Here is a 57,671-nt window from a genome sequence, read left to right as displayed (position 1 = left end):
CGCTGGCGCGACGACGGCCGCCACCCAGTGATACCACCGCCATGCCCAGCGCGCGGGTATCCATGGCGCTGACGATCCCGGCTTTTTCTGAATACACAGGCTTGCTGAGGGTCGCCTTCGGCAGATAGCTGTCGTAGCGCTCGATGAAGTCAGCCGGGCCTTTTTGCGCGGCGACCATGCGGCCGAAGATCTCTGCCGCCTTGCCGTTGTCGAGCACGGCTTGCAGCTGGCGGCGTGCATCGGCGTCGTCACTGGCTAAACCGCCGGAAATCAGCATTTCGACGCACAGCGCCATAGTGACTTCTAGCAGGCGTGGGTTGCGGTATTCGCCAGTCAGGAAGCGCACGGCTTCGCGCACCTCCACGGCATTACCCGCGCTGGATGCCAGCACCTGGTTCATGTCGGTCAGCAGCGCGGTGGTTTTACAACCCGCGCCGTTGGCTACGTCAACGATCGCCTGCGCCAAGTCTTCGGACAGCTGGTAGGTCGGCATGAAGGCGCCGGAACCGACTTTTACGTCCATCACCAGCGCGTCCAGCCCTTCCGCCAGCTTTTTGGCGAGAATCGAGCCAGTGATCAGCGGGATAGAGTCGACGGTGGCCGTGATATCACGTGTGGCGTAGAAGCGTTTATCCGCCGGAGCCAAAGAGCTGGTCTGGCCAATGATTGCTACGCCCACATCTTTGATAATGCTGCGGAAACGGTTGTCATCCGGGAAAATGTCAAAGCCCGGAATGGCTTCCAGTTTATCCAGCGTGCCGCCGGTATGGCCCAAACCGCGTCCGGAGATCATTGGCACATAGCCGCCACAGGCCGCTACCATCGGACCCAGCATCAGCGAAGTCACATCGCCCACGCCGCCGGTGGAGTGTTTGTCGACAATCGGCCCGTTGAGGTTGAGGCTGTTCCAATTCAGAACGGTGCCGGAGTCGCGCATCGCCATGGTCAACGCCACGCGCTCTTTCATGTTCATGTCGTTGAAATAGATGGTCATCGCCAAGGCAGCAATCTGCCCTTCCGATACCTGACTGTCACGGATCCCATTGATGAAAAAGCGAATCTCTTCTTCGCTTAGCGGCTGTCCGTCACGTTTTTTTCGAATAATTTCTTGTGCGAGAAACACGGAGTGCTCCTGAATGACTAGGAATGTAGAGAGGAAGTTATTGATGTTCCAGGGCTGGGGCCCGGCGAGCCGGACCCCGTAACGCCGAATGCGTTAGCGAATTGCCTTAACGATCAATAGCTGCTGGTAGACTTTTGGTCAGCGTGGCCCAGCGTAGTCAGCAGGCTGGCTAACAGGCTGGATGCGCCGAAACGGAAATGACGCGAGTCAGCCCATTGGCGGCCCAGTAGGCGGTCTGCCAGTGCCAGATACTGCGCGGCGTCTTCAGCCGTTTTCACGCCGCCCGCTGGCTTAAAGCCAACGTCTTTGCCTACGCCCATCTCTGCAATCACTGTCATCATCAACTCTGCGCTGTGCAGGGTCGCGTTGACCGGAACTTTGCCGGTTGAAGTTTTGATGAAGTCAGCACCGGCTTTGATGGCGATTTCTGAGGCTTTACGAATCAGCGAATCTTGCTTCAGTTCACCGGTTTCGATGATCACTTTCAGCAGCACATTGGCGGCAGCACAGGCTTCTTTGCACTGTTTTACCAGCTCAAAACCGATCTGCTCGTTGCCCGCAATCAGCGCGCGGTATGGGAATACAACGTCAACTTCATCTGCGCCATAGGCAATAGCCGCGCGGGTTTCAGCCACGGCGATCTCAATGTCATCGTTGCCGTGCGGGAAGTTAGTGACGGTCGCGATACGGATGTCAGGAGTGCCTTGCTCACGCAGGGCTTTACGCGCAACCGGAATGAAACGTGGATAGATGCAGATTGCAGCGGTGTTGCCCGCCGGGCTTTTGGCCTGATGACACAGGGCGATCACTTTTTCGTCAGTGTCGTCGTCATTCAGGGTAGTTAAATCCATCAGGTTCAGTGCGCGTTGTGCTGCGGCGGTTAAATCGGTCATAAAACTCTCCAACAATTTTCAATTCCAGCGACCAGCCAGAACTGAGCATACAGTCATGAACCCGGCAAAAGATGCCGAACTCTGCACGGTTGGCGAGCGGACTTGGTTCCTTGAAGACAGCGAACAGAGGCGAATTTGCGCCCTGCTGGCAGATGAGATCCTTCTCACCGCACCTGATTGGCATCAGCCAATGCGTTGTGACTATTTGAACACGCCGTATCAGGTTGCTCTGTGCAGTATTTCACAAATTATGAAAACCGCTTGCAACGTTACTCTCACAAATGAGATTCGCATCACACTTACGCTGCAGCAATTCTGAAATTGGCGCAATTATGCTCAATATCCGGCCCTAATAAGAGTGTACACCCGATTCATGACAACTGATGGCGGGTTGCCCACTCTGTGATCACCGACCGGTGATCTTGAAATGAATGTTATAATAATAACATTTAAAGGAGAAGTATCGCCTTTAAAAAGCGCACTAAAAAGCTATACCTAGAGATTTGGTGGATTATAAATGTTATTTAAATAACAAAATGACATTTAAGAAGCCCAAACTGACCGGGAAATTCAAAGCGGAAGGGCGAAAACGCGGCGGCTGTTCTCCAGCAGTGCGCTGGCAATCTGCTCCGGGGACTCTTGCCGCAGTTCGCACAGCACATCAAATATCGCTGCGGCGCGCTCGGGGCGGTTGGGTTGGCCCTGAAAACCTTGCAGCGGCATGTCCGGCGCGTCGGTTTCAAGTAGCAGACTGGAGAGAGGAAGCTGGGCCATCACATTGCGGGTTTTCTGCGCTCGCTCGAAGCTAATGGTACCACCGACGCCGATAGCAAAGCCTAATTTAACAAAGGCATGTGCTTGCGAAAGGCTGCCCGCAAAACCGTGAACCACGCCCGTCGCCGGCAGTTTCGCCTGACGCAGCATGGCGGCCAGCGGATCGTGGCTGCGGCGAGAGTGGAGGATAACCGGCAGGTTTTCGCGTTTCGCCAAGGCAAATTGCGATTTGAGCAGCCGCTGCTGCTTTTCAAACTGCGGCTCTTCCATATAGAGATCTAAACCAATCTCCCCTACCGCCACCAGCTTGTTATCACGCTGAGCCAGAAAACCATCCAACAAATCAATATCGGCATCCCGGTGCTGGGCGATATACAGCGGATGCAGGCCCAGCGCGGCGTAAAGCTGGGGATGCTGTTTGGCTAGCCGCACGATGCCCTGAAAACGATCTGAGGTAACGGCAGGCACGATGATTTGGCGGACACCCGCCTGTTCCGCCATGGAGAGGCTCTCAACCTCGGCGCCGGTAAAAGGCGGGAAATCAAAATGGCAGTGGGTATCAATAAAATGCGCCATTACAGATTCTCACCATCGCTGCGTTTGTCCTCGCCTTTTAGCGAGGCGTCGGGCTTAGGCGTGCTGCTTTTGGCGGCGTATTGGCTTTCATCGTGGAATGCGGCCGGGCGTACCATGCCGCCATCTGCCACGATGTCAGTGAGCACGGCGGGATCGAGAATGATCTGCTCCACCGGACCGGCCTGCGCGGCGATCGGCACCACGTTTTCTGGATTCTCTTCCGGCACCACCACGCGTTTTGGCCGGGTTTTGCGCGGCAAAATGTAGGGCAAGGGTTTATCTTTTTCGCGCGGGATCAGCCAGTGTGACGCAGCAGACAGGAAGTAGCGCGCACAGCGGCGTCCGAGATGGTAATCCTGATTCAGCGCCGGGAAACGGCTGCCCAACGCGTGGCTGGCCAGGGGTTTTGGCGGGAAAATCTCAAAGATGCGCAGATCACCCGGTGGGTTTTCGATGAATTGCTGAATGCGGTGATAACTGCTCTCGTGGTGCTGCATCATGCGCACCAGCTGTTGCAGGCTGCTTTCGCTCAGCCACTGCTCCATCCGTTTCATCCACTGCGGGGTATAGAACATGGCGGACGGCACGGTGCGGATCACCACGATCGTGTCCGCGCCGCGGCGATAAGCCTCTTCCACCGGGATGGCGTCACTGATGCCGCCGTCCTGATAGCTCACGCCGTCTAGCTCCACGCCCATGCGATAGAAGCCAGGAATGGCGCTGGAGGCTTTGATCACCGGCAGCCAGTTCTCACGCGTCGGCGCAAAGTAGTTGGCGGAGTAGTCATCGCTGCGGCAGGCGCACATCAGGAACTCGCGGCCGTCGATCAGCAGCTTTTCGGCGGTATCCATCGCCAGCGGCATATTTTTTGAGGTTTCTTCCACCAGCCAGTCGAGATCGATCAGGTGGCCGCCACGCACAAAGCGCAGTGGATTGAAGAAGTGTGGGCTGGTTGTGTAGCGAGTGATGACGCGTCGGGCATAACCCGGCTGGCCGCAGACGAAAGCGGAAAGATTTTGTGCCCCGGCAGAGGTGCCGATATACAGGTCGAACGGATTAAACCCCGCACGCTGGAACTCATCCAGCACGCCAGCGGTGAAAATTCCGCGTTGTCCGCCGCCTTCGCACACCAGTGCTATCTTGCCTGGTTTATAGGGTTTGTAAGCCAGTGGTTCAATGTTGCCGAGCGTGACAGGTATTCTGTATCCCAACGCCTTTCCCTCAGTATTTCAGCCTCACAGATGGCGGGCCTCAACTAAGAGCATACATTGTCTTTCTAATATGGGTAATCAACAGACAAAATACCGGGGATTAAATCGTTACTTTCTGTTAACCAAGCTATCTAATCTCTAGAAGTTGGTACTCAGCGTAAGATTTAATCCCCGGCAGGATTCTAAGTGCTACTTAATCTTTCCGACCTGGTGTCAGAGTCGTTTACGTCCGGTAAACAAGCTCACCAAGAACAGAATGATACCGACGACGAAGACGATTTTTGCAGCCCAAGCAGCTGTACCAGCCAGACCACCGAAACCAAGTGCCGCCGCGATAAGCGCGATGATTAAAAATATAATGCCCCAACGAAACATAAGCTTCTCCTTACCCTATTTAACTTTTACCCAAATCAATGTGGTACCCAATATTCCGGGCCTCAGTTCAGCTTTAAACATTTCTTTTCGGCTGCTTCAAAAGTGCTTTTTACGTGTTGAAAGAAAAATGCTTACCTTTTAAAGATAGTCGTAAAAATGAAACTGTTAGGAAAACTGACTGTTTTATGGCGCGAAAGGTCCCATGAGTTCTGTTTTATGGTGTTAACGCTTACTGCTGAAGAGCAGATTGCCTGCCTAAACAGGCAATCTTTTATCGAAAATCTTATGGTGCGATTTTCAAATCATTTTTGACGCTTTTTACACCGTCAACGGTTTTAGCCACGCTTTCAGCACGATCGGCCTGAGCCTGATCTTTCACTGAACCGGAAAGTTGAACAACACCGTCGGTGGTTTCAACTTTGACCATGCGTGATGGAACGATGTCATCAGCCAGCAGCTTAGCTTTCACCGACGTGGTGGTGGCGGTGTCGCCAGCATAGCCTTTCGCGGACTGCTCTTTGCTGTCTTTAGTGTGCAGTTTATCGCTGACGGATTTTACGCCTTCAACTTTAGTTGCAACGGCCACGGCTTGCTCGCCTTCAGCCTGTGAACCGACAAAACCACTCAGCGTGACGACGCCGTTGTCGGTTTTAACGGAGATATCATTGCTCTTGATCGCTTTGTCATCGATCAGTGCGCTTTTAACTTTTGCTGTAACGGCGCTGTCGCCCATGTAGCTATCAACTTTCTTCATGGAGCTATCGATTTTTGCACCCGCGCTATCAGTGGTGGTTGCAGCCAATGCGCTCCCGCTCATTACAGCGGTGCTCAAAACAACGGCCAGCATGGAATAGGCAAAGTTAGACTTTTTCATCGATTTCTTCCTTTAGTTTATAAGTCCTAAATGGCGGACTCTTTACGTCACATGGTCGTGACGGTCTTGTGCAATATCGAACCAGACTCAAGGTCTGTAACTTAGTTAAAAACCTTTCTCTTATTGCATGTGCAGTAGAGTCATTTGTTAAAGGGTGAGATTTGTCACCTTTACCCTATAACACTCTGCTTTATTAATCGGAAGCAGTGGTTTAACCCACCGTTCGCTGCACACAGATTTAATATAGCTGAGAAATCGAAGATGGGGAGAAAGAATGCTAAATCGGCGCCAAATGCAGACAAGTCCGATCAAAACACCACAATATTGCCCAATAAATCAACGAAAACCGCAAAAGTAGTTGCGCAGCGGAAAGATTAAAACAGCAGAATTGTGCAAGCGGGAAGAGAAAAGGCGACCGGATCGTCGCCTTTTGGGGGGCAGAGTTAACCAATGAAACAGGTTAACCGAGCAGTGAAAATTAATGCTCGCGGGTTTTGCGGAACGTCACTTCCGGGTAACGCTCTGACGCCAGGTTCAGGTTCACCATGGTTGGCGCGATGTAAGTCAGGTTATCGCCGCCGTCCAGCGCCAGGTTAACTTCGTTCTTACGCTTAAACTCTTCGAACTTCTTCACGTCGCTGCATTCAACCCAGCGTGCGGTGCTGACGTTGACGGATTCGTAAATCGCTTCAACGTTGTACTCGCTCTTCAGACGCGCGACCACCACTTCAAACTGCAGCACGCCGACCGCGCCGACAATCAGGTCGTTGTTGGCGATTGGGCGGAATACCTGTACTGCGCCCTCTTCCGACAGCTGAACCAGCCCTTTCAGCAGCTGTTTCTGCTTCAGCGGGTCACGCAGACGAATACGACGGAACATTTCTGGGGCGAAGTTCGGAATGCCGGTGAACTTCATGTTCTCGCCCTGAGTGAAGGTGTCACCAATCTGAATGGTGCCGTGATTATGCAGGCCGATAATATCGCCCGGATAAGCCTCTTCAACGTGCGAACGGTCGCCCGCCATAAAGGTCAACGCGTCGGAAATCACCACGTCCTTGCCGGTACGCACCTGACGCAGTTTCATGCCTTTTTCATATTTGCCGGACACCACGCGCATGAAAGCCACGCGGTCACGGTGTTTCGGGTCCATGTTGGCCTGGATCTTAAACACGAATCCGGTGAACTTCTCGTCGCTGGCTTTCACTTCGCGCAGGTCGGTGTTGCGTGGCATTGGGGCAGGTGCCCACTCAACCAAGCCGTCCAGCATATGGTCAACGCCGAAGTTACCCAATGCGGTTCCGAAGAACACTGGCGTCAGTTCGCCACTGAGGAAAGCTTCTTGCTCGAACTCGTGGGACGCGCCCTGCACCAGCTCCAGCTCTTCGCGCAGCTGTTTCGCCAGATCTTCGCCCACGGCGGCGTCGAGGTCAGGGTTGTTCAATCCTTTAACAATGCGCACTTCCTGAATGGTGTGACCTTTACCGGTCTGATACAGGTAAGTTTCGTCTTTATAGAGGTGGTAAACCCCTTTGAACAGCTTACCGCAGCCGATAGGCCAGGTAATTGGCGAGCAGGCAATTTTCAGCTCGCGCTCAACTTCGTCCATCACTTCCATTGGGTCGCGGATGTCACGGTCGAGTTTGTTCATAAAGGTAAGAATTGGCGTATCGCGCAGACGGGTAACTTCCATCAGCTTGCGGGTACGGTCTTCTACACCTTTCGCGGCGTCGATCACCATCAGGCAGCAGTCCACCGCCGTCAGAGTACGGTAAGTATCTTCCGAGAAGTCTTCGTGCCCAGGGGTGTCGAGCAGGTTAACCAGACAGTGGCGGTATGGGAACTGCATCACGGAGGTGGTGATGGAGATACCACGCTGCTTTTCCATTTCCATCCAGTCGGATTTGGCGTGGTTATTGGAGCCACGGCCTTTTACCGTACCGGCGGTCTGAATCGCGTGTCCGAATAACAACACCTTTTCAGTGATGGTCGTTTTACCCGCATCGGGGTGAGAAATAATAGCGAAGGTACGGCGTTTAGCCACTTCGAGGGCGAATTCACTTGGAGACATGTTTTTCACGTTTCTTCGGTTGGCCGCCCTGCATCATTGTTCATCACGTCACAGGACGTCAGGCAAAGCGGTAATAAAAGTTAATAGCCGGCTATTTTCACTGATTTAAGCTGGATGGGCAATCAATGGTTTTTTAGGCAGGGTTTAGGCTAACCCAGAATCAGCGCCATCATGATGGCGTCTTCACGGCCTTGCGCGGCGGGGTAATAGTTGCGGCGAACGGAAACTTCATTAAAGCCGAGGCTTTCATACAGCGCGATGGCTTTGCTGTTGGAGGCGCGGACCTCAAGCCACAGGGTGACGACGTCGCGCTGCTCGAGCTTTTCGATGACATCTTCAAGCAGCTTGCGGCCTAAACCTTGGCGCTGGAATGCGGGGTCGATGGCGATGTTGAACAGCGTCGCCTCGTCGAGAACGATCTGCGTGATGGCGAAACCGGCCATCTGCTCGCCCTGCGTGATTTTGAGATTGAGGTAACGCTCGCCCTGATTGCTGGCCAAGGTTTTCTCGGTCCAGGGGAAAGCGTGGCTGGCGTTTTCAATTTGCAGGGCACGGGGTAAATCAGCGGGCGTCAGAATAGAAATGTTGTTCATTTTCACAAATCTGCTGCCAGAGCGCGCGTTTGGCTGCGGCATTTTGATAAAGCTCGGCCAGAGCCGGGCTGGATAACTGTGTGCCTTCGACCGCTAAGGGTGCGTTAATGCCCAGTCGCCATGTATTACAGTGCGTGCCTTCGGGGAGCATACTCACCTGCTCTGGCGTCAGACGGTAAACCTGTTGAGCCGCCAGCGCGAGGCTGCGCACCACATCATTTACCAACGGATCATCTTCAGCAGGAGGCACATCGGCGACGATCAGCAGACGGGTATTTTCCGGCAAGCTAACGGCCACTTCCCCTTGTAAAACAGAGGGTTTGCGCAATGTCCACTGGGTGATCCCCATCTGTTGTAACAGCCAGTCTCGTCTTGATGCCATACCTGTTCCCTGCCTGTTGAACACCCGAAATGCCGCGCTATGCTAGCAAACACATCGAACGCGCGCCAATAAACCTCTATAATCACCGGTCATATTCCTGAGGAGCCACAACCTGATGTCTGCATTAACCCCGGCAAGTGAAGTAATACTGCGCCACAGTGACGAATTTACAGGGCGCCGCGTGCTGTTTGCCGGTGACTTACAAGATGATTTACCCGCCATTTTCGTTGATGAGTGCGAGGCTGAAGAGGTTCGCGTTCATACCAATCAATATCACCATTGGCAGATGCTGAGCGGCGCATTACAAGACAATGTGCAATTTAGCCTGTTAGCCGATGCTGAATTTATCCAGCCTTCTGACCTGCTGGTCTACTACTGGCCGAAGAGCAAGCAGGAAGCAAAATTCCAACTGTTCAACCTGCTGTCCCAGCTGCCAGTAGGCATCGACCTCTTTGTGGTCGGCGAAAACCGCAGCGGCGTTCGCAGCGTGGAAACCGTGCTCGAAGAGCTGTGCGCCGTCAGCAAAATTGACAGCGCGCGCCGCTGTGGCTTATACCATGGCCGTTTGGAAAAGCAGCCTGCGTTCGACGCCGAAGAGTGGTGGGACACCTATATGGTGGAAGAAGTCGCTATTAAAACCCTGCCTGGCGTATTCAGTCGTGAAGGGCTAGATAGCGGCAGCCTGTTGTTAATTAACAGCTTTGAAGAGCCGGTGAAAGGCAAAGTGCTGGATATCGCCTGCGGCTCCGGCGTGCTGGCGGCAGTATTGGCCACTTATTCGCCAAAAATGAAAATCACCCTCAGCGATGTGAGCGCAGCGGCTATCGAAGCCAGCCGGGCGACGCTGGCAGCTAACGACCTGCCGGGTGAAGTTATCGCCAGTAATGTCTACTCCGACATCGCGGGTCGTTTCGATATGATCATTTCCAACCCGCCGTTCCACGAAGGCTTGCAAACCAGCCTCCATGCGGCTGAACAGCTGATTCGCGGCGCAGCCAAGCACCTGAATACCGGCGGGCACCTGCGCATCGTAGCTAACGCCTTCCTGCCATACGCTGCCCTGCTGGATGCCACCTTCGGCAGCCACGAAGTGTTGGCGCAGAATGGCCGCTTTAAGGTGTATCAAGCCACGCTAGGCCGCACGCCACGCGATCCGAAAAAGAAAAAACGCTAACCTTAACTCGCCGGAGCCGTACAGGCTGCGGCACCTTACATCGCCGTGGCCTTGGCTTCACTCAGGGAGACATCAAACGCGGCGATATTTCCCTCGAGTCATTGCATTTGGCCTATTGGTAAATAGCTAAACAGCCCTATTCCCCATGAATATGCTGCTTTTTACACCAAACGTCCGCAATGGGGGAAATAAGTATTGACGGCGGAGCGGAAATCTCTAGAATTCGGCCCCGTAGTTGTATTACTCGCAGAGTAAGTTCTGATGAATTTTCTGCTGAGAATGCGATGGTGGCGGAATTGGTAGACGCGCTAGCTTCAGGTGTTAGTGTCCTTTGGATGTGAGGGTTCGAGTCCCTCCCTTCGCACCAATACAACTACTGAGTGAGTTAACAGCAGTAAACTGAATTTATATTGCACGGCACGATGCGATGGTGGCGGAATTGGTAGACGCGCTAGCTTCAGGTGTTAGTGTCCTTTGGATGTGAGGGTTCGAGTCCCTCCCTTCGCACCACTCCGGTGATATAAATCAGGCAGTTAGATATAAAGAAGAAATCATCTGTGCGATGGTGGCGGAATTGGTAGACGCGCTAGCTTCAGGTGTTAGTGTCCTTAGGATGTGAGGGTTCGAGTCCCTCCCTTCGCACCACATGATTCTCTTCAAATATCGACATCCCCTCTTGCAAGTCTATGTCTTTTCTCGAAAAAATCTCTGCCTTTCAGGCAACAGTCAGCCCCCCAAAACCTTAAACCCTGTTAAACGATTTATTCTTTCGCCCGCCTGATTATAACAGATTGAAATTTAAAGAGAGTGCTGTCAGCCCGCCTGCCAGTGCAACAAACGACGGCAGGAGTAAATAGTGGCGAAGTGTTTTATGCAGCAACATCACCAGCGTAGCGAGCATCGCAATAACGACCAGTACGCGTAGGTTATCCAACGAAAGATTGGCTAAAGCCAATAAGGGCAGCAGCGCACAAGGCAAAAGCACGCCCCAGCCGCTGGTTAGCCTTTTACCTAAAAACCAACTCACTCCCCAGAGTCCACACGCCGCTACCATCGCTGCAATCATGATCTTTGCCACACAGTGATAATGAGAACCAATAGCATATAGCAATTTTTCTCATCGCGCATCATTTTGCCCGCCACGCGCCCGTTAAGGTGACAGTGGTAACCAAAAGTGATAGTTTTAAGTTCGGTATTTAATAACCTATCGAATTTAAATAATCACCTTCCTGGATTATTAGTCGTCAATTTATTTGAACTCAGCTATTTACTGCAGATATTGCAGCATTGATCTATTCATAAGGCCGGACCCTAAATAGAGTGAATTTTAATGATATTTCATGCCTATGATGAATTGCTAAAAAGCAAACATCGTCTTTCGCTATTGTTATTCTTTTTCTTAAATAGTGCATCGGCCCTATTTTCAATGATTAACCCAGCAGTAAAGATGGCTAAAGCCAGCTTGCCCTTAATGATTATTGGGGTGGTGTGCGTGTCAGGATTAATATTCATTTATTTGAATAAAAAAACTGAGCTATTCCGTTTAAGTATCTGCTCCATCTTGGTCGGTAGTTTATGGGCGTGGCATATAATTCTGCAGTGCGATAAAATCGGTGACTATGATAAGAGTTACTTGCTGGTCAGCCTGCTCAGTATATTCTTTATTAGCGTTATCGCTTTATCGGATAATTTCCTGGCATTTTGCCTTCATGTAGCACCTTCCACTGGAACCGTTATTTTTTTAGACGGTTTCACTCACATCTCCAAGATAATTTTCACCGTTGCCCTGCCGCTCATTGGGCTGTATCTGCACCATATGATGCTTAAACGCAGCGACGCCTTCACCCGCCGAATGTTGACCAATCTCTATAGCGAAAGGGAAAAATTTAGCGATCTCAGTATGCTTGATCCCCTTACCGGTTTGTATAATCGCCGCGGCTTACAAAACAAGCTAGAAACCGTATTCAGTCAGGACAAATCCAGCCATTACGTGATGTTGCTCGATATTGACCACTTCAAAGCCTACAACGATAACTATGGTCATACCATGGGAGATCACGCTTTGGTCCGGGTCGCAGCAGCCATACGCGATGCCGTTCGTTCTCGCGACGTGGTGGTGCGCTACGGGGGTGAAGAGTTTCTGGTCGTGATGTCGAATGTATCCCAGGACTACGCGGTACGCATGGCTGAGCGCATTCAAAATAAGGTGCTGAGCTTAAATATTCCGCATAACTTTAATGCTGATGTTTCCACCCATGTGACAGTCAGCGCCGGGCTTTCTACCCTCCATGACGGCGATTTCCCTTCCGCATTAACTGCGGCAGATCAGTTGCTTTATCACGCCAAAAATAGCGGAAGAAATAAAATACTTTATTCATGGGAAGTTATTCTTTCGACAGATAACATGAAAAACTCGCTGTGAATAACGGCGAGTTTAATGTTTCAAACATTAAAAAAATGGATGATTAATACGCCAAGAAAATTGGCATTAACCATTATTCCTGAGAAAATTTATTTCATTATTATGACAACCTCGTTTATCCATTAAGGCTGCTGAATGAAATAGCACCATTCACTGCCTATGTTACATCAGTCTGTTACCTCTCAGATGAGCGCCAAGAGTAGAAATTACCCGGATATATTCCGCGATGGTGATTATGGCCTTCTTAGCCTGACCAAATTAAATACCCCCTCCCCTCTTTTTTAGCTGCCATTTCTAATCTGTGAACTGCCACATCACCATCTTTTAGCGAATGCCAAATGCGCCCCAATGGTGGCACTCAGTGGAAGGTACCTAATAACAACCCTGCCTAAACTTCGCTCAATGCCGCCCTTAACGTTTATCGCGGCAGTAAAGCGTGCCCTCACATAACAACCTCATCTACAACCAGTATGAATAACGAAAAAGGGTTATCAGTATGAGCAGTTCTATTATTCTTGGCATTATCTGGCACTTGGTGGGCGCCGCCAGCGCAGCTTGTTTTTACGCCCCGCTCAAGCAAGTTAAAAAGTGGTCGTGGGAAACCATGTGGTCGATGGCCGGCCTCTTCTCATGGATAGTTCTGCCATGGGCAGTCAGCTATGTTTTATTGCCAGATTTTTGGGCCTATTACAGCTCATTCAGTCTTTCAACACTGCTACCTATCTTCCTGTTTGGGGCAATGTGGGGCATAGGTAATATCAACTATGGCCTGACCATGCGCTATTTAGGTATGTCGCTGGGGATAGGCATCGCCATCGGTATCACCCTCATAATTGGCACGCTCATGACACCCGTTCTGCAAGGGAAAGTTGATGTGCTGATAGGAACGGCGGGCGGCAGAATGACGCTGCTCGGGGTGTTGGTCGCGGTGATTGGCGTTGCCGTGGTCAGCTACGCAGGCTACCTGAAGGAAAAATCGCTGGGCATCAAAGCAGAGGAATTTAACCTCAAGAAGGGGCTTATTTTGGCCGCTTTCTGCGGTATTTTCTCCGCCGGAATGTCATTTGCCATGAGCGCCGCGACGCCTATGCATGAATCAGCCGCGCAGCTAAGTTTGAATCCCCTCTATGTTGCCTTGCCAAGCTATGTTGTCATTATGGGCGGCGGCGCGATCGTCAACCTCGGCTTCTGCTTTATTCGGCTGGCAACCCGTCGCGAACTTTCCGTGAAAGCAGATCTGTCGATTGCTAAACCTCTGCTCATCACGAATGCGCTGTTTGCCATCTTGGGCGGCACCATGTGGTACCTGCAATTCTTCTTCTATGCGTGGGGCCACGCCAGCATTCCGTCAGAGTACGGCTACATGAGCTGGATGTTACACATGAGTTTCTACGTCTTGTGTGGCGGTATTGTTGGCCTGTTGCTCAAAGAGTGGCTAGGCGTGGGCAGGAAGCCGGTGGCAATTTTGTCTCTGGGATGTCTGATCATTATTCTGGCCGCCAACATCGTGGGCATGGGAATGTCGGCCTAATCCCTTAATCACATTGCCTACAGCGACTGCCACAAAGATAAACTCACTTTGGCAGTCGCTCCATGAGCATCAGGATAATGTCGGCACCACCATCGGCTTAACGACATGTTTCATAAAGCGCTGGCGATAATCTCTTGGCGATACCCCGCAGGCTCGGTTAAACACCACTGAAAAATAGTTGCTGTCATCAAAGCCGCATTCCGCCGCAACTTCACCAATGGTCCGATCGCTGTAGCGCAGTAAACTCATAGCCCGACATAGCCGCAGTTGTCTTAAGTAGTGCGACACGCTCATGCCGGTATGCTGTTTGAACAAGGCTCGCACTGCGCGTAGCCCTACGCCGTGCTTCTGACAGAAACTCTCCAGATGGAACGGCTCGCTAATACTCGCTCGCAGTGCCATCAGCAGCAGATCTAGCTGGTGAGCATCGGGTAAAACGCCGCTATTTGGCGGGTGACGATAACGCAGCAGCAAGAGGGCTAGCTGCATCAATAAGGCTTCACTGAGCTGAACCGAGATCGATTCTGATTTCATACATTCAGCAGAAAGCTCGTCGACTTTATCCCGTAAAGCCGTCATGCCAAGGGAACTGAGCCGCCAATAGCGCTGCTCCTGGCTTACGCCCTCCCCTGGCAGCAGTTGGGTCCAATCGGCAGCCAGACGAAAGCGTTCGCGACAATACAGAATATTGTCCAGCGCGAGGTCATTGACTGACTCATAGCTATGTCGGTCATTGGCATTGATATAGAACAGATCGCCGCAGGTAATGGGGTAAGGAATGCCATTCCAAATATGCGTGCCGTTACCCCGCCAAACAATCACTAACTCGTCAAAGTCGTGATCATGGGAAGGGAAATTTGCCTGAGGGTGGCGTTCGGCCACCATGACGGAGTTTTTATTGGTCAGAAAAAAATCATTTTTCATTAATTTAAGCTGCATCGTGGCTATCCCCAAACCCATTCAGTCAAAGGAATATAAGCGCAGGGCAAATTTTATACCCGCATCAAGCAGCCAAAAGGTGCGGCAGCTAACGCAATTGGTTGCGCATCAGTTTTGGCGACATGGAGAACTCCCGGCGAAACTGCGTCGAGAAATGATTACTGTCGCTGAAGCCACAGGCGTAGGCGATATCGGTAATGCTTTGATCGCTATGGTGTAGCCTGCGGCGCGCCTCGAGCAAACGTAGGCGATTAAGATAACGCTGAGGCGTCATACCAGTTTGCTGCTTCATTTGCCGGTGTAAGGTGCGTAGTGCCAACGTAAATCGATCTGCGGCTTCCGGCCAGTTAATCTCCTCACTGTAATGGCCATGCAGCCATTCGAGTAGCTGGTTAATTTTGTTTTCCGAGGTGTCTCTCAATAGTGGCTGGAAACACCCCTGATAGAGCAGGATCAACAGGTGCAGAAACTGGCTTTCCGTCGCCGCGATTTGCTGGGGGTGGGTTCCCCCCGCATGCTGCTCTAAAACAGCGATACATTGTAGAGCCTGCTGCAACAAAGTTGGGCTAAGCTGCCAATGCACCTGTTGCTGATAGTGATGTTCTTGCGGGAGAAATTGGCCGACGTCGTGCAGAAAACGAAATGCCTGTGGTGAACGATAAAGCACATTCGTCAGCCGAAGATTATCGACGCTTTCAAAAAGATGGTGGTCACTGGCGCGCACGAAACAGACAGTGCCGACGGTAAGTGTATAAGGTGCATCGTTAAAGATATGCACGCCGGACCCACTCTCCACCAGCATGATCTCGTGGAAATCATGGTAATGCTCAGGGAAGGCTTCCTGCGGAGTTCGCCGTTCCACGGCTATGGTTAACTCTGGTGAAGCAAAATAATCATCGCCAATTAGTAACGTCATGTCTCGCCTCCTGTCCTCAATAAGTGAAATAACCCTATCCTGACCTCTGGCGGATAACCTTAAAACGACGGCATAGAAAACGCGTTCTGCGGTTATTTTTTAAAGATTTGCCGACTGTTGAAAGGAACTGCGGCGAAGATCACAACCTATAATTGCAAAATTCTTCCCATTACATTCGCGGTGAAATTCCTTCGTTTTTATCGTTTTGTGATCCACTCCTCAATCACCTTTTTGATGCTGCCAATTGCCTCCATTGCTTGGCATTCACGGGAAGGTCATGCCCCAGCTACACGCCTAAACTGCGACCATATCTGAAAAGGAATGGCCGTTATGACACTCCACCATATTGCTGCAATTGATCTGGGCGCTTCGAGTGGGCGCGTGATGCTTGCAACCTTTAATAGTGAACATAAAGCGCAACTGACGCTGAAAGAGATCCATCGTTTTCCTAATACGCTGGTGAAAGTTGATGGCTATGACACTTGGGATCTCGACGCTCTCGAGCAGCATATTCTTACTGGCCTGACCCTGCTGGAGAGTGCCGATATTCGCCTCGACAGCATTGGGATTGATACCTGGGGAGTCGATTTTGTCTTGCTGGACGCGCAGGGAAACCGTGTCGGCCTGCCCGTCGCTTACCGTGATAAACGCACGGACGGCGTGATGGAACAAGCCTGTTTGGAGCTTGGTCGAGACGTGATTTATCGCACCACGGGCATTCAGTTCCTGCCGTTCAATACCCTCTACCAGTTAAAAGCGCTGACTCGCCAGCAGCCAGAATGGCTCCCGCAAATAGACCGCCTTCTGCTGATGCCTGACTATCTGTATTACCGTTTAACCGGCGTGATGAACTGGGAACATACCAATGCCAGTACCACACAGATGGTCAATATCCACAGCGGAGAGTGGGATGAAAAGCTGCTCGAATATGCGGGCATTCCGCAAAGCTGGCTAGAGAAACCTTCCCAACCGGGCAAATCATTAGGCTATTGGCTGTCTCCTAACGGGCACCGCGTGCCGGTAACCAGCGTTGCCACCCATGACACGGCGAGTGCCGTGGTGGCCGCCCCAATGTCCGGAAAAAACTCAGCTTATCTCAGCTCCGGTACCTGGTCGCTGATGGGGATCGAAAGCCCGAAAGCCTTCACCCATCGCGCAGCTCTTGAGGCGAATGTCACCAATGAAGGCGGGATTAACGGCAGTTATCGCGTATTAAAAAACATCATGGGACTGTGGCTGTTGCAGCGCATCTGCAACGAGCTGAACGTGCAGGATTTGCCGTCCTTAATTAACGAGGCGGCCGCGCTGCCGGCCTTTGTCAGCCTTATCAATCCTAACGATTCGCGCTTTATTAACCCCGCATCCATGGTCGATGCCATCTGTGAAGCCTGCCATGAGCAGGGGGAGCCGGTCCCAACAAACCCTGCGGCATTAGCACGCTGCATCTTTGACAGCCTTGCCATGCTTTATCGTCAAACGGCTCAGCAGCTCGCTGAACTACAAGGAGCACCGCTGGAGGCAATCCATATTGTCGGCGGCGGCTGCCAGAATGCTTTTCTCAATCAACTTTGTGCCGATGTCTGCCAAATTCCTGTTACCGCTGGCCCTGTCGAGGCTTCCACCCTCGGCAATATCGGCTGCCAGCTGATGGCCCTTAACTTGGTCAAAGATGTCGACCTTTATCGGCAAATGCTCTCTAGCCAATTCCCACAGCAGCGCTATGTGCCGCAGCCTGTACCCAATCTTGCTACCCACTGGTGTCGCTTTCAGGCACTCAGTAACGCCAATGAGGAACTCGCAGTATGACTTCATCTATAGATCATGCATGGACGCTCGCGAAAGAGCGCTTTTCCCAACTCGGTATTGATGCCGAAGACGCGATGCAGAAACTCGACACCCTACCTGTATCAATGCACTGCTGGCAGGGTGACGACGTTGCCGGTTTTGAAAATCCAGAAGGCGCATTAACAGGAGGGATTCAGGCCACCGGCAGTTATCCGGGTAAAGCTAAAAATGCACAGCAACTGCGTGCCGATTTAGAACAGGCCCTGTCGCTTATTCCCGGCCCTAATCGCCTGAATTTACATGCTTTATATTTGGAATCTGACAAGCCTGTCGCGCGAAATGAAATCGAACCCAAACACTTTAGCCAGTGGGTCGAATGGGCGAAGAAAAACCAGCTAGGGCTGGACTTTAACCCTTCTTGCTTCTCACACCCCCTGAGTGCAGATGGCTTCACGCTGTCGCACGCTAATCCTGAAATCCGCCAGTTTTGGATTGAACACTGTCAGGCCAGTCGCCGGATTTCCGCCTCTTTCGGCAAGGCGCTCAATACCCCATCGGTGATGAATATCTGGATCCCTGATGGCATGAAAGATCTCACCGTCGATCGCCTCGCCCCGCGTGAAAGGCTATTAAGCGCGCTTGATGAAGTCATTGCTGAGAAGCTCGATCCCCACCATCACATTGACGCAGTAGAAAGCAAATTGTTCGGCATCGGCACGGAAAGCTATACCGTCGGCTCGAATGAGTTTTATCTGGGCTATGCGGCGAGCCGCCAAACTGCACTGTGTCTGGATGCAGGTCATTTCCATCCCACGGAAGTCATCTCCGACAAAATCTCCAGCGTGATGCTGTACGTCCCGCGTCTGCTGCTTCACGTCAGCCGTCCGGTGCGCTGGGACAGCGACCACGTGGTATTACTGGATGACGAAACTCAGGCCATCGCCAACGAAATCATCCGCCACAAGCTGTTCGACCGCGTACACATCGGACTCGATTTCTTCGACGCCTCCATCAACCGTATCGCGGCGTGGGTTATTGGCACGCGCAATATGAAAAAAGCGTTGCTGCGCGCCCTGCTCGAACCCACCGACTTGCTGAAAAAGCTCGAGAACGAGGGGGACTACACCGCAAGGCTGGCGCTGCTCGAAGAACAGAAATGCCTGCCGTGGCAAGCCGTGTGGGATATCTATTGTCTGCGCCATGACGTTCCAGTCGGTAGCCAATGGCTGGATAACGTTCGCCATTATGAAAAAACTGAACTCGCAAAACGATAAAAGCTAACTCACCATTTTTTAAGATTTTAAAGGTATTTAACGATGAAAACTTTACTCAACGCTTGGTTCGTCCAGGGTATGATCAAAGCCACCAGCGATATGTGGCTGAAAGGCTGGGATGAGCGCAACGGCGGCAACGTCAGCCTGCGCCTGCTGCCAGAAGATGTCGCGCCCTATAAAGCCGATTTTTACAGCGAGCCACGGTCAATAGCCCTAACTCAAGCGGCACCGGAACTGGCGAATCACTACTTTATCGTCACAGGCTCGGGCAAGTTCTTCCGCAATGTTCAGCTGTCGCCCGCCGAGTCTTTGGCCGTTATACAACTTAACGGTCAGGGGACGGGTTACCGCATTCTGTGGGGCTTAACTGCCGGGGGCTTACCGACCTCCGAGCTGGCTGCGCATCTGCAATCTCATATCGTTCGCATGAAAGTGACTGATGGTCAGGACCGAGTGATCATGCACTGCCATGCCACTAACCTGATTGCTCTGACCTACGTGCTTGAGCTTGATAGCGCAAAATTCACTCGCGAAATTTGGGAATGCAGCACCGAATGTCTGGTGGTATTCCCTGATGGTATCGGCATTGTGCCGTGGATGGTGCCGGGCACGGATGGCATCGGCGCAGCTACCGCCGATCAGATGCAACACCACACTCTGGTGCTCTGGGCCTATCACGGCATTTTCGGCAGCGGCCCTTCCCTCGACGATGCCTTTGGACTTATTGATACCGCTGAGAAATCCGCAGAGATATTGGTCAAAGTGATTGCCATGGGCGGCAAGAAGCAAACCATTTCTACCGAGGAATTGATTGCATTAGGCGAGCGTTTCGACGTCAAACCTTTTGCCGCCGCACTCAAAGCATAATGATGAAAAGGAACGCGTTATGAGCTTTATGTTGGCTTTACCTAAAATTAGCTTACATGGGCAAGGTGCCATCACGGATATGGTGGCACTGCTCCAGAGCAAGATCTCCGGCAAAGCGCTCATCGTCACGGATGCCCAGCTGATCGAACTCGGCCTGCTCGACGGCCTGTTTGACGCTTTAGAAGCAGCCAGCTTGCCCTATGCACTCTTTAGCGGCGTCTCGCCAAACCCCACCAGTGAAATCGTGGATGAAGGCTACCGGCTCTATACGCAGAATAAATGCAGCTATCTGATCGCGTTTGGCGGCGGCAGCCCGATTGATACAGCGAAAGGCATCAAAATCCTCACTGCCAACCCTGCGCCGGTCACGGCCTATTCGGGCGTTGGCAAGGTGAAAAACCCAGGTGCGTTTTTGGTGGCGATCAACACTACGGCAGGCACGGCGGCCGAGTTAACCAGTAACGCGGTGATCACCGACAGCCAGCGTCAGGTCAAAGAAGTGATCATCGACACCAACCTGATCCCTGATATTGCCGTGGATGATCCCGCCATTATGTTGGCCATTCCTGCAAGCGTCACTGCCGCAACCGGCATGGATGCCCTTACCCATGCTATCGAGGCTTACGTCTCTGTTGGGGCACATCCCCTGACGGATCCGACGGCGCTGGCGGCGATCGGTACCATTAGCCAATGGTTGCCAGCAGCAGTAGAAAACGGCAAGGATTTACAGGCACGCGAGAAGATGGCCCACGGTCAATATCTGGCGGGTATGGCATTCAATAGCGCCGGGTTGGGACTGGTTCACGCACTGGCTCACCAGCCGGGTGCCACGCACAACCTGCCGCACGGTGTCTGCAACGCCATATTACTGCCGATCGTTGAGGCCTTTAATCGGCCATCCTGTCCGCAGCGGTTTGCAGATATTGCTCGTGCTATGGGGATAGATATTAGCGGGATGGATGAAGAAAGCGCCAGCCACGCTGCGCTCGACGCTATTCGCGCACTCTCTCAACGCGTGGGTATTCCTTCAGGTTTTGCCGAGCTGGGCATCACGAAAGGCGATATTGAAGGCTGGCTGGATAAAGCACTGGCAGACCCTTGCGCGCCCTGCAACCCAAGAGAAGCTTCTCGGGAACAGGTCCGTGAACTCTATCTCAGCGCGATGTAATGAGGGGAAAAAAATGATTCGTAAAGCTTTTGTGATGCAGGTGAATCCTGACGCGCACGCCGAATATCAGCGGCGGCACACCCCTATCTGGCAGGAGTTAGAAGAAACGCTGAAGGCCCACGGAGCGCATCACTACAGCATTTTCTTGGATGAGCAGCGCAGCTTGCTGTTTGCCACCGTAAAGATTGAATCTGAAGCGCGCTGGAATGCAGTAGCAGACACTGAGATTTGCCAAAAATGGTGGCGACATATGGCGGACATCATGCCCACCAATGTGGACAGCAGCCCAGTCAGTCAGGAGCTAAAAGCCGTTTTTTACCTCGACTAACCCTTCACTCTGGCAGTGGTTTATCCACTGCCTTTTCCCACATACTGTTTTCTTTGCCAGTAGTCGAGCAAGGTTATAAATAAGAATAACTTATATTAACTCTTACTTTTGGCAGAAAAAACTCATCAAACAAGCTTCGTAAACAGTGGCTCTCTCGGCAGAACACGAAGGCTCGCTACCTCTCTCCATTAACCTCGCCAGCCTGTAAAGGCCATTATTACTGACATAAAACTCATCACTCTAAGATTTTCCTTATGCGGAATTGCCGACTAACATGTTAGAAACTGTATCTGTAAGCTTCAATTCGTAATTAAATAATTCTTATCTTTTGACGTTAATGGCCCTGGTCAGGCGGGTTACACCTGCTTGCCCCACAGACCGAGAGAAGCAAAAGTGACCACGATAAATCCCCTCCTTGCAAGCAATCGAAGCCGGGCGCAGAAACAGCGCCAACCTGTTCTCCACTCTTACTCATCCACTGTTAAACCACATAAGCCGCTCAGGCAGTGGGTTGGCCATCCTGACCAATACAGCTCACTCGACGGGAGAACTGAGCATGGATAAATCACTCAACTTTTCTAGCCTGCGCTATGACATTCCGGCCGGCATTGTGGTGTTTTTGGTGGCACTTCCCCTCAGCCTGGGTATTGCACAAGCCAGCGGAATGCCGCCGTTTGTAGGTCTATTGACTGGCGTGATTGGTGGCGTAGTGGTCACGTTACTCAGCCCGTCGCGTTTTGCCGTCAGTGGGCCTGCCGCCGGGCTGGTCACTATTGTGGTGGGCGCCATGCAAACCCTTGGCTCATTTTCCACCTTGCTGCTGGCGATGATGCTGGCGGGCGTGCTGCAATGCGTGTTCTACCTGATTAAAGCGGGGCGTTTTGTCTCTCTGGTGCCAAGCTCGGTGATTCAGGGAATGCTAGCCGCCATCGGTATTCTACTTATCTTGCAGCAAATCCCCGTGGCCATGGGCTATGAGGGCGAAGATGGGTTGAAAGGCTTAGTTAGCGATCCGGCTCAGGCGATTTCTCCATCGTCACTCGTGGTCGCAGGCGTCGCGCTGGCTATTCTATGGCTGTGGGCCACCAAGCCCTTTCAGAGAATCAAGCTCATGACCTATATTCCCGGCCCGCTGATCGCCGTTTTATGGGGAAGTCTGGCAGTTATTTTCGGCGACCGTATTTTGCCGGACGCCATGCACTCCCTGCCGCGCATTGCATTGCCGAAGTTCGACAGCGCCGACGAAGTCACCTCGCAGTTGGAAAGACCCAACTGGAGCGCGTGGAATAATCCGCAGGTATATGTCATCGCCGCAACGCTGGCGCTGGTCGCCAGCCTTGAAACCTTGCTCAGCCAAGAGGCGCTGAAAAAGCTCAAGGAGCAGACTCCGCCCCCTTCCCCCAATAAAGAGATGCGGGCGCAAGGCATTGGCAACTTGCTCAGCGGGTTTCTCGGCGGCCTGCCTATCACGGCGGTCATTGTGCGCAGCTCGGTGAATGTTAACGCTGGGGCGCGCAGCAAGGTTTCTATCCTGCTTCATGGGGTATTGTTGCTGCTATGCGGCATGTTTTTCAGCGACTTACTGAATACTATCCCCCTCGCCTGTCTGGCCGCAGTGCTGCTTTATACCGGCTACAAACTGGCGGCTCCGGCCCTGTTTATTGCCCAGTGGCGGCTCGGCCTGGCACAGTTTCTGCCTTTTGTTGCCACGGTGGCGGGGATTTTAATCTTCGGCATGCTGGCGGGTATCGGCATTGGTTTACTGGCTCAATTACTGTCGAGCACTTATAAAAGCCACCATAACGCCATGCACTTGAGCAATGACGACAACCACTATGTGGTGCGTTTTCAACAAAACCTCACCTTCCTGCATAACCCGCGCCTGCAAAGCATTCTGGCGGAAATCCCAGATAACGCCGTGGTGCGCGTGGAGCAAGAGAACGCCGAATACATCGACCCGGATGTTAAAGCCGTGCTGACCGAATTTGGTGAAAAGGCATCGGGTCGCGGCATTAAACTCGATCGCTGGCCGCAATAACCCGTGATTGACTGATAATGAATAGAAAACGGCCTGTGGGGGAAACCGCACAGGCCGTTTTACTTCAGCTCTTACAGATTATTTCGCCAGAGCCTCAAACACTTTTTCGACTGCAACCGCACCCGGATCTTTCACCCCTTTCAGACTGTTACTGCTGAGGTAAGAGGAGCGGCCCGCGTTGGCCTTCTTCATGGTGGAGGTGTCTTTCGCGCCTTTTGCGGCGGCCTTGGCGGCGGCTTTCAGGTCGCCTTTTTTACCCAAGGCTTCCAGAGCGGGCTGCAAGGCATCAATCATGGTGCGGTCGCCCAAATCAGCCCCGCCGTAGTGCTTCATGCGCTCCAAACCAAACAGCAGCGCCTCGTTGATCTTCTTCCCGTCAGCCACTTTTTGCCCTGCGGCGGTGAAGAAAATCGACATCAACACGCCACTCGAGCCGCCCATGACGGTCGCCAGACGATCACCCACCACGGTTAAAAGTGCAGAAAGGTCATTCAGTGGCAGCTTTTTGCCTTTGTTTTGCTCTTGGATATCACGCGCACCCGAGGCGAAGGTTGAACCGGTATCGCCATCGCCGACTTTGGCGTCCAGTTTGTTCAGCTCATCTTCCAGCCCGGATAACGTCTCGGTGACTACCTCGACAATCTTGCCCACTTCGGCATTGGTTGAGGCCTTGACTTTTGATTTCTGCCCCAGCTTTTTGGCTTTCAACGTCGGCAGTTTTTCCAGTTTCACCAGGGGTTGCCAGCCTGCGGCTTCGACATCCGCCAACAGCGCTTTTTCTGTTTCATCGTCGAGCACGATGGTGGAAAGCGAGAAGCCTTTCATATCTAACGCGCTGACCAGCGCCGCAGGGCCAATCAGATAGCGAATCGACTTGCCGAGCGCCGAATGCGCCAGTTCTTTGGTCAGTTGATTCATCTCCAGAGGAGAAACGCCGCCGAGGTTATTAATCAATACCGCCAGTTTGTCGCTTTTCTTCACCTGCGCCTGTAGTTTCTCGACCAGGGTGGCAACGACTTTTTCACTGTTCTGAGTTTTGATTTTCGACACGCCCGGCTCGCCGTGGATACCCAAACCTAGCTCAACCTGCCCGGCAGGGATGCGGCTCTCTTCCTCTTCTTTGCCGCTGTCTCCCGGCAAACTACAGCCGGTCATCGCCACGCCAATGCTCGAGGTGGCATCAATAGCCTTTTGCGCCGCGGCGGTTACCGCCTTGAGTGACTTACCTTTTTCAGCCACATAGCCCGCGATTTTGTGCACCAGCACGGTGCCGGCAATGCCGCGAGGCTGCTTGTTATCCGGCAGGGAGATGTCGTCGGACACCATCACTAAATCGACTTTGTAACCCAGGTTTTTGGCTTTTTCAGCCGCCAGCCCAAAGTTGAGACGGTCTCCGGTGTAGTTTTTCACAATCAACAAGCAGCCAGCTTCGCCCGTGACGGCAATAATGGCGCTAAGCACCGCGTCGACGCTGGGAGAAGCAAAAACATCGCCACAGACGGCGGCGGTTAACATGCCTTTGCCGATAAATCCGACGTGCGCCGGTTCATGGCCGGAGCCGCCGCCGGAGATCAGCGCGACTTTCTTTTTGTCCCAGTCGCTGCGAACCACAACACGAATGGCCGGATCGATGTCTAGCTTGGCGAGATTTTTGTAGGGGGAAGTAAGAATTGCGCCTTCAATTACGTCGTTAATCAGATTCTTGCGGTCATTCATGAAAAATGTCGACATGCCGATTCGTCCCTTTAACTGTTATTGAGTATGGTCAGATTTGTGAATACCTCTAAACCAACATAGCACAGAGCAGCAGGAGATTTGGGGCGGAAAGGCGGTTTCCCGCCTTAGAGAAAACAGATTTTTTGACTAATCGCACGCCACAACGGCGATGGCCAATCCGCCGCGCGAGGTTTCGCGGTATTTAGAATTCATGTCTTTGCCGGTTTCATACATGGTTTCAATGACTTTATCGAGACAGACGCGTGGCTCGCTGGTGCGGCGTAGCGCCATACGCGAAGCATTCACCGCCTTCACGGCTGAGATGGCATTTCGCTCGATGCAAGGCACCTGAACCTGTCCTGCCAGTGGATCACAGGTTAAACCGAGATGATGCTCCATAGCGATTTCTGCCGCCATAAACACCTGCGCCGTGCTGCCGCCCAGCAGTTCGGTAAGCCCCGCCGCCGCCATTGAACAGGCCACGCCGACCTCCCCCTGACACCCGACTTCGGCACCCGAGATAGATGCGTTCATTTTGAACAGAACGCCCACCGCGCCAGCGGCTAAGAAAAAGCGGCTGTAAGAGTCCGGGCTGACCGGCCGAATAAACTGATCGTAGTAAGTCAGCACCGCGGGGATGATGCCACAGGCGCCGTTGGTTGGCGCAGTCACCACGCGGCCACCGGCAGCGTTCTCTTCATTGACCGCCATGGCGTACATGTTTATCCAGTCGACGACGCCCATCGGGTCAACATTATTCTTATCCTGCGTTACCAGTATCCGGCGCAAAGCAGCGGCGCGGCGGTTAATTTTCATAGGGCCCGGCAGCAGGCCTTCGGTGTGAATACCGCGAGTAATGCCCTCGCTCATCACATCCCAGATAGCCGCAAAATGTTCGGCAATCTCAGTTTTCGAGTGACCCGCGAGTTCGTTTTGCATCATCACGCCGGATAGCGATAAGCCGGTATTATTGCAGTGCTGCTGTAAATCATGGGCAGATTTGAACGGGAATGGCATGGTAACCGCGCTCTCTTCCTGCATACCAAACCGGCTGGCTTCAACGATAAACCCGCCGCCAATCGAGTAATAAGTTTGGCTATAAAGCAGCTGCTCGCCGTCGAAGGCGCTCAGGGTCATGCCATTTTCATGCAGAGGAAGGTTGGTGGAATGGAAGTTCATGCTGCCCTGCATTGGGAACTCCACCTCTTTGGCACCATTGGCCAGCATCAGCTTGCCCGTGCTTTCCACATCACGAATAAAACCAGGGATCGCATCGATATTTACTGTATCGGGTAAATTACCGGCAAGCCCCATAATAATGGCTAAATCCGTGTGGTGGCCTTTACCGGTCAGAGATAAAGAACCATAAACATCCACCACGACACGAGAAGTATTATTAATATGGCCGAGGGCGATAAGCTCATCGCTAAATATTTTCCCGGCTTTCATTGGCCCGACGGTGTGAGAACTCGAAGGCCCAATACCAATTTTGAAAATATCGAAGATGCTAATCACGTTAGACTCCATGGCAATAAAATGTCAGAAAAATCAGGAAGGAAAGTTTTGGATAGAGGGGCAGAACATCCCTGCCCCTTCTTTATTATTAAAGGTGAAGATTAACCCAGAAGAGTATAAACAATCGCAGACATGGCAATTAAACCCATAATAACCACGAACACGTTACTAATATGACCGCTGTATTTTCTCATTGCCGGCACTTTGCGAATCGCATACATCGGCATGAGGAATAACAGCATTGCAATAATAGGCCCGCCGATATTTTCAATCATCCCCAAAATGCTTGGGTTTAATGTCGCCACGGCCCAGGTCGTCAGCAACATGAAAATAGCGGTGTAGCGATTCAGTGTTGGCAGCGCGATATTTTTACCTTTGCTGCGCAGTGACTTAATCACCATGCCGTTAAAGCCTTCGCGAGCACCTAAATAATGGCCGAGGAAAGATTTAGTGATCGCGATAAAAGCAATAAATGGTGCGATATATTCAATCAGTGGGTTAGAGAAGTGATTGGCGAGATAAGACAAGATAGAGATGTTCTGCGTTTTCGCTTCCATCAGGTCAGTCGGAGAGAGGCTCAGCACGCAGCTGAACACGAAGAACATCACGGTCAGCACCATCATGATGTGGCTATAAGCCAGGATGCGTGAACATTTCTTCTCAGCGCCTTCGCCATACTCTTTACGCTTCGCCACTGCGAATGAAGAGATAATCGGCGAGTGGTTGAAGGAGAACACCATCACCGGAATGACCAGCCACAGCGTCATCAGCATGCCGCTGCCCACGCCATTGCCAGACATTGAGACGTTTTCAAATACCGAGGTATTCCAGTTCGGGATGAGGTAAAACGCCAGCGCCATCAGCACGGCAACAAAAGGGAACACCAGAATGCTCATCGCTTTCACGATTAAGTCCTGCCCAAAATGGACGATCGCCATTAGGCCAAGGATCAAGACCAGAGACAACAGCGCGCGCGGCGGCGCCGTCCAATGCATCTGATGAGTAATAAAGCTTTCGACCGTATTGGTTATCGCGACGCTATAAACCAACAAGATAGGATAAATAGCAAAGAAATATAACAGAGTAATTAACTTACCGGCTGAAATACCAAAGTGCTCTTCAACAACTTCGGTAATATCTTCGCCCGCATTTTTACCTGACAATACAAAACGCGTCAGACCTCGGTGAGCAAAAAAGGTCATTGGGAAAGCGAGTACGACCATAATAAGTAGCGGAATTAAACCACCAATCCCGGCATTAATAGGTAAGAACAGAACGCCTGCACCAATAGCTGTACCATACAGACCCAGCATCCACATGGTATCGGTTTTACGCCAGGTACTGGTTGAGACATTTACCTGCGTATCAATATGTGTGTTGTCCATAATCCCTCGGTATAAAAAACAATCTGTTATTTATAATTGATTTTTAACTACGTTTTAATGCCACAAGCGCGCCGTTAAAAAACCAATGAATCGTTTAAAACATATCATTAATGGCGGGATGATACCTATCAGCAGCATAAAAAGCTGTCATTTCGCTCTGCTTTGAGATCAAAGTCACGATTAATAGCTAATGCTCGATAATAAGCCTTAGAAAACACCTTTTATTAACATAATTGCCCTGTAGATGATCCCAACTTAGGACATTCAGTAACAAATTATATTTGTAGCCACCTACTTATATCTGCGCGTTATTTGTTCAGATCGCACAAAAATAAAACCAATTGACGATAATTTTGGCGTTTTTGTTATTGGGGTGATTTAGAGGATGTTAATAGTTGCGGTGGGTGATTTGTGGTGTGCGTATATCTGGCAGGAGGTAGATCTAAACTATCTTTCACTAAATACAGGAAGCTTTAATCGTCTGCGGCATCAAAGTTGCCTGCCGCAACAACGAATATTTAAGAGTGGGTAAAGAACTCCCTATTTCTTATAAACTGCAGTAAGTTACGAAAATCACCCATTATCATCGCCAGTAAAAATATGCTGGCGATGATATCTAATCTGACTCATATCAGGTGAGTAGGATAGCGGCAAACGAATCCTCCTCCCCTCATATTTAATCAGGTTTTCAACTGCAAAGTTACTGTTAAGCTTTTTGAGTTCCGGAGATAAGATCATCTCTAAATCATCATTAAAAGAAATCAGCCCGCGATCAAACGCTTTATCATGCAGGCTTGATAGACAGAGCCCATTACTTGGATTGAGACGATGTTCAGCCGCGTTGCTCCATGGGCGGATATGGCTTGCGACCAGTAATGCCGGTTCTTCAAGCTCAGTCAGGCAACAGCGATACTCATAGGCCTCAAGCACACGCTTGCGAAATAGCTGTTGAGCAACGCGGGCCTTAACGATGGTTGTTCTTTCTTTGCCAGTGAAATCCTGAGGTTCGCTCTCATTAAGCACCGTCGCCGGGCTACCAAGTGTACTCAGCTTGTCCATGGCTAGTTCGCACTCAACTTCAATGGAAGCCATATCTTCATTCATCTCTTTCCATAAAAGGCGGTCAGCCTTTGATGCTCCCTTCAAGCCCGTGCGCCCAGACTCAATAATGAAAGGATCTAGACTGGCAAAGTTAACTAACTTCATCGCAAGGGAGCCAGGTGTTCTACCCAGGCGTTGAGCATATTCAATAATATCTGGATTCTTAGAATGCAATCTACCGAATGGAATCTGACTATAAAGGGAGAGCGCAACCAGCAGTTGGTCGCGGGTCCAATGGTTTACAGCGGGCATGTTTTTGTCTTCCAGGAACTATAGATTCGAGTTATCGATTCCTGTCACTATGCCAGTGTTAAAGCCAAATACAAAATCTCATCACAACCTTTAGAGCAACACTTTCAATCCATGTTTTTGCACGATAGAGAGTAACTTCAGTGCCAGACCACTCGGCCTTTTTATTCCAGTTTCCCATTTCTGAATAGTTGAAACGCTGGTGTTGAGATACTTAGCAAAAACTGGCTGACTGATATTGAGGCCATTTCTGAGGGATTTGATTTCATCTGGCTGCAAGTCGTCAACAACCGATAAACAGGTTGTATCAAATTGCCGCATGGTTTCCTGGCTAATAGCATCAACACTTCTTAAGCCTGACGCCGCGCTGTGAATAGCTTCAAACGCAGGGCTTTTGAACTTACTTTTAGCAGTCATGGCAGATCTCCACTAATTCATTCTGTCTTATCATTTCTGTGAGTTTTACTTCTTCCAGTGCTGCATATTGCTTAGCTAGAACCTTGAACGCAGCGAGTTCGGCATCATCAATATTAGACTTGCCTTGTTTAGAAAAAAGAAAAGCATAGAACCAATTTTGACCACCTTTAGCGAGAATAATTGAACGATCTCTATTCTTATTAAGGCGCTTCTTGTAAACACCTCCGCCTAAGTCCTCCGCTTTACCTTCAAGTACCGTTTTAAGAGCGTCACATAAAGCAACATCCTTAATCCCATGTGACCTCGCGGCTTTGGTGAACCATTTTGTTCTAAAAACTCTCATCTTTTGGACATCCTGTCAGCTAAAAGTGTATCACTAAGTCAGTCACTTTACGCTGTAAGGATGGAGTTAAAATATCGACCTCACTAATTAGCTACCATTTACATAAATTACATTCATCGCTGCGAGGCTTCACGCATTCATGTCACCCATTTTAAGCAACAAAAAAGCCAGCACCTCTCGGCGCTGGCTTTGTCTGTTTACGCGGCGTGTTGCCGCGCAGGACAGGGATTAGAAGTCGTAGAATACGGTGACCCAAGTAGAGTCTGGCACTTCGTTGTTGGTTGAGGTTGCCAGAGTACGTTCTACATACACAGACAGGCCGTGGCCAATAACGGTGCCTGCACCGAAGTACACATTGTTCTGATGGTAATCTTCGTCGCCTTTCAATTGCAGGGAATCGGCTGCAACGTATGGCTGGATAGATTTCAGGAACGGCTGGTCGATGTTGAAGGTGTAACCAACAAAGCCTTCTACGCCGTAACCACTGCCCGCGAAGTAACGGTCAACAGACTGTTCATGCGTGCTTGGCACAAAGTTTTTGTAGTAGCTCGCAGTACCGACGATATACCAGTTGTTCGGCTGCCAGGTTAAAGCAGTACCGGAGATTTCCTGATGATAATCTTTTTCGTTTTCCGGCGTTTCTTTAATAGTAGCGTTGTTGGCACTATATGCGGCGCTGAAGACTAAATCTTTAGTGATTTTATAATCTGCACCAATACCTGCGCCGTTATTACGACGGTAATCTAAATTGCCACCGGCGGTTGTTTGATCTTCAGGTAATAAGTAGTTGGCATATAAAGTGACTGGGCCAAAATCGTTAGTATATTTCAGGCTGTTCTTCGGTTTATTTGCACCGTCGTAATCACCATTTACACCAATACCGGTTGCGCCTGCGTGACCATCGTTATCCCAGACGTCACTTTTAATACCGACGACGGAATAATAAATGCCGTACTGGTGACCGTAAGTGAAAGTACCGTAACGATCATCTTTAATACCGGCGTATAACTGGCGTTGCTTGTCTCGACGGCCATCTTCGTTGTAGTGGTCATCCCAGCTCAGCGCGTGCGCCAGATCTACACCTAACTCGTAATAACCAATGATTGAGATATCTTGGCTCAGAGCATAATCAGTGCTGAAACGAAAACGCGTACCGCCGTCGTGACCATTTTTATAATAACTTGGCTCTGGGCCGTTATTAAAAATCCACTCTGGACGAATACTACCGCCAACTTTAACGCTTAATGGCGCGAGCAAAGCATCGCTTTGCTTATTCTTTTCTAAAACGGTGATTTCAGCCTGTGCGCTGGCAGATAATACCGACATAACGACGCCGCCAATAATCATTGGCTTAATAAATTTGCTCATAAATTACCCTGTCTGATCAATTTCTATTGTTATGTGTTTGCAGTGGTGTTGCGCCACAAACAAATAATTAACATAGGTGATGAGGGTCACAAAGAAGAAAATGAGAAAGTTCCCAGAGTGATTCTTTTAAAATCAGATCATTAATTAATCAGCAATGTATGCAGTTGTTAGCTTATGAAACATTGAATACTTTACTGCTCACTTTGATTTCAAACTGTTGGATATACACTCAATACGGGCAGGCTTTTTAGACTGTGTCGACATATTTGATAACAAATCACTCTGTAACAGAGCACGTCTGAACAAAACAATTTTTGACATTGTCGAGGCAAAATTAATGACGCTATTTATTATTTCTTGATGTGATTAATAGAAATTGGGCTTATATAGAAGGATATTAGCAGAGAAATATGACAGAACGTCATTGATGGGTGGGAGGCAATCTCTTTTTTGCAATGTCGATCAGTTCGAGTATCACGTCCAGAGGGATATTTTGGACATAGCAGTTGAGGGCAAAAGTGTGAGTTTGGTCGGAGAAGAAGATTTCTGCGAGTACTAATAACGAATTTGTATCCTTGAGCCGTACTTCTACATACATGCCATCACGGGCGATATCGCTGCCAATAACAAAATCATAACTTGGGCTTCCCTTCTCAGTCGTCATCCTTTTTACTCCAAATAGTTTGGTTATTGCCAATCGCCAAATTAATATCGTCGGTGACAAATCGTCGACCAGACTCTGCTTACCAGACATTGCCGCCAACATAATATTAGTTTTTTGCGACTCAGAAAGGTTTGCTATAGCAGATGTTGCAGCGCCCACTCTTAGCAGTGCACCAAGCCCCAGTTTAACAATACTATCTCGGCATAAGAGAGGCTGAAGAGCAAAGCTACCGCCCCCGAACCCAACAAGGTTTTTGCGGCCAGTGGTCCGGTAACTCTCAATTCACGAAGGGGTAACGCAGAAAGAGATCTGATGATTTTCATATCCTGGCCGTTTTCCAGACCTATAGCTCGCAGACGGTTGTCCGGCTTTTAAACAGGACCGATTGATAAATGTGCATCCAGCAGCTATCGGCGGGCGGTTTAGATTCAATATAACCCAGTCATTGCCAGAGAGGCTGGCGAGGCTACCTCAATCAATATCGAAGTATTTAATGCATGTGTTGGGTCGAGTGTACTGATTGGCGGGCCGATCATCGGCAGCGCGGAACCGCACATTTTTGCCGAGGCGTCAGGCGGATTAGTTATCTTGCGCTTGATAGTGATTCTCGTTACGGGGGAAAGCAGAGCACGCTAGGCATCAGGCGAATTTCCTAGGTTAAGAGCTAATTTCCCGTGAACCTTCTTTTCTGGCGAAAACAGTAAAATAGTCTTTAATTCTATAGGTATAACGAATGGCTTCATCGTCTATTCATTCCTACTTCAAATACCATCTTGCTGTTTAATTCCCCAAAATGTGAAGGGAGTCATAACTATTGGTCAAGGAGAGACAATTTTAGCAGGAGATGAATTATCGTCCGTCGAGTCTGCTGGATTATACTCACTGCAAGCAGAGACAATCAGGACGAATCATTCTGCCCTGTTATTTCTCAGAAAAACGAGGATTACGTTATGGAAAAGAAAGTCATTTATTTGTTCTGTTCGGCGGGTATGTCCACTTCGTTGCTGGTTAAAAAAATGAACGACGTCGCTGAAAAACACCAAGTACCAGTCATCATCCAAGCCTTCTCCGAGTCACTGGCGGCAGAAAAAGGCGGTGAAGCGGATTTAGTTTTGCTCGGCCCGCAAATCGCTTACAAGTTGGATGAGATAAGAAGATTACTACCGGGTAAAACTGTCGAAGTGATTGATTCAATCCACTACGGCAAGGTTGATGGGTTAAAAGTTCTTCAATCAGCAGTCGCTTTAATTAAAGCATCAAGTCAGCAATCTGTGAGTCATTAATTAATTTTTTATTTTGCATTACTTAAAAGTCAAAGAGTCAGCAGTCAAAGAGCGAATTTCATACCCTGGCCGTCTAAAAGGCGGCATTAAAGGAAAATAAAAATGAGTAAAGCCATTGATTCACTTGAAAAGGTGCTTCTACCTTTTGCTGTAAAAATAGGTAGACAGCCCCATATTAACGCTATTAAAAATGGTTTCATCCGATTAATGCCGCTGACCCTCGCAGGGGCGATGTTCGTTTTAATTAATAACGTATTTCTGAGTTTCGGCGAGGGTTCTTTCTTTTATTCTCTCGGCATTCGTTTAGACGCTTCCACTATTGAGACATTGGCCGGTTTAAAAACCATCGGCGTCAATGTGTATAACGGCACATTAGGGATTATGTCGCTCATGGCGCCGTTCTTTATTGGGATGGCCTTAGCCGAAGAGCGCAAAGTGGATCCTCTGGCCGCCGGCCTGCTCTCCGTGGCCGCCTTTATGACCGTCACCCCTTATAGCGTGGGCGAAGCTTACGCCGTCGGGGCCAACTGGCTAGGTGGCGCGAACATTATTTCCGGCATGGTGATCGGCTTAGTGGTTGCCGAGATGTTTACCTTTGTTATCCGCCGCAACTGGGTTATCACCCTGCCAGACAGCGTACCGGCCTCCGTCTCCCGCTCCTTCTCAGCACTGATCCCAGGCTTCATCATCCTGTGTATCTTCGGGGTTATCTCTTGGCTGCTGGGGCTGTACGGCCACAACTTCCACCAGATTATTATGGATTCCATCTCCAAACCTCTGGCATCAATGGGAAGCGTGGTGGGCTGGGCATACGTGATTTTCAACTCCCTGTTGTGGTTCTTTGGTGTTCACGGCTCCCTCGCGTTAACCGCGCTGGACAGCGGCATCATGACCCCGTGGGCGCTGGAGAACATCGCCATTTACAACCAGTATGGTTCAGTACAAGCCGCGCTGGATGCGGGCCAGACCTTCCACTTCTGGGCTAAACCAATGCTCGACTCCTACATCCTGTTGGGGGGTTCTGGGGCAACGCTGGGCCTGATCATCGCCATCTTTATCGCATCACGTCGTGCGGACCACCGTCAGGTCGCCAAACTGGCACTGCCATCCGGCATCTTCCAGATTAACGAACCTATCCTGTTCGGCCTGCCGATTATCATGAACCCGGTGATGTTTATCCCGTTCGTTCTGGTGCAACCGATTCTGGCCATTATCACGCTGACGGCGTACACCATGGGGATTATCCCGCCGGTGACCAACCTCGCACCCTGGACTATGCCTACCGGGCTGGGGGCCTTCTTCAACAGTAACGGCAGCATTGCGGCGCTGTTAGTCGCCCTGTTCAACCTCGGTATTGCCACGCTGGTCTACATGCCATTCGTCATCTTGTCGAACAAAGCGCAGGCGATTATCGAAGAAGAAGAAAGCGAAGAAGACATTGCTGCATCACTAAAATTCTAATCTAAGGCAAGCTGGGGAGAGGAGATTCTCCCCAGTATCCAAAGAGTTAACTCAGGGAGATAACCATGTTTGATTTAGACAACATCGAAGACAGTGAAGAAGAGTTAGACAGTCTGGAAGAAGTGGTGATGGGCCTCATCATTAACTCCGGGCAGGCGCGCAGCCTGGCCTATGAAGCACTGAAGGTCGCTAAACAAGGCGATTTCACCAAGGCCTGGGAGCTGATGGCCAAGTCACGCGAGTCGCTGCATGAAGCCCACTTGGTGCAGACCAAACTAATTGAAGGCGACGCCGGTGAAGGCAAAACCAAGGTCAGTCTGGTGCTGGTTCACGCCCAAGACCACCTGATGACCTCCATGTTAGCCCGCGAGTTAGTGACAGAAATCATTGAGCTTCACGAGAAAATAAAATAGCGTTGGGAGTCATCATGCAGCCACAGTTACTGAGTATGGACATTAAGACAGCACGCGAAGATCAACTATTCGACGGTCAAAATTTCCACATGTTTATCTACAACAAGGTAGAGAGCATCTCAGGGCTGCACGAACACGACTACTACGAGTTCACCATCGTGCTCACTGGCCGCTACTACCAGCAGATCAACGGCAAGCAAGTGCTGCTCGAGCGTGGCGATTTCGCCTTTATCCCGCTGGGCTCCAACCATCAGAGTTTCTATGAGTTTGGCCCAACCCGGATATTAAACGTCGGTATCAGTAAAGCCTTCTTCGAACAGCACTATCTGGCCTTGCTGCCGACCTGCTTTGTGGCCTCGCAGGTGTATAAAATTAAGAGTGAGTTTCTTAACTTTATCGAGTCGATGGTGGCGTCTCTCAACTTCAAAAACGGCGAGTTTAATGAGTTTCTTGAGATGGTGACCTTCTACGCCATCAACCGTATTCGTCATCATCGCGAGTCTGATATCGCGCCTGACGTGCCGGTTTGGCTCAAAGAGACCATTGAGAAAATGCACGATAAAACCCAGTTCGGCGATAAAGCTTTGTCGACCATGGTGCAACTCTCGGGGAAATCGCAGGAGTATTTAACGCGCGCCACTCAGCGCCATTATGGCAAAACGCCAATGCAGATTATTAATGAGATCCGCGTTGATTTCGCCAAAAAGCAATTAGAGATAACCAATTACTCTATTACTGATATTGCATACGATTCGGGATATAGCAGTCCTAGCATGTTCATTAAGAACTTTAAAAAAATAACCACCTTTACGCCTAAGCATTATCGCAAGGAGTTATTTAATAATAGCTGACTGTATATGAATTAATGCGGACTCAATAATAGTCTTCACTCATTCCTATATTTACCTTTGTTTAAAGTGCATTCATATTGCACGGGAGCCCCTATGTCTAAAAAACTTAAAGTAGTCACCATTGGCGGTGGCAGCAGCTATACCCCGGAACTACTCGAAGGCTTTATTAAACGTTATGAAGAGTTGCCGATCAGTGAATTATGGTTGGTGGATGTCGAAGCTGGTAAAGAGAAGCAGGATATTATTTTCGACCTTTGCCAGCGCATGATAAAGCGCGCGGGCGTGCCCATCAGTTTGCATAAAACATTAAATCGCCGTGAAGCATTAAAAGACGCCGACTTCGTCACTACCCAGCTGCGCGTCGGCCAGTTAAAAGCCCGCGAGCTGGATGAACGCATCCCGCTGAGCCACGGCTATTTGGGTCAGGAGACTAACGGCGCGGGCGGCCTGTTCAAAGGCTTGCGCACCATTCCAGTGATTTTCGACATCATCAAAGATGTGGAAGAGATCTGCCCGGACGCCTGGGTTATCAACTTCACTAACCCAGCCGGTATGGTCACCGAAGCCGTGGTTCGCCACACCAACTTCAAGAAGTTTATCGGCGTGTGCAACATTCCGGTCGGCATGAAGATGTTCATTCAGGACGTGCTGAAGATTAGCCCGCAGGATGAGCTGTCGATTGACCTGTTCGGCCTCAACCATCTGGTGTTTATCAAAGACGTCATCGTCAACGGCGAGTCGCGCTTTGCCGAGCTGCTGGACGGCGTGGCCTCCGGCACCCTGACCGCCGGTTCGGTAAAAAACATCTTCGACCTGCCATTCAGCGAAGGGCTGATCCGCTCGCTCAACCTGCTGCCGTGCTCCTACTTGCTCTACTACTTCAAACCCAAAGAGATGCTGGCCATCGAGATGGGCGAGTTCTACAAAGGCGGCGCGCGCGCCACTGTGGTACAAAAAGTGGAGAAACAGCTGTTCGAGCTTTATAAAGACCCAGAGCTGAACGTAAAACCGAAAGAGCTGGAGCTGCGCGGCGGGGCTTATTACTCCGACGCGGCGTGCGAAGTGATCAGCGCCATCTACAATGACAAGCAGACCGAGCAATATGTCAATTTCGCCCACCACGGGCATATTGATAATATTCCGGCTGACTGGGCGGTCGAGATGACCTGCACCATCGGGCGCAACGGCGCGACGCCAACTCCGCGCATTACCCATTTCGATGAGAAAGTGCTGGGCCTGATTTACACCATCAAAGGCTTTGAGATTGCGGCGAGCGAAGCGGCTCTGAGCGGCAAGTTGAATGATGTGCTGCTGGCGCTGAACCTCAGCCCGCTAATTCATTCCGACAAAGACGCCGAGAAGCTGGCCCGCGACATGCTGCTGGCGCACGAAGCGCTGCTGCCGAACTTTGCGAAAGCCATCGCAGAACTAAAATAACCTATGCGCCCTCCTTCGCGGGAGGGCTGCCAAAGGGCAATTTATGGATAAGTTACTGATAGTTAATGCCGACGACTTCGGGCTTTGCAAAGCGCAGAACTACGGCATTATCGACGCCTTCACCCACGGCGTGGTCAGCTCCACCACGGCGATGGTCAACCAGCCGGGTGCCGAGCACGCCGCCCAACTCAGCGCCGCCAACCCACAGCTGCCGGTCGGCATGCACTTCGTGCTCACCCTCGGTAAACCTCTCACCGAGATGCCGGGCTTAGTGCGCGACAACGGCGAGCTGGGTAAATGGATCTGGGAGATGGCCGAAGCCGACACCCTGCCCCTCGACCAGATAAAACAAGAACTTGCCGCCCAGTTCGCCAGATTTATTAAACTGTTCGGCCGCAAACCGACGCACATCGACAGCCACCACCACGTGCATATGATCCCGCAGATCTTCCCTATCGTCGAAGCCTTCGCCCAACAGCAAGACGTCGCGATGCGCATCGACCGGGATACCATCCAGCAGCACAACATCCCCCTGTGCGGCGCACGCAGCACGGCGGCTTTCGACAGCACCTTCTACGGCGACAGCATCACAGAGGAGCTGTTTCTCAGCATCCTCGACCACGCCAACCAGCGCGGCGACCACTCTCTGGAAATCATGTGCCACCCGTCATTCATCGATAACACCATCCTCAGCAGCAAGTATTCCTACCCAAGATTGGCGGAGTTGGATGTGTTGACGTCGAAAGAGGTTATGGCTGGGGTTGGGGAACGTGGGTGGAAGTTGGGAGGGTTTGAGAACTTAGATTGAGTTGTAAGAACGCCTCTTCAGACAACATGTTTATAAAATCGCGTTTTATCGACATATCGCCAAAACGTGTCGATGGTATAAACATATCTGGGGGATATGTTTATAAAAGTGCGTTTTGTCGACATGTGTGGGGGGGTTGTGGGTTGGCTGGATGGTGCAAAAGCCCAGTTGCTGAAGGTGACTGGGCTTTTCGTCGTAGTGACGGTTGTTTCTTAAAGACCCAACTTTTGGAATTACTATTCCGATATTATCAACAGGGGTTGGTATCACCTTAAATAGTTTTACTTCGCAATAGTTGAATTACATATTCTTTGCGAGCAAGATCTCAACAACTTCAACCTGTTAACCTTGTGCTATGACTTCACATAAAGCATTGCAAATTGCAATTTCTTGCGTAGCTCTCTGGCGTAAAGGCGACCAGTGTGCTCCACATAAACCACTGCTGTTGCTTTATGTTTTATCGCAATACTTAAAGGGGCATCCCCGACTATTCGACTATGGACAAGAGATTCACGAACCTCTGACAAAATTGCTCGCTGACTTCGGCCCTAAAAGGCGTGATTACTATCCAAACATGCCCTTCTGGCGCCTGAGAACTGATGGATTTTGGACGCTTGAAAATACCGAAGGTTGCAAGCCACGCACAGGCAATACCCAACCAACAAAGCGTGAACTAATTGAGAATCATGTTTCTGGTGGTTTCGACGAACACAGCTACCAAATACTTTGTGAAACTCCAGAAATGATTAATAAGCTAGCGCAACAGATCATGACTGAGCGTTTCCCAGAAAGTGTCCAGTTAGTTCTTGCAGACCTTTTAGGCTTTGATTTCACAGCCCTGATGAAAGCACGTGACCCGCGTTTCAGAGATATAGTCTTACGGGCATATCACTCACGCTGTGCTTTCTGTGGCTACGATCTACGACTTGACGGCGCACTTGTTGGACTTGAAGCAGCACATATCCGGTGGAAGCAATATGGCGGGCCATGTGAAGTGAATAATGGGCTAGCGCTTTGTTCTCTGCACCATTCTGCCTTTGATAGGGGAGCGATAGGTATAGATGAACATTTGACTATCCGTATTTCCGACGGGGTAAACAGAAGCCCGGTTGTGGATCAGCTTTTCTGGCAGCGTGACGGACAAAAACTCTTTTTACCACAGGACAAAGTTTTCTGGCCTGCAGAGCAGTTTGTTGAATGGCACCAGAACCAAGTGTTTAAGAATTGAGCTTTTGAATATACCTTCCCTAACACCCTGACCAAAAACACGTCTTCAAAACTCTCTCCTATTCATAGTTTTTTATGATTCTTACTTGAACAAACATTCTTCGTACCAGATCCCCAGCATAGTCGCAGCGCTGCCAACTTGTTAAACTCCCACCTAATTTCTTACGCCACAGGCTGTATTTCGGCAACTGAGCCTGTTCCCCCTGTCGCGTTATCGTATTGCTTTCACCGGACACCATATGGCTATCAAGAAGAACGAACTTTACTCCTCCCTTTGGGCGAGCTGCGACGAGTTGCGTGGCGGAATGGATGCTTCACAGTACAAAGACTATGTGTTGACACTACTGTTTATGAAGTACGTCTCTGACAAAGCTAAGGGCAACCCTTACGCGATGATTGAAGTGCCGGAAGGTGCAAGTTTCGACGATATGGTTGCTCTCAAGGGCAACAAAGAAATTGGCGAAAAAATTAACAAAACTATCAGATTACTGGCTGAAGCTAATGACCTGAAAGGTGTTATCGACATTGCCGACTTCAATGATGAAGACAAGCTGGGTAAAGGCAAGGAAATGATCGACCGCCTTTCCAAGCTGGTGGCAATCTTCGAAGGGTTGGATCTCTCAGCCAACCGCGTTGATGGAGACGATCTGCTAGGTGATGCCTACGAATATTTAATGCGTCACTTTGCTACAGAATCAGGTAAATCCAAGGGGCAATTTTACACCCCAGCAGAAGTGTCACGCATTTTGGCGAAAGTGATTGGTATCAGCAAACAGACACCACAGTATGCTACCGTTTATGACCCTACCTGTGGTTCAGGCTCACTGTTGTTGAAAGCCAGTGACGAAGCCGGTCCGAAAGGACTGACCATTTATGGCCAAGAGATGGATTATGCAACCAGCGCACTGGCCCGCATGAACATGATCCTACATGACAACGCCACCGCTAAAATCTGGAAAGGTAACACTCTGGCCGATCCACACTGGAAGGATGGCAACGATAATCTGAAAACCTTCGACTTCGCAGTAGCCAACCCCCCTTTCTCCAACAAAAACTGGACCAGCGGGCTGGATGTTTCGAACGATCAATTTGACCGCTTTGTCTGGGGGACACCGCCAGAGAAGAACGGCGACTATGCTTTCTTGCTGCACATTATCAAAAGCCTCAAGAGCACAGGTAAAGGCGCAGTGATCCTGCCTCACGGCGTTCTGTTCCGTGGCAATGCTGAAGCACGTATTCGTGAAAACCTACTCAAGCAGGGCTATATCAAAGGCATTATTGGCCTGCCTGCTAACTTGTTCTACGGCACGGGTATCCCGGCATGCATTATTGTCATCGATAAAGAAGATGCTCGACTCAGAGCGTTCAATGCTAATGGCGAGAGCCAGCAAGGCATCTTTATGATCGATGCCAGTAAGGGCTTTATTAAAGACGGCAATAAAAACCGCCTACGCGCCCAGGACATCCATAAAATTGTCGATGCGTTTAATCGCGAGCAGGAAATCCCTCGCTTCAGCCGTCTGGTACCGCTGTCAGAAATTGCGGCTAACGACTTCAACCTCAATATCCCTCGCTATATCGACAGCAGCGATCCGGAAGATCTGCACGATCTTTCTGGCCATTTGGCTGGTGGCATTCCCGATCGCGATATTGATGCTCTCAGTGCTTATTGGAAAATTTTCCCGACTCTACGTCAGGAATTGTTCGAACCTGCCCGGCCTGGTTACAGCAATGCACGAGTCGAAGCAAGTGAAGTGAAGGCCACTATCCTAGCACACCCAGAATTTACCGCATTCAAAGCGGGAGCACTGATACCCTTTGAAAAGTGGTTTGCAGGTTGTCAGCTTGAAGAAATTGCTCGCGGTGATTCACCGAAACAGCTAATTGAAGAAATTGGCGAGCGACTTCTCTCTGCTTATGCTTCTGAAACCACAACCGATGTGCCGCTGCTGGAGAACTACGCGATTTATCAGTTACTGATGGATTACTGGATGGAGGTGATGCAGGACGATGTTTATGTCCTGAGTCAGGATGGCTGGCAGGCGGGCAAAGAACTTCGTGAACTTATTATCGAAAAAGGGGAAAAACTCAAAGAAACACCAGATCTAGTAATAGGCAAGAAAAAGTATAAGGCTGAACTGTTGCCGCCAGCCCTTTTAGTGGCTCGCTATTTTGCTACCGAGCAACAACAGCTTGAGCAACTGCAGATGGCTTATGACGAAGCAGTGCAAGCACTGGAAAGTTTCCTTGAAGAAAACAGCGGTGAAAATGAGCTACTTGCTGATGCGATGAACGACAAAGAAAAAGTAACAGCTGCTAGTGTTAAGGCTCGCCTTAAAGTCGCAACTGATAAAGAAGAAAAGGCAGCCCTGAAAACCGCTCAGACATTGTTTGATACCGAAACCCGAGCAAAAAAAGCGCATAAAGATGCGCAAGAAAAAATGGATTTTAAGGTGTTTGGTTATTATCCAAAACTAAATGATAACGATATTAAAATTCTGCTTGTACGCGATAAATGGCAGGCCAGTCTTGCTGGTGCTTTAGAAACGGAGATTGAGCATGTCACGCAGCGATTGGCAAATCGTATAAAAGAACTGGAGGAGAGGTATAGCTCAGCTTTGCCGGATCTTACGCAAAACGTTTCTGCGCTGGAGTCAAAAGTTGCTGCTCATCTGAAAGCGATGGGGCTGGAGTGGGAATGATGAATAAAGTAGTAAAAATGCAGGATAGAAAGACCATTCCAACTGGTTATAAGCAGACCGAGGTCGGTATTATTCCAGAAGATTGGGGGGTTGATTCAATAGGTCATTTATTATCAATCACAACCGGAAAGAAAAATACACAAGATAAGGTGGATGATGGTACATATCCATTTTTCGTCCGCTCTCAGACTATAGAAAAAATAAATTCTTACTCATTTGATGGGGAGGGCGTATTAACTGCAGGTGATGGAGTCGGAACAGGTAAAATATTTCACTATTTAAAGGGAAAGTTTGATTTCCATCAGCGCGTCTATTTAATGTACAATTTTAAAGAAACACTTGACGGCTACTTTTTTTATATAATTTTTAGCAATTACTTTTACGACAGAATAATGTCGATGACTGCAAAATCATCAGTAGACTCTGTCCGTAGAGAAATGATTGCTGATATGAAAATAACATTACCACCCAAGAATGAACAAACGGCTATCGCCCTTGTAATCTCCGATACCGATGCTCTGATAAATGCACTTGAACGATTACTCGAAAAAAAACAAGCTATCAAAACTGCTACAATGCAGCAACTGCTAACTGGTCGTATTCGCTTAACACAATTTTCTAAACATCCTGATGGAACTATCAAAGGATATAAATTTAGTGATCTAGGGCATATCCCGGAGGATTGGGAAGAGCGCGAAATAGGTCAGTTTGCCCCATTGCAAAGAGGTTTTGATTTACCGGCCAGTAAAAGAAGTGAAGGATTATATCCAGTAGTATATTCAAACGGCATAGTTAACACTCATAATCATTTCCAAGTTAAAGGTCCAGGTGTGGTTACAGGTAGATCCGGGACGTTGGGCAAAGTTCACCACATAGAGTGCGATTTTTGGCCTCATAATACATCGCTTTGGGTTACAAAATTCATTAACTCAGACTCAAAGTTTGTCTACTATATTTTTAAATATATCGGTTTTGAACGCTTTGCAAGTGGTTCCGGGGTACCAACCTTAAATCGAAATGATGCCCATAGTTTTAAAGTGGCTATTCCCTCGTCATTAAAAGAACAAACCGCCATAGCCACCGTCCTCTCAGATATGGACGCTGAACTCGTTACATTAGAAAAAAAACTAGCCAAGGTCCGCGATATAAAACAAGGAATGATGCAACAGCTGCTGACCGGACGCATCCGTTTATCATTGGATCACCAGCCATGAAACATACCCTTGATAAGACAGTTCTGTCGGTCAAGGGTCTATTAAGCCTGACTGACGTAACCATTCCAGCCTATCAGCGTCCTTATAAATGGAGGGTGAAAAATATCAGCGAACTGTTTGCGGATATTGATAGCCATCTTGATAAATCGGCTTACCGGTTGGGCTCAGTAGTGTTTCATCACACTGAGAGCGATGAAGAAAACAAGCTCGATATCGTCGATGGCCAGCAACGAACGTTGACATTAATACTATCTATATGGGCCATTATCGAAACCCGACTTGCTAAATTGGAACGTCAGGATTTGCAAGAAGCGCTAACCCAGCTAAAGCCCTCCGTTGAAGGTTTTATGGGACGGCAACGCTTTGCCAGTCAGATATCGGAATACAATCTGTACCAGAATTATCAGGAGCTAAAACGTAGGGTTAGCCATCGAGAATTCAGCGAGCAACATATTGATTTTCTCCTCAACCGCTGCCAGTTGGTGGTCTTTGTGCTGACTGACCTGTCTGAAGCCTTTCAGTTCTTCGACTCACAAAATGCCCGAGGGCGGGATCTGGATCCACACGATCTGCTTAAAGCCTTCCATCTACGTGAATTCGCCAGCCATGAGGTAGAACTGAAAGCTGCTTCCGTTGCCCATTGGGAAGGATTACCCAGCGATGACCTAGCTAATCTTTTCGCATCCTATCTCTACAGGGTACGTCAGTGGTCGCAGGGAAATTCAGCTCGTTTCTTTGGTAAGGATGAAGTCGGCCTATTCAAAGGGATCAACCTTGATCAGATTGGTCAGTTCCCTTATGTGGAATCTTTGCGCATAGCTCACCATTTTGTAGATGACTATAACAATCAGTATCAGCGCAAGATTGATGGCCAGAAAATGCGTTTCCCTTTCCATCTGGATCAAATGGTTATCAATGGAAGACGTTTTTTCGAAATGGCAGAACACTACCAGCAACAGGTATCGGCAATTATCTCCAGTGAGCATGCCAGCACTCATACTCAAAAGCCGTTAATGATTCAGGGCATAGTCCTTGGTGAAATGGCAACTCAGATACTAAGAACGTTAAATAGCTATCGAAATCGCTATCGAACAGGGGATCAATATATACGCACTATGTTTGATTGTGCTCTGATCTTTTATATCGACAAATTTGGTGAGCAGTCGTTATCTGCAGCGATTGAAAAAAGCTTTATCTGGGCCTACAGATGCCGAATCCGACAGCAGGTGGTACAGCTAGCAACTATGGATAAGTACGTGCTGGAAAATAATCTGTTCCGGGTAATCAAAGAAGCCAGAGTACCTGGTGATGTGCTATCTATACCATTACTCACAATTCGGGCTTCAGAAAATAATAATAACCGCCGTACCGGTAACCATGAGCAAGACGAGCTGGTGAGGCTGTTCAAGGAGATGAACTACTATGAGTGATGCAAAGGTAACATCCTTTACTGTCAGATCATTGCTGGGTGATGTATCTCGTTATCTTATCCCCATGTACCAGCGTAACTATGCCTGGGGAGAAGGTGAGATCACTCAACTTGTGCAGGACATACTCGACTACCAGCAAAAAAGCCTGCATAGCCCTCTCCCTCAAACTTACTACATCGGTACTTTGGTCGTGTTCACTCGCCCTGATGGGCAGTCAGAGATAATCGACGGACAGCAACGTTTTACGACCCTATCACTTCTTGCTAACTGGTTAAAAAAACACACTAAATCCTCGCTCGATATGAACTGGTACCAAGGCATTAACCTAGGTTTCGAGAGTAGACCAAAATCCAGTGAGACCTTTGCCCGCCTCTGGCAAGGCGTGGAACCACATAAGCTTCGAAGCAAGGAATTTAACGAAGGGTTGATCAATGGCTATGAGCTGATAGGTAAGGTGTTGCACGACTTGAAGCTAGTTGGTGAGTCATTAAACCATTTTTGTACTTACCTTTTCGACCATGTACAAATTGCCCGAATAGAAGTGCCTGTCGATACCGACCTCAACCATTTTTTTGAGGTGATGAATAACCGTGGCGAGCAACTTGAAAAACATGAAGTGGTGAAAGCGCAACTGATGGCTGTGCTCAACGAGATAACGGATCAGCAAGCTCGGCAGAGCAGCCTGAACACCCTCTCACGAGTTTGGGATGCTTGCTCCAACATGGAACGTTATGTCCAGTACGGTTTTACACCAGCCGAACGTCATCAATTATTTGGGCAGGAAAATTGGGGGCAATTTGTGCCTGCTGATTTTAATTCTCTAACTGACATGTTTATCCCATCTGCTTCGGAGCTTGGCACAGGAGAGAACCAAACAAACCGCACACTGGCTGACATTATCAAGTCATCTTCAACCATAAGTGGTGATAGGGGTGAAGAAGATGAAGGTAGCTCAGAGCGTTTTAATAGTGTTATCAACTTCTCCAACTTCCTGCTGCATGTTTTGCGTGTCTGTAGCCAAACTGGTAAGGAAAGAGTTGATGTACCACTTGATGACAAACAATTAATCGAACAGTTCGAACTTCGATTATTAAAGCAGAATGACCCGGTTAAAGCGGTACAGGATTTCGTCTTTGCACTTCTCAAATGTAAATACCTTTTTGATCAGTTCGTGATCAAACGAGAGTTCGCCAAAGGAAGCGATGGCTGGAGTTTGAAGCGCCTGCGTTGGTATTCAGAGAAGAGTACCAGTTATACCAATACGTTTAATGAAGATGAGATTAACAATACCGGCATCAACCGGCAGATTTTGATGTTGCTTTCCGCCTTCCACGTTTCAACCCCTACTCTGGTTTACAAACACTGGTTGAATGGGGCTTTGTTCTATCTGTTTAATGCCCATTCCGCTGTAAGCCAGATCGAAGCAAGGGAATATCTCGAATATCTGGAGCACCTTGCCTCCGCATTTGTCTTTCAGAACTTCCTGGCAGAAGAAACGCCAAAATCATATTTTGAGATTATCTACGGCAATGAGTCACATATCCAACTTGTTGTACTGTCAGATCAGATTCAGAAGAAGATGCGCTTTGGTACCATAGCAAACAACTTGGTATTCAATTACCTGGACTACTTACTCTGGTGTCGTGACAGAAATAAAATTGAGGTAGTCAAGCGTTTTGAATTTACTTTCCGCAGTTCGGTTGAGCATTTCTATCCTCAGCACCCAATGGATGGTTATAGAAAAATATCAGATACATCGTTGCATACCTTCGGCAACCTCAGCCTGATTAGTCATAGCAAAAATTCGCGGCTTAGTAACTTTCAGCCAAAACAAAAGCAAGAACATTTCGAAGCGAGTCTTGCCCGTAATGAAATTGACAGCCTGAAGCTGCTGGCAATGATCACGCTGATGAAGAAAAACGACCAATGGGGCGAGAAAGAGATCGCCGTTCACGAGGCGGAAATGCTGGAACTGTTAATCGACGCTAGTGGTAGCGTATTTAAGGAGGAATTATGAACAATGTCGGCCAGCGTGAACGTATAACGCAAAAACGCGTTATTAGCTTATTCACCGAACATTTGGGCTACCACTATCTTGGTAACTGGCATAAGCGCGAAGACAATAACAATATCGAACCTGGCCTATTGACTGCCTGGCTTCAAAAACGCGGCGTTCCAGAAGTGTTGATCACCAAGGCATTACGGCAGCTGGACAGGGCAGCAAGCCTAGGTGAAGGACGTATCCTTTATGATGCGAATAAAGAAGTCTATCGTCTGCTGCGTTATGGAGTGAAAGACAAAGAAGGCGCAGGTGAGCAAAATCAGACCATCTGGCTGGTAGACTGGAAAAATCCCGAGGCCAATGATTTCGCTATTGCCGAAGAAGTGACCCACAAAGGTGAAAATAAGAAACGTCCAGACCTGGTGCTGTATGTTAACGGCATTGCGCTTGGTGTGATTGAGTTGAAACGTTCTACAGTGTCAGTTTCAGAAGGCATACGTCAAAACCTCGATAACCAACAAAAAGCGTTTATTCGCAATTTCTTCACCACCATCCAATTGGTGATGGCAGGTAACGATTTAGAGGGGCTTCGCTATGGCGTAATTGAAACGCCGGAGAAATATTATCTCCAATGGAAAGAAACCACTGAATCACCTCATGCAAACTTACTTGACCGTCATCTTGCTCAGACATGTAATAAACAGCGTTATCTGGAATTGATCCACGATTTTATCGTTTTTGATGCTGGAGTGAAAAAAACCTGCCGTCACAACCAATATTTTGGCGTCTCTGCAACGAAGCCATTTATTCAACGCAGTGAAGGCGGAATTATCTGGCATACACAGGGGAGCGGTAAGAGCCTGACGATGGTGTGGTTGGCGAAGTGGATCAGAGAAAATGTCACCGATGGCCGGGTCTTGATCATAACCGACCGCACCGAGCTCGATGAACAGATCGAAAAGGTATTTAACGGTGTTGATGAAGAGATACTTCGTACCCGGAGCGGAGCAGATCTGATCTCGCGTTTGGATCAAACCAGCCCCTGGCTTATCTGCTCGTTAGTTCACAAATTTGGTCATCAAGACGAAGATGACAAAAATACTGGCTCTGATGATTTCATTGAGCAGATGAAGAGAAATATTCCTGCCAACTTTCGCGCCAAGGGCAAATTATTCGTATTTGTCGATGAGTGTCATCGTACTCAGTCAGGCAAATTGCATGCAGCAATGAAAAGTATTTTACCCGAAGCAATGTTTATCGGATTTACCGGCACTCCGCTGATGAAACAGGATAAAAAGAAATCGGTAGAAATTTTCGGACCTTATATTCACACCTATAAATTCGATGAAGCGGTAAATGATGGTGTAATCTTAGATCTCCGCTATGAAGCTCGTGATATCGACCAGCGGGTGAAGTCGCAGAAGAAAGTTGACCAGTGGTTTGATGCCAAAACATCTAAACTCTCTCGCCTTGGTCAGCAACAACTCAAGCAAAAATGGGCTTCGATGCAAAAGCTCTTGTCGAGTCGTTCGCGGCTTGAGCAAATTGTTGCCGATATCCTGCTCGATTTCGATCAAAAACCACGGCTCGCGAATGGACGCGGTAATGCCATGTTGGTCTGTTCCAGTGTTTATCAGGCCTGCAAATGCTATCAGATGTTCAGTGACTCTGGCTTTGCTGGTAAATGTGCCATCGTCACAAGCTATCAGCCGAACGCTAGTGAGATTAAAGGTGAGGAAAGTGGCGAAGGGCTGACCGAGAAGCTGGCTAAGTACAATATCTATCGCAAAATGCTCGCTGAGTATTTTGAACAGACTGAAGTCGAAGCCGCCAAGCGCGTGAGTGAATTTGAAAGAGAGGTCAAACAACGTTTTATAAAAGAGCCTGGTCAAATGCGCCTATTGATAGTCGTTGATAAGCTATTGACTGGTTTTGATGCCCCCTCCGCCACTTACCTCTATATCGACAAAAAAATGGCTGACCATAACCTTTTCCAAGCAATCTGCAGAGTTAACCGACTGGATGGCGAGGACAAAGAGTACGGCTATATTGTCGATTATAAAGACCTATTCCGCTCGCTGGAAAAAACGGTAAATGACTATACCGCCGAGGCTTTCGATGGCTATGATAAAGAAGATGTAGCCGGGTTACTGAAAGATCGTTTGCAACAGGCAAAAATAGATTTAGATGGCGCGTTAGATGCAGTACGCACACTTTGCGAACCTGTCAGAATGCCTAGAAATCAGCTGGATTTCCAACACTACTTCTGTGGTGAGCCAGGGACAGATATCGATCAATTATCAGAAAAAGAAGCTCTAAGACTGACACTGTACCAATCAGTGGCGAGGCTGATTCGTGCTTTTACCAGTCTTGCCGGTGAACTTATCGAGGCTGGTTATAACGAGCAACAAGCAGAGAAAATTAGTGTCGATGTCGAGTTTTACTCAAAGGTCCGGGATGAGGTCAAAATAGCCAGCGGTGACCTGGTCGATATGAAGCAGTTCGAGCCTGGAATGAGGCAGATGTTAGATCTTTGGGTAGATGCAGATCCAAGTGAAACCCTGATGGATTTTGAAGAGTTAGGACTGCTTGAACTGATTATCGAACGCGGAGAAGATGCACTTGATGGTCTTCCAGCTGATATGCGCGGCAATCAAGAGGCGATGGCGGAAGCGATTGAGAATAACGTACGTAGAACCATCGTCGATGAAAATCCCGTCAATCCGAAGTATTACGAGAAAATGTCAGTGTTGCTCGATGAGTTAATCGCATTACGTCGTCAGCAAGCGCTCTCTTACCAAGAGTATCTGGAGCATGTACGCGAGTTAGCCAAGCAGGTGAAATACCCACAATCTGGCAGCCAGAATACCTATCCTGCCAGCGTTGATACCCTTGCTAAACGAGCGTTGTATGACAACCTAGGGCAAGATGAAGTTCTTATTGCAAAGATCGACTCCGCCGTCCGTAATACCAAAAAAGCTGACTGGTATGGGGATCGTTTTAAAGAGCGTGAGATAGCCTTTGCTATTGCTGAAGAAATTAAAGGTTATGCGCTAACTGTAGCGGAAGTCATGGCATTGGTGAAAGCACAGAAGGAATACCACTGATGCCTATAGTTACGATCGGTGAATTGACTTTGGATTTACAACGTAAAGGGATAAAAAATCTACACATCAGTGTGTTGCCCCCTGATGGCCGAGTAAGGGTATCGGCACCCACCTCACTATCAGATACTGCAATCCGAATGGCTGTAGTCAGACGGTTAGTGTGGATACGCCAGCAGCAGGCACAATTTCAGGCTCAGCCGCGCCAGAGTGAGCGAGAGATGTGCAGCGGTGAAACGCATTATCTCTGGGGAAGAGGCTATCGGCTGGATGTGGTTATAGTGGATGAGGCCGCTGAAGTGAAACTTCAGGGGGGCTGGATATGCATGAAAGTTCCCCCACATTACGACACGGCTCAGCGGGAAACAGTTCTCAACCAGTGGTATCGCGGCATATTAAAACAAAGACTGCCTAAGTTAATGGCAAAATGGCAGCAGGAGGTAAAGGCTGAAGCCAGTTTTGTTGGCATCAAGCGAATGAAGACCAAATGGGGTAGCTGTAATCCACAGACCGCACGTATCTGGATCAATCTCGAACTGGTAAAAAAACCACCTGAATGCCTTGAATTTATTGTGGTTCACGAACTCGTCCATCTACACGAACGCAAGCACAACGAGCGTTTTACCGCTCTGATGAACATGCACTTACCAAATTGGCGCGAACACAGAGCTAAGTTGAATAAGATGCCCTTGGCTTATAACCATTGGGGATATTGACGTTTACTCCAATTTAATGACTGATTTAAATTTCTTAATAAAGGTAGAGTCCGTTTTAAAAAATATAACTTAAGGATGGAGAATTAAAAATGTATACAATAACACAAGCGAAAATAACGGGAATTTGGGGTTGGAATAACATTGAAACGAAATTCCATGATGATGTAAGTATTTTTATTGGTGCGAACGGCTCAGGGAAAACAACATTTATAAATATTCTAATATCCATTTTGAGAGTTGATGTGGCGGCATTGGAAGAATTATGGTTTGACAGCGCAACATTAGTATTCGAGGGTTACTTCGATGGCAAAAAGAAAAGGCGAACGTTAACTATCTTAAGAAAATCAGGCGATAAATACAGTGACGAATATATTAGTTATAAAATTAGTAGAGTAGTATATGATCTTCCTCTTCTTAGTGGTAGAAACATACGTTCTATGCACGTTCAAAGAAAAGTACTTCCTGCAATCGAAGCTATTAAAATAAAACTTCTGGAAATAATATCTTTCTCCAGTTTATCCGTAAGCCGCTCTGGCATCAGTGATATTGATGATCTTGAATATTTAGATGTTAGAAAGGATATTAATCAAACACATTCGATTGATACTATTCTCACAGAACTTTTGAACAAGCTTAAGGTTTATCAACTTAAAAAAGCTCAAGAATCAAAAGAAATTGCTAGAGATTTTCAAGAGGAAGTTTTGATTTCTGTTCTCTATGACCAGGAAATAGATTCCTCAATCGGTTTAAATGAATTAGCTCAGACTGATTTTCAAGAAGAGATGAAAAATTTCACAAACTCTTATAATCAATTAGGTATCCAAAGCACTCTTAGAAAAGGAAAAGCAAAAGAATTAATCAGTAAGCATTTTAGCGCAATTAAAGAAAGCGTTATATATTTACAAGAAGCGATAGCTGAAAAAAAAGGTGTTTTTGAAGTCGATAAAATATTTGCTTTCCCATTACTAAAAAGAACTAAAAAAATCCTACATGCAGGCAAGACTGCAGAGAGAAGAAGAAAGAGGTTATTTAAACCTCTTGAAATCTATAAAAGTGAGTTGCAACAATACTTTAAGGGGAAAATAATAACTTTATTACCAGATGGAGGGCTTTACTTCAAAGACACAAATAAAAATGGTAATGAATATGATTTTAAAAAACTCTCATCAGGTGAAAAACAAATCCTTATTTTATTAACTGAGTCATTGCTTCAGGATGGAGAGTCAAAGCTATTTATTGCTGATGAACCAGAACTGTCTTTACATATTGACTGGCAAGGTAAAATCTTACCTTCGATTAGAAAACTAAATGGAAGTGCTCAAATTATCGTTGCTACTCACTCTCCAGAAGTTGCAGGTGAATACCCTGATAACATTCTCGACATGGAGGATATTTGCTATGAGTAAAGGAATCCCTCGTAGTCTGAAAGCACTGTCAGTTATAAATCGTTTTAAAAGAGTGAGTGCGGTCCTCTATGTTGAGGGACCGACTGATAGAATATTCTGGAAAACTCTCTTAGATTTAAAAGGGGTTGATGATATATCCATTGAAATTGCTGGTAGTTGTTCAATTATCGATGACTATATAGATAAAATCCTGAATGAAAATCTTGAAATATTTGTAGCTCGAGATAAAGATTACAAATACATTTTAAATAAGATCCCCCAACATGAGAGAATACTATTTACCTTTGGTCATAGCATCGAAAACACTCTAATATATAATGAAGCCATTGTGAACATAGGAAAATCAATTGGTGGTGATGAGGAGGATTGCTCATCATCAGTTGAAAACTGGCATGAATATATTTCAAATCAACTACAACCTTTAGTTATTCGCGAATTTGCAAATGAAGCAGCCAGTGCTGGAATAAGTATATTTGGTGATCATGGTGATAGTCTTTTTGGAAAAAAATGGAATAGTGAAAATTTCCCAACCGAGAGAATATCTACTAAAATCGCTGAAATAGATGCCATCATTCCTGCTCAAGATATAGAAGCAGCTTCCAGTCTTGTTCTTGAGAAGATCAATGATATTTGTTGTTTTATAAAAGGACACTTCCTATTCAGTTTGGCAATGAAATTTGTAAAAGAAATGATGATTAGCCTTCTTGGCAAGGAGTCAGTTAATATATCTAATGACTCGTTAGCAGTAATGTTATCAATGACTTTTCGAGATACTATCTACTCAGGAATGCATCCTCACAGCGAACATTATGTGACTCAACTTGAGAAACTAAACTCAGTGGCGGCATGAATTTCAGGCAAAGCACTCTCATTTAAAATAGAGTGCTATTGTAAATAGTCCTTTTAAATGAAAACATTAACTAAAATAAACCTTAAATTGTGGTTTCAATGTAGTGTGCCTGAACCATCCATACCGCTAGCTTCGAATTTATAAATTAAATATGAGTAAAATTCAATTAAAAAGAACCCCAACCAATCTAATCACTTACATGAAAGATATAATATTGAATTCTTATATGTAAATACTTTCACACTCCATTATTCAAATTTGAATAAGTTATATATAAAAACTTCAGAACCTTTCTTTTCGAACAGACTTCACACTCTGCCTGTTTAATATAATTATTCGTGAAATAACATCAGCCGCATTATATTTACCTCAAAATAACTCATAACTGCTGAATAAAGTATAATCCAAAAAATTTACGTCAGATATGGACCTTACAGTAAATCCACCAACCGTTCAGTTTTTCCAAAATCAAACGGACTAACCCCCTTCTCCCGATTCGCATCCAGAAAATCAGCCCACCACTGCAACATCAACCTGCGCTCATCCAAATGCTCCGCCTTATGAATATAAGCCGCACGCACCGAGTTACGCTCCTGATGACTCATCTGCCGTTCTACCGCATCCCTCGACCATAATCCTGACTCAATCAGTGAACTAAAAGCCATCGTCCGAAATTCATGCCACAGACTTCCATCTTCGTGTCATAACTCATTACTCTCAAAGCCTTATTCACAGTGCTCTCGATCATGACTTTTCGTGGGTCATGATCGCCAACGAAAATTAAATCGTGATTACCATTTAGCCGTTTTATTTTCTCAAGAACTGCAAGTGCCTGTCGAGATGAAGGTTAACAGAAGCAGAGTATGCATCTTTGGAGAGGATGTTTAACGCCTTCCAATACTTATTGGTCTACCAACATCATTCAAACAACCCCGATAACCATCCGTCCAAACAAGGCCAATACAATTACATACCCCCCATTCCCTGCGATCCACATTCCAAAACCAAATACAAATCCCTGTAAATGCATCCAGCATATTTCTTTGTGTTGATGGTGGGAATACACTCTCTTCGCTGCGGCAAAACCCGCAGCCGGAATTGGAACTCCGACTATCTGGTACTGAAAAAACTTGTTTTTTTTCAGCGGCTACGTGCACACTTTAAATCGTGGCTCAGATAGGGCAACCCGCGTGGTTGGCCGGTCGCTAGATCCGGAGTTCCAAACCTGTCTGAGCCACACCTTTAGATTGGAACCTGAAGGCGTGGTGAAACTTAAATCTAGCAATGGAATGATCATCATGACTCACACCGAAACCGCAGAAAACTCTATCACCGTCTTCCGTTCACTGATTGCCGGGCTGGATTTCAGCCACTTGGAAGACACTCAACTTTATGACCTTAGCGCATTAGCCTCCGAGTCTGCCGAAGGGCTTTGTCATGGCTTGCTGTGTCTTAGCGAAGGGCTGGAGAACAGTGAGATTGTGCCGCCAGAGGGGGTGCCTCAAATCAGTGCTTATCTAAAAGCGGTGGCGCATCTAATTCCACTGCTGTTTGAGTTAAATGAGTGTGCGAGTGACAGACTGGGAAGTCGAAGAAACGGACCATTAACTGTCTGAATTTGAGACTTAATCTTTTTGATTGAGCCAAATCGCAGACATAAAAAAAGCCACCCGAGGGTGACTTAATTTTCATACTTACTAATGGTGCCGAAGGCCGGACTCGAACCGGCACACCTTGCGGCGGTTGATTTTGAATCAACTGCGTCTACCGATTTCGCCACTTCGGCACTGAAAGTAGTATGCGGAAAACGGGTGCATTATACCTTTCCGAAGACCTCACGCAATACTTATCCTGACGGGTTTTGACTGAGTGCCGAAAAAAACGGCAAAACCGCGTCTTTCTGGCTGTTTTTACTACAAATCGAGGGTCTGAAGGGGTGAATAAAAGCCTTGAATCAGTGGGTCGCGTCGCTCGAACATCGCCACCAACTCTTTGACCACCTCGCCGCCGCGTTCGTGTGACCACGCGAGTGACAATGGCGAGCTTTGGCGGTGGTTAACCAGCGTTCTGGCGACCAGTTCGCCGCTGTCGAGATAGGGCTGGCAAAGCGTGCGGGGCAGAAAGCCTATGCCGACGCCGCGAAGGTGGCATTGCAGCTTGGTGTTCATGTCCGCCACTTTAATCTCCTGCTGGCCCGGCAGCAGCCAGGCGACGCGTTTGGCGAGATGCACCGCCGTGTCCTCGATATTGACCGCCGGATACCAGCGCAGCTGCTCTTCGCTCAGCGTCTCCCCGCCCTGCGCCAGCGGGTGCTGCGGCGCAACCACAAACACCCACTCGACTTTGCCGAGCGGCAGAATGCTGATGCTGTTCTCCAGCGACTCCCTGCCCGCCACGCCAATCGCCAGATGGCAATCTCCATTGAGCAAGGTGTCCCACACACCCATATACACCTGTCGGGTGATGTGGAAAGTAGTGAAGGGATAACGCACATTTAAATGCGCCAGCAGGTCGGCAACGCTGTCGCCGTTATACAGCAAGTTATTGATAACAATATCAACCCGTGGCTCAACGCCCTGATTGATCTGCTTGAGTTCGCCGGGCATGGAGTCCAGCCAGCTCAGCCACTGCCGGCAGCGTTCGAGCAAATAGCTGCCCGCCGGAGTCAGCGTCACGCTGCGAGTGGTGCGCAGGAATAGCTGGGTGCCAATCCCCTCTTCTAGCACTTTGATGCGATAACTGATGGTGGCCGAGGTCTTGTGCAGCGACTCGGCGGCACGGGAAAAGCTACAGCACTCGGCAACTTTTACAAATGAACGGATTGTCTCGTGGTCCAGCATTGGCGCTCCTTGCAGGTTTGTCTCACCTCACTATGCCGCCTATTGAGCCTAAAATCCTCCCCATCTCCCCTGACCTTCATCACAAAAATGGTTTTAATTGCTGAGATAGGGAAAGCGTGCGCGAAATACAATTATGGAAATATATTCCATTTATTACTTTTAATTGAAAATTCCCTTGCTACAGTAGGGATCGAATCGATGCGATAAGAGAAAGGATGTAATGACTGAATTACGGAGAAGAGGTCGGCCTGCTCAGGAAGGCACCTCTGCGACCAAGGGCGCGCAGGCGCTGGATCGTGGGCTGGAGATCTTGCAGTTTTTGGCGCAGTCGGGAGGGAGTTCTTCGGTATCTGTGCTGTCGGAAAAGCTGGATCTGCCGCTTTCCACCACCTTCCGCCTGCTGAAAGTGCTTGAGAAATCAGAGTTTGTGTTCCAAGACCCGCAGCTGGGTTGGTGGCACATTGGTATTCAGTCGTTCACCGTCGGGTCGACGTATATGAACGATCGCGACGTGGTGTCGGTCGCCGGACCCTTTATGCGCCGCCTGATGCTGCTCTCCGGTGAGACCGCCAATCTGGCGATCCGCAATAACATGGACGCCGTGCTGATCCGCCAGTGCGAGTGTCAGGCGATGGTGCGCATGTGCGCCCCGCTCGGCAGCCGCCTGCCGCTACACGCCTCCGGCGCGGGCAAGGCGCTGCTCTACGCGCTGGATGAAGAAGAGATGCTGGATCTGATTGTGCGATCCGGTTTGCAAACTTTTACTCCGCACACGCTCAATAGCCTGATCCCATTGAAGAAGGATCTGGCGACCTCGGCCCAGCGCGGCTACGCGGTGGACCACGAGGAGCACGCACTGGGGCTGAACTGCCTCGCGTCGGCGATTTTTGATAAGAACAATCAGCCGATTGCTGCCATCTCCATCTCGGGGCCAAGCTCGCGGATGGAACCGACGCGCTTCGCCGAACTCGGAGAACTGGTGCGCGACGCCGCGCGCGACATCAGTACCGCGCTGGGTGACCCGCACAGCTAGAATCTAGGCCTGACGCCAGAGATGGCGTCAGGTCGCACGGTCTGCCAATCACAAAGCTCCGTGCTTTTTTTTGGCATAAAGTTAAGTTGGAAAAATTTTCCAAAAAATGGATTTATCGATGATAAGGAATGTAAACCATGGCTAAGATGAGAGCAGTTGATGCAGCAATGTGGGTGCTGGAGAAAGAGGGAGTGACCACCGCCTTTGGCGTGCCCGGCGCGGCGATTAACCCGTTTTACGATGCCATGCGCAGGCACGGCGGCATTCGGCATATCCTTGCACGCCATGTGGAAGGTGCGTCGCACATGGCCGAGGGCTATACCCGCGCCAAGGCGGGCAATATCGGCGTCTGTCTCGGCACGTCGGGGCCGGCGGGCACCGACATGATCACCGCGCTCTACTCGGCCTCGGCGGACTCGATTCCCATCCTGTGCATTACCGGCCAGGCCCCGCGCGCCCGGCTGCATAAAGAGGATTTTCAGGCAGTGGATATTGAGTCGATTGCCAAGCCGGTGACCAAGATGGCGGTGACCGTGCTGGAACCTGCCTTGGTGCCGCGCATGCTGCAAAAAGCCTTTCATCTGATGCGTTCTGGTCGCCCCGGCCCGGTGCTTATCGATCTGCCATTTGATGTGCAGATGGCGGAGATTGAATTTGATCCCGAGACTTATTCGCCGCTGGTGCCTTACAAACCTTGCGCCACGCAGGCGCAGATCGACAAGGCGCTGGCGATGCTGTGTCAGGCCGAGCGCCCGCTGATTATTGCCGGAGGTGGCGTGATCAACGCCGACGCGGCGGATCTGCTGCAAGAGCTGGCGGAGATCT

Annotated in this window: 49 protein-coding genes, 4 tRNA genes and 1 pseudogene (2 of these 54 cut by a window edge); 31 read left to right on the top strand and 23 right to left on the bottom strand. The window is 48.9% G+C overall.

The features are described from left to right. Both deoA and deoC read right to left on the bottom strand, forming a co-directional pair. Positions 1–1,123: the 5' portion of a thymidine phosphorylase gene (gene deoA / locus SBO83_RS11295; RefSeq protein WP_353500929.1), read on the bottom strand. Its footprint begins 197 nt before the window's first position; 1,123 of the gene's 1,320 nt are visible here — the first part of the coding sequence; its start codon is at positions 1,121–1,123; its stop codon lies off the left edge, out of view. A gap of 113 nt (positions 1,124–1,236) precedes the next feature. Beyond that, positions 1,237–2,016 (bottom strand): deoxyribose-phosphate aldolase, encoded by a 780-nt coding sequence (gene deoC / locus SBO83_RS11290; RefSeq protein WP_396131577.1) that lies wholly within the window; start codon positions 2,014–2,016, stop codon positions 1,237–1,239. A gap of 55 nt (positions 2,017–2,071) precedes the next feature. Between deoC and SBO83_RS11285 the strand changes: the two genes are divergently transcribed. Further along, positions 2,072–2,335: a hypothetical protein gene (locus SBO83_RS11285; protein ID WP_396131576.1), complete on the top strand. Its 264-nt coding sequence runs from the start codon at positions 2,072–2,074 to the stop codon at positions 2,333–2,335. Between the two features lie 251 nt (positions 2,336–2,586). Here the strand turns inward: SBO83_RS11285 and SBO83_RS11280 are convergent, their stop codons facing one another. The 7 genes from SBO83_RS11280 to SBO83_RS11250 all read right to left on the bottom strand — a co-directional run bounded on the left by SBO83_RS11280 (position 2,587) and on the right by SBO83_RS11250 (position 8,869). Then, positions 2,587–3,366 carry a TatD family hydrolase gene (locus tag SBO83_RS11280; RefSeq protein WP_396131575.1) on the bottom strand — a complete coding sequence of 260 codons (780 nt, stop codon included), beginning with the start codon at positions 3,364–3,366 and terminating at the stop codon, positions 2,587–2,589. Continuing rightward, the gene (locus SBO83_RS11275) at positions 3,366–4,577 is read right to left on the bottom strand and encodes a DUF6363 domain-containing protein (RefSeq protein ID WP_396131574.1); all 1,212 of its coding nucleotides are present in this window, start codon (positions 4,575–4,577) and stop codon (positions 3,366–3,368) included. Before SBO83_RS11275 ends, SBO83_RS11280 begins: the two co-directional genes overlap by 1 nt. 213 nt (positions 4,578–4,790) lie before the next feature. Beyond that, positions 4,791–4,952 (bottom strand): DUF1328 domain-containing protein, encoded by a 162-nt coding sequence (locus SBO83_RS11270; protein ID WP_013577105.1) that lies wholly within the window; start codon positions 4,950–4,952, stop codon positions 4,791–4,793. A gap of 283 nt (positions 4,953–5,235) precedes the next feature. Further along, the gene (osmY, locus tag SBO83_RS11265; protein WP_034786952.1) at positions 5,236–5,826 is read right to left on the bottom strand and encodes a molecular chaperone OsmY; all 591 of its coding nucleotides are present in this window, start codon (positions 5,824–5,826) and stop codon (positions 5,236–5,238) included. Between the two features lie 478 nt (positions 5,827–6,304). After that, the gene (gene prfC, locus SBO83_RS11260) at positions 6,305–7,894 is read right to left on the bottom strand and encodes a peptide chain release factor 3 (protein ID WP_034786949.1); all 1,590 of its coding nucleotides are present in this window, start codon (positions 7,892–7,894) and stop codon (positions 6,305–6,307) included. Positions 7,895–8,043: 149 nt separating this feature from the next. Continuing rightward, entirely contained in the window at positions 8,044–8,487 is a 444-nt protein-coding gene (gene rimI / locus SBO83_RS11255) for a ribosomal protein S18-alanine N-acetyltransferase (RefSeq protein WP_353500870.1), read from the bottom strand. Then, complete coding sequence (locus tag SBO83_RS11250) at positions 8,456–8,869, bottom strand: DNA polymerase III subunit psi (RefSeq protein WP_396131573.1); 414 nt, start codon at positions 8,867–8,869, stop codon at positions 8,456–8,458. The genes rimI and SBO83_RS11250 overlap by 32 nt, the downstream gene beginning before the upstream one ends. A 115-nt stretch (positions 8,870–8,984) precedes the next feature. Between SBO83_RS11250 and rsmC the strand changes: the two genes are divergently transcribed. The 4 genes from rsmC to SBO83_RS11230 all read left to right on the top strand — a co-directional run bounded on the left by rsmC (position 8,985) and on the right by SBO83_RS11230 (position 10,688). Next, on the top strand, positions 8,985–10,043 hold the full coding sequence (rsmC, locus tag SBO83_RS11245; RefSeq protein WP_396131572.1) for a 16S rRNA (guanine(1207)-N(2))-methyltransferase RsmC: 1,059 nt from the start codon (positions 8,985–8,987) through the stop codon (positions 10,041–10,043). Between the two features lie 281 nt (positions 10,044–10,324). Next, positions 10,325–10,410 (top strand) — tRNA-Leu (locus SBO83_RS11240). 57 nt (positions 10,411–10,467) lie between these two features. After that, a tRNA-Leu gene (locus SBO83_RS11235) sits at positions 10,468–10,553 on the top strand. Between the two features lie 49 nt (positions 10,554–10,602). Continuing rightward, positions 10,603–10,688 (top strand) — tRNA-Leu (locus SBO83_RS11230). A gap of 136 nt (positions 10,689–10,824) precedes the next feature. Here SBO83_RS11230 and SBO83_RS11225 read toward each other — a convergent pair. After that, positions 10,825–11,109: a DUF1435 family protein gene (locus SBO83_RS11225; protein WP_396131571.1), complete on the bottom strand. Its 285-nt coding sequence runs from the start codon at positions 11,107–11,109 to the stop codon at positions 10,825–10,827. A 264-nt stretch (positions 11,110–11,373) separates the two neighbouring features. Between SBO83_RS11225 and SBO83_RS11220 the strand changes: the two genes are divergently transcribed. After that, the gene (locus SBO83_RS11220; RefSeq protein ID WP_396131570.1) at positions 11,374–12,465 is read left to right on the top strand and encodes a diguanylate cyclase; all 1,092 of its coding nucleotides are present in this window, start codon (positions 11,374–11,376) and stop codon (positions 12,463–12,465) included. Between the two features lie 496 nt (positions 12,466–12,961). After that, a complete protein-coding gene (gene rhaT, locus SBO83_RS11215) occupies positions 12,962–13,996 on the top strand; it encodes an L-rhamnose/proton symporter RhaT (protein WP_396131569.1) in 1,035 nt (344 codons plus the stop codon). Positions 13,997–14,065: 69 nt separating this feature from the next. Here rhaT and rhaR read toward each other — a convergent pair whose 3' ends face one another. Together rhaR and rhaS are read right to left on the bottom strand one after the other, a co-directional pair. Continuing rightward, entirely contained in the window at positions 14,066–14,935 is an 870-nt protein-coding gene (gene rhaR, locus SBO83_RS11210; RefSeq protein ID WP_353500864.1) for an HTH-type transcriptional activator RhaR, read from the bottom strand. A gap of 88 nt (positions 14,936–15,023) precedes the next feature. Further along, positions 15,024–15,851: an HTH-type transcriptional activator RhaS gene (gene rhaS / locus SBO83_RS11205; RefSeq protein WP_353500863.1), complete on the bottom strand. Its 828-nt coding sequence runs from the start codon at positions 15,849–15,851 to the stop codon at positions 15,024–15,026. A 330-nt stretch (positions 15,852–16,181) separates the two neighbouring features. Here rhaS and rhaB point away from each other — a divergent pair, with 330 nt between their 5' ends. From rhaB to SBO83_RS11175, 6 genes are all read left to right on the top strand, one after another. After that, positions 16,182–17,657, top strand: a complete 1,476-nt coding sequence (gene rhaB / locus SBO83_RS11200; protein ID WP_396131568.1) for a rhamnulokinase — start codon at positions 16,182–16,184, stop codon at positions 17,655–17,657. Then, positions 17,654–18,910, top strand: coding sequence for an L-rhamnose isomerase (locus SBO83_RS11195; protein ID WP_396131567.1), 1,257 nt, complete (start codon positions 17,654–17,656; stop codon positions 18,908–18,910). The genes rhaB and SBO83_RS11195 overlap by 4 nt, the downstream gene beginning before the upstream one ends. Before the next feature lie 42 nt (positions 18,911–18,952). Next, a complete protein-coding gene (rhaD, locus tag SBO83_RS11190; RefSeq protein ID WP_396131566.1) occupies positions 18,953–19,777 on the top strand; it encodes a rhamnulose-1-phosphate aldolase in 825 nt (274 codons plus the stop codon). 19 nt (positions 19,778–19,796) lie between these two features. Continuing rightward, positions 19,797–20,945, top strand: a complete 1,149-nt coding sequence (fucO, locus tag SBO83_RS11185; RefSeq protein WP_396131565.1) for a lactaldehyde reductase — start codon at positions 19,797–19,799, stop codon at positions 20,943–20,945. A gap of 13 nt (positions 20,946–20,958) precedes the next feature. Next, a complete protein-coding gene (rhaM, locus tag SBO83_RS11180) occupies positions 20,959–21,273 on the top strand; it encodes an L-rhamnose mutarotase (RefSeq protein ID WP_396131564.1) in 315 nt (104 codons plus the stop codon). Between the two features lie 556 nt (positions 21,274–21,829). After that, complete coding sequence (locus SBO83_RS11175) at positions 21,830–23,311, top strand: SulP family inorganic anion transporter (RefSeq protein ID WP_396131563.1); 1,482 nt, start codon at positions 21,830–21,832, stop codon at positions 23,309–23,311. A 78-nt stretch (positions 23,312–23,389) separates the two neighbouring features. Here the strand turns inward: SBO83_RS11175 and SBO83_RS11170 are convergent, their stop codons facing one another. The 8 genes from SBO83_RS11170 to SBO83_RS11135 form a co-directional block, all read right to left on the bottom strand. Continuing rightward, the gene (locus SBO83_RS11170; protein ID WP_396131562.1) at positions 23,390–25,042 is read right to left on the bottom strand and encodes a dihydroxyacetone kinase subunit DhaK; all 1,653 of its coding nucleotides are present in this window, start codon (positions 25,040–25,042) and stop codon (positions 23,390–23,392) included. A 132-nt stretch (positions 25,043–25,174) separates the two neighbouring features. Then, positions 25,175–26,542 (bottom strand): L-serine ammonia-lyase, encoded by a 1,368-nt coding sequence (locus tag SBO83_RS11165; RefSeq protein WP_396131561.1) that lies wholly within the window; start codon positions 26,540–26,542, stop codon positions 25,175–25,177. 101 nt (positions 26,543–26,643) lie between these two features. Continuing rightward, on the bottom strand, positions 26,644–27,927 hold the full coding sequence (locus SBO83_RS11160; protein ID WP_353500854.1) for an HAAAP family serine/threonine permease: 1,284 nt from the start codon (positions 27,925–27,927) through the stop codon (positions 26,644–26,646). Between the two features lie 573 nt (positions 27,928–28,500). Then, on the bottom strand, positions 28,501–29,280 hold the full coding sequence (locus SBO83_RS11155; protein WP_396131560.1) for an HNH endonuclease: 780 nt from the start codon (positions 29,278–29,280) through the stop codon (positions 28,501–28,503). Between the two features lie 90 nt (positions 29,281–29,370). Continuing rightward, positions 29,371–29,694 carry a helix-turn-helix domain-containing protein gene (locus SBO83_RS11150; protein ID WP_396131559.1) on the bottom strand — a complete coding sequence of 108 codons (324 nt, stop codon included), beginning with the start codon at positions 29,692–29,694 and terminating at the stop codon, positions 29,371–29,373. Then, positions 29,684–30,037 (bottom strand): type II toxin-antitoxin system RelE/ParE family toxin, encoded by a 354-nt coding sequence (locus tag SBO83_RS11145; RefSeq protein WP_396131558.1) that lies wholly within the window; start codon positions 30,035–30,037, stop codon positions 29,684–29,686. The genes SBO83_RS11150 and SBO83_RS11145 overlap by 11 nt, the downstream gene beginning before the upstream one ends. Positions 30,038–30,265: 228 nt before the next feature. Further along, positions 30,266–31,405, bottom strand: a complete 1,140-nt coding sequence (locus SBO83_RS11140) for a porin (RefSeq protein ID WP_396131557.1) — start codon at positions 31,403–31,405, stop codon at positions 30,266–30,268. Between the two features lie 421 nt (positions 31,406–31,826). After that, on the bottom strand, positions 31,827–32,228 hold the full coding sequence (locus SBO83_RS11135; RefSeq protein WP_396131556.1) for a hypothetical protein: 402 nt from the start codon (positions 32,226–32,228) through the stop codon (positions 31,827–31,829). Positions 32,229–33,019: 791 nt separating this feature from the next. Between SBO83_RS11135 and SBO83_RS11130 the strand changes: the two genes are divergently transcribed. From SBO83_RS11130 to SBO83_RS11060, 15 genes are all read left to right on the top strand, one after another. Further along, positions 33,020–33,352 carry a PTS sugar transporter subunit IIB gene (locus SBO83_RS11130; RefSeq protein WP_353500835.1) on the top strand — a complete coding sequence of 111 codons (333 nt, stop codon included), beginning with the start codon at positions 33,020–33,022 and terminating at the stop codon, positions 33,350–33,352. 102 nt (positions 33,353–33,454) lie between these two features. Then, positions 33,455–34,813 (top strand): PTS N,N'-diacetylchitobiose transporter subunit IIC, encoded by a 1,359-nt coding sequence (gene chbC / locus SBO83_RS11125; protein ID WP_353500834.1) that lies wholly within the window; start codon positions 33,455–33,457, stop codon positions 34,811–34,813. 65 nt (positions 34,814–34,878) lie between these two features. Continuing rightward, positions 34,879–35,226 carry a PTS N,N'-diacetylchitobiose transporter subunit IIA gene (chbA, locus tag SBO83_RS11120; RefSeq protein WP_034786899.1) on the top strand — a complete coding sequence of 116 codons (348 nt, stop codon included), beginning with the start codon at positions 34,879–34,881 and terminating at the stop codon, positions 35,224–35,226. Between the two features lie 14 nt (positions 35,227–35,240). Next, positions 35,241–36,077 carry a transcriptional regulator ChbR gene (gene chbR, locus SBO83_RS11115; RefSeq protein ID WP_353500833.1) on the top strand — a complete coding sequence of 279 codons (837 nt, stop codon included), beginning with the start codon at positions 35,241–35,243 and terminating at the stop codon, positions 36,075–36,077. 93 nt (positions 36,078–36,170) lie between these two features. Next, positions 36,171–37,514 (top strand): 6-phospho-beta-glucosidase, encoded by a 1,344-nt coding sequence (locus SBO83_RS11110; protein ID WP_034786892.1) that lies wholly within the window; start codon positions 36,171–36,173, stop codon positions 37,512–37,514. Between the two features lie 43 nt (positions 37,515–37,557). Beyond that, on the top strand, positions 37,558–38,322 hold the full coding sequence (gene chbG, locus SBO83_RS11105; protein WP_396131555.1) for a chitin disaccharide deacetylase: 765 nt from the start codon (positions 37,558–37,560) through the stop codon (positions 38,320–38,322). Positions 38,323–38,677: 355 nt separating this feature from the next. Continuing rightward, positions 38,678–39,550 (top strand): phosphorothioated DNA-binding restriction endonuclease, encoded by an 873-nt coding sequence (locus tag SBO83_RS11100; RefSeq protein WP_396131554.1) that lies wholly within the window; start codon positions 38,678–38,680, stop codon positions 39,548–39,550. 238 nt (positions 39,551–39,788) lie between these two features. Further along, on the top strand, positions 39,789–42,251 hold the full coding sequence (locus SBO83_RS11095; RefSeq protein WP_396131553.1) for a type I restriction-modification system subunit M: 2,463 nt from the start codon (positions 39,789–39,791) through the stop codon (positions 42,249–42,251). Next, positions 42,248–43,465: a restriction endonuclease subunit S gene (locus SBO83_RS11090; protein ID WP_396131552.1), complete on the top strand. Its 1,218-nt coding sequence runs from the start codon at positions 42,248–42,250 to the stop codon at positions 43,463–43,465. The genes SBO83_RS11095 and SBO83_RS11090 overlap by 4 nt, the downstream gene beginning before the upstream one ends. After that, positions 43,462–44,895 carry a DUF7834 domain-containing protein gene (locus SBO83_RS11085; protein ID WP_396131551.1) on the top strand — a complete coding sequence of 478 codons (1,434 nt, stop codon included), beginning with the start codon at positions 43,462–43,464 and terminating at the stop codon, positions 44,893–44,895. Before SBO83_RS11090 ends, SBO83_RS11085 begins: the two co-directional genes overlap by 4 nt. After that, positions 44,888–46,912, top strand: coding sequence for a DUF262 domain-containing protein (locus SBO83_RS11080; protein ID WP_396131550.1), 2,025 nt, complete (start codon positions 44,888–44,890; stop codon positions 46,910–46,912). Before SBO83_RS11085 ends, SBO83_RS11080 begins: the two co-directional genes overlap by 8 nt. Further along, positions 46,909–50,004, top strand: a complete 3,096-nt coding sequence (locus SBO83_RS11075) for an HsdR family type I site-specific deoxyribonuclease (RefSeq protein WP_396131549.1) — start codon at positions 46,909–46,911, stop codon at positions 50,002–50,004. The genes SBO83_RS11080 and SBO83_RS11075 overlap by 4 nt, the downstream gene beginning before the upstream one ends. Beyond that, a complete protein-coding gene (locus SBO83_RS11070; protein WP_396131548.1) occupies positions 50,004–50,717 on the top strand; it encodes a SprT-like domain-containing protein in 714 nt (237 codons plus the stop codon). The genes SBO83_RS11075 and SBO83_RS11070 overlap by 1 nt, the downstream gene beginning before the upstream one ends. Before the next feature lie 89 nt (positions 50,718–50,806). Further along, entirely contained in the window at positions 50,807–52,123 is a 1,317-nt protein-coding gene (locus SBO83_RS11065) for an AAA family ATPase (RefSeq protein WP_396131547.1), read from the top strand. Further along, complete coding sequence (locus SBO83_RS11060) at positions 52,116–52,973, top strand: DUF4435 domain-containing protein (RefSeq protein WP_396131546.1); 858 nt, start codon at positions 52,116–52,118, stop codon at positions 52,971–52,973. The genes SBO83_RS11065 and SBO83_RS11060 overlap by 8 nt, the downstream gene beginning before the upstream one ends. Positions 52,974–53,404: 431 nt before the next feature. Here SBO83_RS11060 and SBO83_RS11055 read toward each other — a convergent pair. Beyond that, a pseudogene (locus tag SBO83_RS11055) lies at positions 53,405–53,820 on the bottom strand (tyrosine-type recombinase/integrase); the annotation flags it as partial. A gap of 451 nt (positions 53,821–54,271) precedes the next feature. Between SBO83_RS11055 and SBO83_RS11050 the strand changes: the two are divergent. Beyond that, on the top strand, positions 54,272–54,589 hold the full coding sequence (locus SBO83_RS11050; protein WP_396131545.1) for a hypothetical protein: 318 nt from the start codon (positions 54,272–54,274) through the stop codon (positions 54,587–54,589). Between the two features lie 85 nt (positions 54,590–54,674). Here the strand turns inward: SBO83_RS11050 and SBO83_RS11045 are convergent. Next, positions 54,675–54,759 (bottom strand) — tRNA-Leu (locus SBO83_RS11045). Positions 54,760–54,886: 127 nt separating this feature from the next. Next, entirely contained in the window at positions 54,887–55,813 is a 927-nt protein-coding gene (gene allS / locus SBO83_RS11040) for an HTH-type transcriptional activator AllS (RefSeq protein WP_396131544.1), read from the bottom strand. Between the two features lie 220 nt (positions 55,814–56,033). On the opposite strand from allS, the gene allR reads away from it, so the two are divergent. Both allR and gcl read left to right on the top strand, forming a co-directional pair. After that, positions 56,034–56,846, top strand: a complete 813-nt coding sequence (gene allR, locus SBO83_RS11035) for an HTH-type transcriptional repressor AllR (RefSeq protein WP_396131543.1) — start codon at positions 56,034–56,036, stop codon at positions 56,844–56,846. A gap of 137 nt (positions 56,847–56,983) precedes the next feature. After that, a protein-coding gene (gene gcl, locus SBO83_RS11030; protein WP_396131542.1) for a glyoxylate carboligase crosses the window boundary here: on the top strand, positions 56,984–57,671 show its start. It continues 1,109 nt past the right edge of the window; the window shows 688 of its 1,797 coding nt (coding positions 1–688); its start codon is at positions 56,984–56,986; its stop codon lies beyond the right edge, outside the window.

This window comes from Ewingella allii (genome assembly GCF_044430645.1).
Taxonomy (GTDB): Bacteria; Pseudomonadota; Gammaproteobacteria; order Enterobacterales; family Enterobacteriaceae; genus Ewingella; species Ewingella allii.
Note: the sequence above shows the minus strand (reverse complement) of the source record. Positions and strands in the feature narration are given on the sequence as shown.

Coding starts and splice junctions, on each gene's coding strand:
- deoC (WP_396131577.1), bottom strand. CDS start 2,016: ATGACCGATTTAACCGCCGCAGCACAACGCGCACTGAACCTGATGGAT.
- SBO83_RS11285 (WP_396131576.1), top strand. CDS start 2,072: ATGAACCCGGCAAAAGATGCCGAACTCTGCACGGTTGGCGAGCGGACT.
- SBO83_RS11280 (WP_396131575.1), bottom strand. CDS start 3,366: ATGGCGCATTTTATTGATACCCACTGCCATTTTGATTTCCCGCCTTTT.
- SBO83_RS11270 (WP_013577105.1), bottom strand. CDS start 4,952: ATGTTTCGTTGGGGCATTATATTTTTAATCATCGCGCTTATCGCGGCG.
- osmY (WP_034786952.1), bottom strand. CDS start 5,826: ATGAAAAAGTCTAACTTTGCCTATTCCATGCTGGCCGTTGTTTTGAGC.
- prfC (WP_034786949.1), bottom strand. CDS start 7,894: ATGTCTCCAAGTGAATTCGCCCTCGAAGTGGCTAAACGCCGTACCTTC.
- rimI (WP_353500870.1), bottom strand. CDS start 8,487: ATGAACAACATTTCTATTCTGACGCCCGCTGATTTACCCCGTGCCCTG.
- SBO83_RS11250 (WP_396131573.1), bottom strand. CDS start 8,869: ATGGCATCAAGACGAGACTGGCTGTTACAACAGATGGGGATCACCCAG.
- rsmC (WP_396131572.1), top strand. CDS start 8,985: ATGTCTGCATTAACCCCGGCAAGTGAAGTAATACTGCGCCACAGTGAC.
- SBO83_RS11225 (WP_396131571.1), bottom strand. CDS start 11,109: ATGATTGCAGCGATGGTAGCGGCGTGTGGACTCTGGGGAGTGAGTTGG.
- SBO83_RS11220 (WP_396131570.1), top strand. CDS start 11,374: ATGATATTTCATGCCTATGATGAATTGCTAAAAAGCAAACATCGTCTT.
- rhaT (WP_396131569.1), top strand. CDS start 12,962: ATGAGCAGTTCTATTATTCTTGGCATTATCTGGCACTTGGTGGGCGCC.
- rhaR (WP_353500864.1), bottom strand. CDS start 14,935: ATGCAGCTTAAATTAATGAAAAATGATTTTTTTCTGACCAATAAAAAC.
- rhaS (WP_353500863.1), bottom strand. CDS start 15,851: ATGACGTTACTAATTGGCGATGATTATTTTGCTTCACCAGAGTTAACC.
- rhaB (WP_396131568.1), top strand. CDS start 16,182: ATGACACTCCACCATATTGCTGCAATTGATCTGGGCGCTTCGAGTGGG.
- SBO83_RS11195 (WP_396131567.1), top strand. CDS start 17,654: ATGACTTCATCTATAGATCATGCATGGACGCTCGCGAAAGAGCGCTTT.
- rhaD (WP_396131566.1), top strand. CDS start 18,953: ATGAAAACTTTACTCAACGCTTGGTTCGTCCAGGGTATGATCAAAGCC.
- fucO (WP_396131565.1), top strand. CDS start 19,797: ATGAGCTTTATGTTGGCTTTACCTAAAATTAGCTTACATGGGCAAGGT.
- rhaM (WP_396131564.1), top strand. CDS start 20,959: ATGATTCGTAAAGCTTTTGTGATGCAGGTGAATCCTGACGCGCACGCC.
- SBO83_RS11175 (WP_396131563.1), top strand. CDS start 21,830: ATGGATAAATCACTCAACTTTTCTAGCCTGCGCTATGACATTCCGGCC.
- SBO83_RS11170 (WP_396131562.1), bottom strand. CDS start 25,042: ATGTCGACATTTTTCATGAATGACCGCAAGAATCTGATTAACGACGTA.
- SBO83_RS11160 (WP_353500854.1), bottom strand. CDS start 27,927: ATGGACAACACACATATTGATACGCAGGTAAATGTCTCAACCAGTACC.
- SBO83_RS11155 (WP_396131560.1), bottom strand. CDS start 29,280: ATGCCCGCTGTAAACCATTGGACCCGCGACCAACTGCTGGTTGCGCTC.
- SBO83_RS11150 (WP_396131559.1), bottom strand. CDS start 29,694: ATGACTGCTAAAAGTAAGTTCAAAAGCCCTGCGTTTGAAGCTATTCAC.
- SBO83_RS11145 (WP_396131558.1), bottom strand. CDS start 30,037: ATGAGAGTTTTTAGAACAAAATGGTTCACCAAAGCCGCGAGGTCACAT.
- SBO83_RS11140 (WP_396131557.1), bottom strand. CDS start 31,405: ATGAGCAAATTTATTAAGCCAATGATTATTGGCGGCGTCGTTATGTCG.
- SBO83_RS11130 (WP_353500835.1), top strand. CDS start 33,020: ATGGAAAAGAAAGTCATTTATTTGTTCTGTTCGGCGGGTATGTCCACT.
- chbC (WP_353500834.1), top strand. CDS start 33,455: ATGAGTAAAGCCATTGATTCACTTGAAAAGGTGCTTCTACCTTTTGCT.
- chbA (WP_034786899.1), top strand. CDS start 34,879: ATGTTTGATTTAGACAACATCGAAGACAGTGAAGAAGAGTTAGACAGT.
- chbR (WP_353500833.1), top strand. CDS start 35,241: ATGCAGCCACAGTTACTGAGTATGGACATTAAGACAGCACGCGAAGAT.
- SBO83_RS11110 (WP_034786892.1), top strand. CDS start 36,171: ATGTCTAAAAAACTTAAAGTAGTCACCATTGGCGGTGGCAGCAGCTAT.
- chbG (WP_396131555.1), top strand. CDS start 37,558: ATGGATAAGTTACTGATAGTTAATGCCGACGACTTCGGGCTTTGCAAA.
- SBO83_RS11100 (WP_396131554.1), top strand. CDS start 38,678: ATGACTTCACATAAAGCATTGCAAATTGCAATTTCTTGCGTAGCTCTC.
- SBO83_RS11095 (WP_396131553.1), top strand. CDS start 39,789: ATGGCTATCAAGAAGAACGAACTTTACTCCTCCCTTTGGGCGAGCTGC.
- SBO83_RS11090 (WP_396131552.1), top strand. CDS start 42,248: ATGATGAATAAAGTAGTAAAAATGCAGGATAGAAAGACCATTCCAACT.
- SBO83_RS11085 (WP_396131551.1), top strand. CDS start 43,462: ATGAAACATACCCTTGATAAGACAGTTCTGTCGGTCAAGGGTCTATTA.
- SBO83_RS11080 (WP_396131550.1), top strand. CDS start 44,888: ATGAGTGATGCAAAGGTAACATCCTTTACTGTCAGATCATTGCTGGGT.
- SBO83_RS11075 (WP_396131549.1), top strand. CDS start 46,909: ATGAACAATGTCGGCCAGCGTGAACGTATAACGCAAAAACGCGTTATT.
- SBO83_RS11070 (WP_396131548.1), top strand. CDS start 50,004: ATGCCTATAGTTACGATCGGTGAATTGACTTTGGATTTACAACGTAAA.
- SBO83_RS11065 (WP_396131547.1), top strand. CDS start 50,807: ATGTATACAATAACACAAGCGAAAATAACGGGAATTTGGGGTTGGAAT.
- SBO83_RS11060 (WP_396131546.1), top strand. CDS start 52,116: ATGAGTAAAGGAATCCCTCGTAGTCTGAAAGCACTGTCAGTTATAAAT.
- SBO83_RS11050 (WP_396131545.1), top strand. CDS start 54,272: ATGACTCACACCGAAACCGCAGAAAACTCTATCACCGTCTTCCGTTCA.
- allS (WP_396131544.1), bottom strand. CDS start 55,813: ATGCTGGACCACGAGACAATCCGTTCATTTGTAAAAGTTGCCGAGTGC.
- allR (WP_396131543.1), top strand. CDS start 56,034: ATGACTGAATTACGGAGAAGAGGTCGGCCTGCTCAGGAAGGCACCTCT.